The 57,671-nt window shown below is 66.8% G+C and carries 46 protein-coding genes and 1 other annotated feature (2 of these 47 only partly in view); of the genes, 27 read left to right on the forward strand and 19 right to left on the reverse strand.

Annotation, left to right across the window (positions count from 1 at the left end; translation table 11 throughout):
• The 4 genes from OG394_RS02295 to OG394_RS02310 form a co-directional block, all read left to right on the forward strand.
• Window positions 1-2,777, forward strand: the 3' portion of a protein-coding gene (locus OG394_RS02295) for a ThuA domain-containing protein (protein ID WP_328993099.1). Its footprint begins 2,596 nt before the window's first position; 2,777 of the gene's 5,373 nt are visible here — the last part of the coding sequence; its start codon lies off the left edge, out of view; it ends in the stop codon at window positions 2,775-2,777.
• 192 nt (window positions 2,778-2,969) lie between these two features.
• Complete coding sequence (locus OG394_RS02300; protein ID WP_328993100.1) at window positions 2,970-3,971, forward strand: sugar phosphate isomerase/epimerase family protein; 1,002 nt, start codon at window positions 2,970-2,972, stop codon at window positions 3,969-3,971.
• 69 nt (window positions 3,972-4,040) lie between these two features.
• The gene (locus tag OG394_RS02305) at window positions 4,041-5,363 is read left to right on the forward strand and encodes a hypothetical protein (protein WP_328993101.1); all 1,323 of its coding nucleotides are present in this window, start codon (window positions 4,041-4,043) and stop codon (window positions 5,361-5,363) included.
• 356 nt (window positions 5,364-5,719) lie between these two features.
• Window positions 5,720-6,960 (forward strand): IS3 family transposase gene (locus OG394_RS02310; RefSeq protein WP_328989085.1). Its coding sequence is split into 2 segments (ribosomal slippage): window positions 5,720-6,002 and window positions 6,002-6,960, totalling 1,242 coding nucleotides; the frame shifts between segments, so codons are not numbered across the junction.
• Window positions 5,998-6,129: a sequence feature (AL1L pseudoknot), on the forward strand. It overlaps the preceding gene by 132 nt.
• Before the next feature lie 503 nt (window positions 6,961-7,463).
• Here the strand turns inward: OG394_RS02310 and OG394_RS02315 are convergent.
• Entirely contained in the window at window positions 7,464-8,384 is a 921-nt protein-coding gene (locus tag OG394_RS02315; protein ID WP_328993102.1) for a DUF1996 domain-containing protein, read from the reverse strand.
• Window positions 8,385-8,614: 230 nt separating this feature from the next.
• Between OG394_RS02315 and OG394_RS02320 the strand changes: the two genes are divergently transcribed.
• Window positions 8,615-10,750 carry a discoidin domain-containing protein gene (locus tag OG394_RS02320; protein WP_328993104.1) on the forward strand — a complete coding sequence of 712 codons (2,136 nt, stop codon included), beginning with the start codon at window positions 8,615-8,617 and terminating at the stop codon, window positions 10,748-10,750.
• A gap of 19 nt (window positions 10,751-10,769) precedes the next feature.
• Entirely contained in the window at window positions 10,770-11,798 is a 1,029-nt protein-coding gene (locus tag OG394_RS02325; protein WP_328993105.1) for a LacI family DNA-binding transcriptional regulator, read from the forward strand.
• Between the two features lie 18 nt (window positions 11,799-11,816).
• Here OG394_RS02325 and OG394_RS02330 read toward each other — a convergent pair whose 3' ends face one another.
• The 3 genes from OG394_RS02330 to OG394_RS02340 form a co-directional block, all read right to left on the reverse strand.
• On the reverse strand, window positions 11,817-13,124 hold the full coding sequence (locus tag OG394_RS02330) for a glycoside hydrolase domain-containing protein (RefSeq protein WP_328993106.1): 1,308 nt from the start codon (window positions 13,122-13,124) through the stop codon (window positions 11,817-11,819).
• Between the two features lie 61 nt (window positions 13,125-13,185).
• Window positions 13,186-13,896: a FadR/GntR family transcriptional regulator gene (locus tag OG394_RS02335; RefSeq protein WP_328993107.1), complete on the reverse strand. Its 711-nt coding sequence runs from the start codon at window positions 13,894-13,896 to the stop codon at window positions 13,186-13,188.
• Window positions 13,896-14,651 (reverse strand): FadR/GntR family transcriptional regulator, encoded by a 756-nt coding sequence (locus OG394_RS02340; RefSeq protein ID WP_328993108.1) that lies wholly within the window; start codon window positions 14,649-14,651, stop codon window positions 13,896-13,898. The genes OG394_RS02335 and OG394_RS02340 overlap by 1 nt, the downstream gene beginning before the upstream one ends.
• Before the next feature lie 147 nt (window positions 14,652-14,798).
• Between OG394_RS02340 and OG394_RS02345 the strand changes: the two genes are divergently transcribed.
• Genes OG394_RS02345 through OG394_RS02365 form a run of 5 tightly spaced genes read left to right on the forward strand, consistent with a single transcriptional unit; the run spans window position 14,799 to window position 21,283 of the window.
• Entirely contained in the window at window positions 14,799-16,412 is a 1,614-nt protein-coding gene (locus tag OG394_RS02345; protein WP_328993109.1) for an ABC transporter substrate-binding protein, read from the forward strand.
• A gap of 11 nt (window positions 16,413-16,423) precedes the next feature.
• Complete coding sequence (locus OG394_RS02350) at window positions 16,424-17,383, forward strand: ABC transporter permease (RefSeq protein ID WP_328993110.1); 960 nt, start codon at window positions 16,424-16,426, stop codon at window positions 17,381-17,383.
• Entirely contained in the window at window positions 17,383-19,341 is a 1,959-nt protein-coding gene (locus OG394_RS02355) for a dipeptide/oligopeptide/nickel ABC transporter permease/ATP-binding protein (RefSeq protein WP_328993112.1), read from the forward strand. The genes OG394_RS02350 and OG394_RS02355 overlap by 1 nt, the downstream gene beginning before the upstream one ends.
• Complete coding sequence (locus tag OG394_RS02360) at window positions 19,338-20,351, forward strand: ABC transporter ATP-binding protein (RefSeq protein WP_328993113.1); 1,014 nt, start codon at window positions 19,338-19,340, stop codon at window positions 20,349-20,351. Before OG394_RS02355 ends, OG394_RS02360 begins: the two co-directional genes overlap by 4 nt.
• Entirely contained in the window at window positions 20,348-21,283 is a 936-nt protein-coding gene (locus OG394_RS02365) for a dihydrodipicolinate synthase family protein (protein WP_328993115.1), read from the forward strand. The genes OG394_RS02360 and OG394_RS02365 overlap by 4 nt, the downstream gene beginning before the upstream one ends.
• 1 nt (window position 21,284) lies before the next feature.
• Here OG394_RS02365 and OG394_RS02370 read toward each other — a convergent pair whose 3' ends face one another.
• Complete coding sequence (locus OG394_RS02370; RefSeq protein WP_328993117.1) at window positions 21,285-22,826, reverse strand: carboxylesterase/lipase family protein; 1,542 nt, start codon at window positions 22,824-22,826, stop codon at window positions 21,285-21,287.
• Window positions 22,827-23,113: 287 nt separating this feature from the next.
• Between OG394_RS02370 and OG394_RS02375 the strand changes: the two genes are divergently transcribed.
• From OG394_RS02375 to OG394_RS02385, 3 genes are all read left to right on the forward strand, one after another.
• Entirely contained in the window at window positions 23,114-23,515 is a 402-nt protein-coding gene (locus tag OG394_RS02375) for a YciI family protein (RefSeq protein ID WP_328993118.1), read from the forward strand.
• A 39-nt stretch (window positions 23,516-23,554) separates the two neighbouring features.
• On the forward strand, window positions 23,555-26,401 hold the full coding sequence (locus tag OG394_RS02380; RefSeq protein WP_328993119.1) for a BTAD domain-containing putative transcriptional regulator: 2,847 nt from the start codon (window positions 23,555-23,557) through the stop codon (window positions 26,399-26,401).
• 79 nt (window positions 26,402-26,480) lie between these two features.
• On the forward strand, window positions 26,481-26,906 hold the full coding sequence (locus tag OG394_RS02385; RefSeq protein WP_328993120.1) for a cupin domain-containing protein: 426 nt from the start codon (window positions 26,481-26,483) through the stop codon (window positions 26,904-26,906).
• A 49-nt stretch (window positions 26,907-26,955) separates the two neighbouring features.
• Here the strand turns inward: OG394_RS02385 and OG394_RS02390 are convergent, their stop codons facing one another.
• The 3 genes from OG394_RS02390 to OG394_RS02400 all read right to left on the reverse strand — a co-directional run bounded on the left by OG394_RS02390 (window position 26,956) and on the right by OG394_RS02400 (window position 29,894).
• Window positions 26,956-28,020 (reverse strand): hypothetical protein, encoded by a 1,065-nt coding sequence (locus tag OG394_RS02390; RefSeq protein WP_328993121.1) that lies wholly within the window; start codon window positions 28,018-28,020, stop codon window positions 26,956-26,958.
• Between the two features lie 155 nt (window positions 28,021-28,175).
• Window positions 28,176-28,772 (reverse strand): nitroreductase family protein, encoded by a 597-nt coding sequence (locus OG394_RS02395; RefSeq protein ID WP_328993123.1) that lies wholly within the window; start codon window positions 28,770-28,772, stop codon window positions 28,176-28,178.
• A 150-nt stretch (window positions 28,773-28,922) separates the two neighbouring features.
• Window positions 28,923-29,894: an aldo/keto reductase gene (locus OG394_RS02400; RefSeq protein ID WP_328993125.1), complete on the reverse strand. Its 972-nt coding sequence runs from the start codon at window positions 29,892-29,894 to the stop codon at window positions 28,923-28,925.
• Window positions 29,895-30,187: 293 nt separating this feature from the next.
• On the opposite strand from OG394_RS02400, the gene OG394_RS02405 reads away from it, so the two are divergent.
• Together OG394_RS02405 and OG394_RS02410 are read left to right on the forward strand one after the other, a co-directional pair.
• Complete coding sequence (locus tag OG394_RS02405) at window positions 30,188-31,039, forward strand: helix-turn-helix domain-containing protein (RefSeq protein ID WP_328993126.1); 852 nt, start codon at window positions 30,188-30,190, stop codon at window positions 31,037-31,039.
• Between the two features lie 132 nt (window positions 31,040-31,171).
• Window positions 31,172-34,102: a sacsin N-terminal ATP-binding-like domain-containing protein gene (locus OG394_RS02410; RefSeq protein ID WP_328993128.1), complete on the forward strand. Its 2,931-nt coding sequence runs from the start codon at window positions 31,172-31,174 to the stop codon at window positions 34,100-34,102.
• Between the two features lie 43 nt (window positions 34,103-34,145).
• Here OG394_RS02410 and OG394_RS02415 read toward each other — a convergent pair whose 3' ends face one another.
• Window positions 34,146-38,249 (reverse strand): tetratricopeptide repeat protein, encoded by a 4,104-nt coding sequence (locus OG394_RS02415; protein ID WP_328993129.1) that lies wholly within the window; start codon window positions 38,247-38,249, stop codon window positions 34,146-34,148.
• Window positions 38,250-38,366: 117 nt separating this feature from the next.
• Between OG394_RS02415 and OG394_RS02420 the strand changes: the two genes are divergently transcribed.
• Entirely contained in the window at window positions 38,367-38,588 is a 222-nt protein-coding gene (locus OG394_RS02420) for a hypothetical protein (RefSeq protein WP_328993130.1), read from the forward strand.
• A 124-nt stretch (window positions 38,589-38,712) separates the two neighbouring features.
• Here the strand turns inward: OG394_RS02420 and OG394_RS02425 are convergent, their stop codons facing one another.
• Window positions 38,713-38,937, reverse strand: a complete 225-nt coding sequence (locus tag OG394_RS02425) for a hypothetical protein (RefSeq protein WP_328993131.1) — start codon at window positions 38,935-38,937, stop codon at window positions 38,713-38,715.
• A 495-nt stretch (window positions 38,938-39,432) separates the two neighbouring features.
• Between OG394_RS02425 and OG394_RS02430 the strand changes: the two genes are divergently transcribed.
• The 7 genes from OG394_RS02430 to OG394_RS02460 are packed head-to-tail and all read left to right on the forward strand — an operon-like array spanning window position 39,433 to window position 48,609.
• Window positions 39,433-40,848, forward strand: coding sequence for a family 2B encapsulin nanocompartment shell protein (locus tag OG394_RS02430; RefSeq protein WP_328993132.1), 1,416 nt, complete (start codon window positions 39,433-39,435; stop codon window positions 40,846-40,848).
• Between the two features lie 3 nt (window positions 40,849-40,851).
• On the forward strand, window positions 40,852-43,086 hold the full coding sequence (locus OG394_RS02435; protein ID WP_328993133.1) for a terpene synthase family protein: 2,235 nt from the start codon (window positions 40,852-40,854) through the stop codon (window positions 43,084-43,086).
• Entirely contained in the window at window positions 43,083-44,477 is a 1,395-nt protein-coding gene (locus OG394_RS02440; protein ID WP_328993134.1) for a family 2B encapsulin nanocompartment shell protein, read from the forward strand. The genes OG394_RS02435 and OG394_RS02440 overlap by 4 nt, the downstream gene beginning before the upstream one ends.
• A 10-nt stretch (window positions 44,478-44,487) precedes the next feature.
• The gene (locus tag OG394_RS02445) at window positions 44,488-45,540 is read left to right on the forward strand and encodes a family 2 encapsulin nanocompartment cargo protein polyprenyl transferase (protein WP_328993135.1); all 1,053 of its coding nucleotides are present in this window, start codon (window positions 44,488-44,490) and stop codon (window positions 45,538-45,540) included.
• A gap of 30 nt (window positions 45,541-45,570) precedes the next feature.
• Window positions 45,571-46,545, forward strand: coding sequence for a 4-hydroxy-3-methylbut-2-enyl diphosphate reductase (gene ispH, locus OG394_RS02450; RefSeq protein WP_328993136.1), 975 nt, complete (start codon window positions 45,571-45,573; stop codon window positions 46,543-46,545).
• Complete coding sequence (locus OG394_RS02455; protein WP_328993137.1) at window positions 46,542-47,309, forward strand: bestrophin-like domain; 768 nt, start codon at window positions 46,542-46,544, stop codon at window positions 47,307-47,309. Before ispH ends, OG394_RS02455 begins: the two co-directional genes overlap by 4 nt.
• Before the next feature lies 1 nt (window position 47,310).
• Window positions 47,311-48,609: a hypothetical protein gene (locus OG394_RS02460; protein ID WP_328993138.1), complete on the forward strand. Its 1,299-nt coding sequence runs from the start codon at window positions 47,311-47,313 to the stop codon at window positions 48,607-48,609.
• On the opposite strand, the gene OG394_RS02465 is transcribed toward OG394_RS02460, so the two are convergent.
• The 4 genes from OG394_RS02465 to OG394_RS02480 all read right to left on the reverse strand — a co-directional run bounded on the left by OG394_RS02465 (window position 48,599) and on the right by OG394_RS02480 (window position 50,988).
• Window positions 48,599-49,153 carry a dihydrofolate reductase family protein gene (locus OG394_RS02465; RefSeq protein ID WP_328993140.1) on the reverse strand — a complete coding sequence of 185 codons (555 nt, stop codon included), beginning with the start codon at window positions 49,151-49,153 and terminating at the stop codon, window positions 48,599-48,601. The two genes, OG394_RS02460 and OG394_RS02465, sit on opposite strands and share 11 nt — an antisense overlap.
• Before the next feature lie 193 nt (window positions 49,154-49,346).
• The gene (locus OG394_RS02470; protein WP_328993141.1) at window positions 49,347-50,306 is read right to left on the reverse strand and encodes an NAD(P)-dependent alcohol dehydrogenase; all 960 of its coding nucleotides are present in this window, start codon (window positions 50,304-50,306) and stop codon (window positions 49,347-49,349) included.
• Window positions 50,303-50,536 (reverse strand): helix-turn-helix transcriptional regulator, encoded by a 234-nt coding sequence (locus OG394_RS02475; protein ID WP_442914268.1) that lies wholly within the window; start codon window positions 50,534-50,536, stop codon window positions 50,303-50,305. Before OG394_RS02475 ends, OG394_RS02470 begins: the two co-directional genes overlap by 4 nt.
• On the reverse strand, window positions 50,530-50,988 hold the full coding sequence (locus OG394_RS02480; RefSeq protein WP_328993142.1) for a hypothetical protein: 459 nt from the start codon (window positions 50,986-50,988) through the stop codon (window positions 50,530-50,532). The genes OG394_RS02475 and OG394_RS02480 overlap by 7 nt, the downstream gene beginning before the upstream one ends.
• 377 nt (window positions 50,989-51,365) lie before the next feature.
• Here OG394_RS02480 and OG394_RS02485 point away from each other — a divergent pair, with 377 nt between their 5' ends.
• Window positions 51,366-51,740, forward strand: coding sequence for a hypothetical protein (locus OG394_RS02485; RefSeq protein WP_328993143.1), 375 nt, complete (start codon window positions 51,366-51,368; stop codon window positions 51,738-51,740).
• Window positions 51,741-51,749: 9 nt separating this feature from the next.
• On the opposite strand, the gene OG394_RS02490 is transcribed toward OG394_RS02485, so the two are convergent.
• Window positions 51,750-52,691, reverse strand: coding sequence for a LysR family transcriptional regulator (locus tag OG394_RS02490; protein ID WP_328993144.1), 942 nt, complete (start codon window positions 52,689-52,691; stop codon window positions 51,750-51,752).
• An 82-nt stretch (window positions 52,692-52,773) separates the two neighbouring features.
• Here OG394_RS02490 and OG394_RS02495 point away from each other — a divergent pair, with 82 nt between their 5' ends.
• Both OG394_RS02495 and OG394_RS02500 read left to right on the forward strand, forming a co-directional pair.
• Complete coding sequence (locus OG394_RS02495) at window positions 52,774-53,529, forward strand: sulfite exporter TauE/SafE family protein (RefSeq protein ID WP_328993145.1); 756 nt, start codon at window positions 52,774-52,776, stop codon at window positions 53,527-53,529.
• Window positions 53,529-53,969 (forward strand): hypothetical protein, encoded by a 441-nt coding sequence (locus tag OG394_RS02500; protein WP_328993147.1) that lies wholly within the window; start codon window positions 53,529-53,531, stop codon window positions 53,967-53,969. Before OG394_RS02495 ends, OG394_RS02500 begins: the two co-directional genes overlap by 1 nt.
• A 24-nt stretch (window positions 53,970-53,993) precedes the next feature.
• Here OG394_RS02500 and OG394_RS02505 read toward each other — a convergent pair whose 3' ends face one another.
• From OG394_RS02505 to OG394_RS02520, 4 genes are all read right to left on the reverse strand, one after another.
• Window positions 53,994-54,461: a hypothetical protein gene (locus tag OG394_RS02505; protein ID WP_328993148.1), complete on the reverse strand. Its 468-nt coding sequence runs from the start codon at window positions 54,459-54,461 to the stop codon at window positions 53,994-53,996.
• A gap of 24 nt (window positions 54,462-54,485) precedes the next feature.
• The gene (gene lexA / locus OG394_RS02510) at window positions 54,486-55,145 is read right to left on the reverse strand and encodes a transcriptional repressor LexA (RefSeq protein WP_328993149.1); all 660 of its coding nucleotides are present in this window, start codon (window positions 55,143-55,145) and stop codon (window positions 54,486-54,488) included.
• A gap of 270 nt (window positions 55,146-55,415) precedes the next feature.
• Window positions 55,416-56,852, reverse strand: a complete 1,437-nt coding sequence (locus OG394_RS02515; protein ID WP_328993151.1) for a polysaccharide lyase 6 family protein — start codon at window positions 56,850-56,852, stop codon at window positions 55,416-55,418.
• Window positions 56,853-56,928: 76 nt separating this feature from the next.
• Window positions 56,929-57,671 carry the 3' portion of an AraC family transcriptional regulator gene (locus OG394_RS02520; protein WP_328993152.1) on the reverse strand. The gene runs 139 nt beyond the window's last position, so only the last 743 of its 882 coding nucleotides appear in the window; the start codon falls outside the window, past its right edge; it ends in the stop codon at window positions 56,929-56,931.

The following is a 57,671-nucleotide window of genomic DNA, read 5'->3' on the forward strand; positions in this document are numbered from 1 at the left end:
CGAACATCTTCGGCATCGTGACCGTCAAGTACACGGACAAGGGCTCGCCCGGCAGCGCGCCGCTCACCACCGAGAAGGTCGTACAGCTGCAACCCAAGCTGCGCGAGGCGGAGTACTTCAACGAGACCGGTGGTCCCGGCAATGGCGTGATCCCCGAGACGACCGGTGATACCGCAGGCGGCGGCCAGAACATCGGGTTCATCGAGGACGGCGACTGGTGGGCCTGGCGGCCGATGAACCTCACGGGCATCGACCAACTCCAGCTCCGAGCGGCGTCCCCGACGGCCGGCGCGACGGTCGTCGTACGGAAGGACAACCCGGATCACGGGCCGATCGTGTCGACCATCCAGGTCAGCGCGACCGGCGCTTGGCAGACGTACGGCGACTTCACCGCCGCGGTCAGCCCGGCGTCGACCGACTCCGGCACGCTCTACTTCGTCAAGACCCAGGGCCAGCTCAACGTGAACTGGGTCAAGTTCATCGGCAAGGGCATCACCGAGAACCAGCGCCCAACCGTGAACGCGACCGCGACTCCGTCGACTGGCACGGCACCGCTCGCGGTCAACTTCACCGCGACCGCCACGGACCCCGACGGCGATCTGCCGTTGACGTACGCGTGGAGTTTCGGCGATGGCGGCACGGCGACCGGCGCTTCCGTGAGCCATACCTACACCACGGCCGGCTCGTACACCGCGACCGTGCGAGTGACCGACACCAGGGGAGCGACCGGTACCAAGACCATCCCGATCAAGGTCGATGCCGTGGCTCCACCGACATGCCTGAGCGGGCGGTCGGACGGCTTCGACGGTACGACGCTCGCCCGGTCGCGCTGGACCAAGGTCATCCGGGAGAACCAGGACCTGGCTGTCGCTAATGGTTCGCTCGTGTTGCCGTTGACCGCGACGGATATCTACGGAACGGGTAACACGAACACGCCGAACATCGTGCTCCAGCCCTTGCCGAATGGCGCTTGGCAGGCGACGACCAAGATGACGCTTGCCGCGCGTACGTCGTACCAGCAGGCGGGGTTGATCGTTTATGGGGACGACGACAACTACGCGAAAATGGTGCTGCAGGCAAGGAGTTCGGGTGCGGCAGACCGGATCTTCCAGTTTGTGCGCGAAGAGGCCGGCGTGCCGAATGAAGTTGCCGAGAGCAACACCGCGCAGCTCGGGGCGGACTATCCCGACACGGTGTGGGTGCGGTTCACGAGCAACGGCACGGATCTGAAGGCCTTCTACAGTGCGGATGGCGCGACGTTCACGGCGATGCCGCAGACCAAGGCGCTCGCGGGCATCACCAACCCGCATATCGGCATGTTCGCGTTGGCCAACCGGCCCGAGGCGTTGCCCGCGACGGCGACGTTCGACTACTTCAACGTGACGCCGGACGACTCCGCGGTGCAGCCGGCGCCGACGGACGAGTTCGACGGTACGACGCTGGACGCGTGCCGGTGGTCGCAGGTCGTACGGCCGGACACCTCGGCGTACAGGCAGACCGGTGGTCAGCTGCAGATCGATACGAGCACGGGTGACATCTATGGCGGCACTGCCACCAACCCGAAGAACCTGATGCTCCAGCCCGCTCCTGACGGCAACTGGACGATCGAGACGAAGGTGGACGGCTCTGCCTTCAACGAGCGGTACCAGCAGGGCGGATTGATGGTGTACGTCGACGACGCGAACTACGTGAAGCTGGACTATCTCGCGACCAACGTGGCCGGGCAGGCGGTCACGCGGGGGATCGAGCTTCGCAGCGAGGTCGGCAACGTCGTTGGCAGTCCGCAGCCGAACGCGTCACCGGCTCCCACCCAGGGAGTCTGGTACTTGCGGCTGGCCAAGAACGGCAGCACGTTCACTGGTTCGTACAGCGCCGACGGGACTACCTGGACGGCTTTGCCCGCGGTGGCGAATGCGGCTCTGGCCAACGCCAAGATCGGCGTGTACGCATATGGCGCTGACCAGGTTGCGTCGAAGACGGCGAAGTTCGACTACTTCCGGGTTGTGACGGATGTGCTCGCGCCGACGCTCGACTTGGCGATTGATCCGCAATCGCCTTCGGGCGAGAACGGGTGGTGGACCGGGCCGGTCAAGGTCGTTGCCAGTGGCATCGATGAGTCGCCGGGTCAGGTCTATCTGGAGCAGAAGGTCGATGACGGGGAGTGGCAGGAGTACACGACGCCCGTCACGATCACCGTCGACGGCTCGCACATTGTGCAGGTGCGTGCGAGTGATACCGCGGGCAACGTGTCCGAAGTGAAGTCGGCCACGGTGAAGCTGGACAAGACGGCGCCGACGGTCAAGATCACCGGTGTCCTGGCGAATGCGGCTCTCGGTATCGCGGACGTGGTGCCGATCGCTGCGACCGCTACCGACGCGACGTCCGGTGCCTCCGAGGCGGTTTTGACCTTGGACGGTAAGCCGGTTTCGAAGCTGGACGGTGTGGCGCTCGGCCTCGGGCAACACTTGCTCAAGGCAACGGCTAAGGACCAGGCCGGTAACACTGGTTCGGCCTCGATTGCGTTCGCGGTCGTTGCGACGTACGACGGTGCAATCAAGCTTGTCGACCGATTTGTGGCCGAGAAGAAGTTGACGTCGGTGAACGCACTGCTGCTCAAGCAGGCCATCGCCGATGCCCGAAAGCACGACACCCGAGGGCAGGTATTGCCCGCCCGGTTGGCCCTTGATCGCTTCCTGCTCTACACCAATGGCGTGCAGAACCTGCAGGTGCGCGGGGTGCTCCGGGCGGTCGGTACCGATCTCAAGGGGCAGTTGTGACATGAACGTCGCCGCGTCGCCCTGGAACCTCACGGACCTCCACTCCCTCGGCTGGTTCGGCCCCAGCCGAGGGTGGAGCCGGGGCGGCGCCGCGATGGGGGACCGGCCCGCCGGCCCTCGCCCCGGTCCAGGACTAAGCGCTCCGTCCCGGACCGGGGCACCACCCTCTAGAAACCCAAGGAGTGAAACGAGATGGCGAGACCGATCACGTTGTTCACCGGCCAGTGGGCCGATCTGCCGTTCGAGGAGGTGGCCCGGCTCGCGTCCGAGTGGGGGTACGACGGACTGGAGATCGCGTGCTGGGGTGATCACCTCGATGTGCGCAAGGCCGCCGAGGACGACGCGTACGTGCGGAACCGGCTGGACGTACTGGAGAAGTACAACCTTCGCGTGTGGACGATTTCGAACCACCTCGTCGGCCAGGCCGTCTGCGATGACCCGATCGACGTACGCCACCAAGGCATCCTGCCCGCGCACATCTGGGGCGACGGCTCAGCGGAGGGCGTTCGGCAGCGTGCCGCGGAGGAACTCGCTGTGACGGCCCGGGCCGCTCGCCGGCTTGGCGTTGACACCGTGGTGGGGTTCACCGGGTCGTCGATCTGGAAAACCGTCGCGATGTTCCCACCGGTGCCGCCGTCGATGATCGAGGCCGGGTATCGCGACTTCGCCGACCGGTGGAACCCGATCCTCGACGTCTACGACGAGGTCGGCGTGCGATTCGCGCACGAGGTGCACCCTTCGGAGATCGCGTACGACTACTGGTCCACCGTCGCGACGCTCGAGGCGATCGGTCACCGCGAGGCCTTCGGGCTGAACTGGGACCCGAGCCACTTCGTCTGGCAGGACCTCGACCCGGTCGGCTTCCTCTGGGATTTCAAGGACCGGATCTACCACGTGGACTGCAAGGACGCGAAGCGCCAGGTCGGCAACGGCCGCAACGGCCGGATGGGCTCACACCTCGCGTGGGGCGACCCGCGCCGCGGCTGGGACTTCGTCTCGACCGGGCATGGCGACGTACCGTGGGAGGCCTGCTTCCGGATGCTCAACTCGATCGGCTACGACGGCCCGATCTCGGTCGAATGGGAAGACGCCGGCATGGACCGGCTCGTCGGCGCGGCCGAGGCGGTCCAGTTCGTCCGCAACCTCGCGTTCGACCCGCCCACCGCGTCCTTCGACGCCGCCTTCAGCTCCTGACGTTTTAAGGCCTCCGAGCACTGGCCGGCCGGTCACAACTTTCCGGCCGGCCGGCCCATCGAGAGGGGCATGGGGAGAGCGATTGTTCGTGCCTTGGTCGTTGCCGGTCTGACGGCTTGCCTGGGCCTTGACGCTGCGGGAGCGGATCCGGGCGGCACGGTCGAGGTCGGTGCGAGCGGACCGGCGATCGCCGTGGCGGTCGACGCCACCGGGGTCGCCGTGATCGGGACCTCGGTGGAACGCCGTACGTACACCCAGTCGGGCGAGGCGGTCGCGATGACGGGCACGCCAGTCGCGCTAGGCGCGAGCCATGTGCGGCAGATCGATCGCGATGCTGGTCGTACGGCGTTCGTGGACGCGGAAGGCGATCTCTGGCTGGTCGCGGACGACGGCACCCGGACACTGGTGTACGACGCGATGGACCGGGTCGGCCGAGTCGCGGACAACGCCGGGCTCGAGCTGTCCGGCAGCCGCCTGCTGTGGGCGAAAGCGTCGTACACGGGAAGTTTCTGCGATGACGGTTGCGCCGACGGGTACTTCCGGATCACGCCAATGCTGTACGACCTGCGCACCGGGCGGAACGCCGAGCTCGTGCTGCCCGCCGGGTCGTGGGAGGCGCGCGCGTTGTGGGGCGGCTACCTCGCGTACGAGGGCAACCTCAACACCATCTGGCGCAAGGACCTCACCACCGGCAAGACGATCAAGGTCAAGCCCGCGGGCCGTGAACCCGTCACCAGCCTCGCCGTACATGACGATTACGTCGCCTGGTCCACCTGCACACCGGGCAGTTCCACCCGGTGCAGCCGCTCGGCCGTTGCCTACCGCAACCTTTCGACCGGCACCCTGGTCACCGTCGAAACCGCCGACACCAGCAAGGTACGCCTCTCCAGCGGCCACCTCCAGTACGACGAATCCGCCGGCCCCGACCAACCGCCGATGCTGAAGGTCCTACGCCTCGGCACCCGCGTAACCGCCGAGGTCGGCCCACTCGCCGACCGCGCCTTCGACCTCTACGACGAAACCCTCGCGTGGGTCGGCCCGGACGGCAAAGCCCGCCTAGCCCCCAACTCCGCCTTCGCCGCAGCCCCTCGCTACCTAGGCAACGCCCTCGGCCCCCACGCCGTACCGTCCGGCCACCCCTGGACAGTCGAATTCCCAGTAAGCAAACGCCTAACCGAGTGCACCCTCACCATCACCTCACCAGCAGGCGTAATCCGCGAACTCCCTTGTGGGGTGGCGGCCAAAGCAACCTGGGACACCCGCAACTCCCACGGCCAACTAGTCCCCAAATCCCTCTACACCTGGACCCTAACCGCCGCCGACCCCGACGCCCCCCTCCTCTGGTACACCAACATCCCCGCCCCCATCACCGGCACCATCACCATCACCTAACCAGGTCTTCCGGACAGCCCCGCCACGGCCGGACCCAAAATGCGGCCCACCTGTGGACATCCTTGCGACGGTCGGACGCACAATGCGGCCCGTCTGTGGATTGCCCTGCCATGGTCGGACGCGGAATACACACGCACAGGCGAATTTGGGGAAAACCCTCCCGCGAGGTGCCTTGTTGTGCTTGCACACGCGCGACGCAACGAGGCACCTCGCGGGAAGGGTTTTGCACAAACTGGCCAGCACATGTGCGGTAGGCGCCCAGCTGCCGGGGGCTCGCCGTCCACAGGCCGCATTCCGCGTCCGACTGAGCCGCCCCGGCGTGTCTGGAGACTTCATTTGTTGGAAGGATGAAGTCCATGTCACGTCCGTCGTCGTATTCGCCCGAGATCCGTGAGCGCGCTGTTCGGATGGTTGTTGAGTCCAAGGCCGACTATGGCTCGGAGTTCGAGGCGATCAAGTCGGTCGCGTTGAAGCTGGGGATCGGGGCGCCGGAGACGCTGCGCAAGTGGGTCCGTCGTGCCGAGATCGATGCTGGGCAGCGTCCTGGTGTCACCACCTCGGAGTCGGACCAGCTGAAGGCACTGAAGCGGGAGAACGCCGAGCTGCGGCGGGCGAACGAGATCCTGAAATCTGCAGCGACTTTCTTCGCGGCGGAGCTCGACCGCCCACAGAAGTGATCGTGGCGTTCATCAACGATCACAAAGACCGGTTCGGGGTCGAGCCGATCTGCCGCGTGCTCACCGAGCATGGCTGCAAGATCGCCCCATCCACCTACTACGACAACCGGAATCGTCAACCCAGTAAGAAGAAACTCCGCGATGCCGAGTTGATCGCGGTGATCGAGAAGGTCCGCGCCGAGGTCCGGTTCGTGCGGTTGTTCGGAGCCGACAAACTCTGGCTGCATCTGCGTGGCCTGGGCCACGACGTGGCTCGCTGCACGGTGGAACGATTGATGACCCAGATGGGCATCAGTGGCGTGATCCGCGGCAAGAAGCCACGGACCACCATCGCTGACGAGTCCGCTCACCGGCCGCCCGATCTGGTCGATCGCCGGTTCGTCGCCTCAGCCCCGAACCGGTTGTGGGTCGCCGACTTCACCTACGTCGCGACCAGGACCGGCACGGTCTACGTCGCGCACATCGTGGACGTATTCTCCCGCCGGATCATCGGCTGGAAAGCAGCCACCACGATGACCACACCGCTGGTCCTGGACGCCCTCGAGATGGCGATGTGGACCCGCCGAACCGAAGGCACCACCGACCTGACCGGACTGGTCCACCACAACGACGCCGGCACCCAATACACCTCGATCACCTTCACCAAAGCCCTGCTCAACGCCGGAATCGACGCCTCGGTCGGATCGGTCGGCGACGCCTACGACAACGCCCTGGCCGAGACCCACATGGGCCTCTACAAGTCCGAACTGATCCACTCCTACGGCCCCTGGCAAGGCCTCCACGACGTCGAAGCAGCCACCTTGAACTGGGTCCACTGGTTCAACACCGCCCGCCCTCACGGATCGATCCAAGACCTCACACCGACCCAAGCCGAGCACACTCACTACACTCACCGAACCCGTCTCGCCGAGGCCGGTTAACACCTAACGAAGCCTCCGGACACGCTGGGGCGGCTCAGACCGTCGCAAGAACGTCCACGGGCGTGCCGCATTCCGCGTCCGGCCGTGGCAGGTGTTTCCACGATCAGACGCGCAATGCGCCTAGCGCCGGTGGAACCCCGCTGGCACGGTCGGTCGCGGAATGCGGCACGCCTGTGGAAACAGCTACGACGGTCGGACGCGGAATGCGAACGCTGGGGTGGATTTGGGGATAACTCTTCCGCGAGGTGCCTTGTTGTGTTTGCATGCGCGCGACATAACGAGGCACCTCGCGGGAGGGGTTTGCACAGATTGGGCTGCAGGTGTGCGGTTCGGGGGTTGGTGCCGGGGGCTTGGTGTCCACAGGCGGGGGGATTTTGCGTCCGACCGTGGGAGCCGTTTCCACGGGCGTACCGCATTGTGCGTCCGACCGTGGGAGCCGTTTCCACAGGCGTACCGCATTGTGCGTCCGACCGTGGCAGAGGTCTCCACGGTCGGACGCGAAATTAGGGGCGGCCGGGGAGGCGGTAGTTGTTGGCTAGGGCTTGGCCGCGGTGGGGTTTGTAGAGGTCGAAGCCGCGGGAGTCGCATTGGAGGCCGCCGTTGATGCAGTGGCTTACCAGGGCCGCGAGGGTCTCCGGGTCCCAGGCGTTGAAGAAGTCGTAGTGCCAGGAATAGCCGCGGCCGCTGGCGAGGCGGACCGTGGACATGTCGCCGTCCACTGGGAAGGCGATCTTGAACTCGAGCATCGGTACCGGCTTCGGGTGGCTGCTTGGGCACACTCCTTCGACCGGGTAGCGCATGTGGCTCTTGTGATCGGCCGAATCCAGGTTCACGCCGTCCCAGCAGCTCGGCGCCTGGTAGCGGATGTTGAGCTGGGTGCCGGCCGGGCAGTTCGCGGGGAAGTCGTAGTTGTGCGCGCTGTCCCCGCACTCCCACCCTTCGACCCGACCGGGCGCGTTGCGGAAGTCGTCCTGACTGGCCGTCGGACTGCCGACGACATAACGCAGACCCGGCGGGAACGGCCGGACCGTGGTGTAGTCGAGTACGCCGGACTTGTAGTAGATCGTCTGGTGCCAGGTCTGCTCGATGACCTGGTCTCCCTTGAACATCGTCGGCCACCAGTACGCCGATAGGTCGTCGGGATTCCGGCAAGACGTGGCATAAGCGCCAGCCGCGAGCAGTGAGTTGAGAGTGGTGTGGGCATCCGTCGACGTGTTGCCGACGAAGCTGTGGTCATGGGACGCGCCGGGCATCCCCGGGAAGACGATCGGGTCGTTCGGCGCGCGTTTCGTGACGGTGCAACCGACCTGGAACTCGTGATGCGTCACCTCGTCGGCGGCCTGGGCCTGACTGGTCAGCCCACCGGCGAGCAAGGTGGCCGCGGTGAAGGCGGCCACGGCTAATGCGGGTTTGAGGCGGAACACGGATCTCCTTTCCAAGGCAGAATCCGCGGGTAAGTGGTGCTGCCCGCGATGATCGAATCATCGGAGAGCGCTCTCTGAGCGTCCACAGTCGACCCGCCCCAGCCCGCTGTCAAGGGCCCGCCACGGTTCCGGAACCGTCGCCGACCGTTGACAGCAGCCACCGAGCAGGTGAATATCGGTGCCACCGGAGAGCGCTCTCTGACCCGCCTCTCCACCCGAGGAGTCACCCGATGAAACGCCCGTCAACCGGCCCAAGGGCCCTGCTGGCCATGGTGATACTGCTGGCCGGCAGCGTCGTGCTCACCGCTCCACCGGCTCAGGCCGCTGAGCTGCTGTCCCAAGGCAAACCCGCGACCGCTTCCTCCAGCGAAGGAGCGGGTACGGCGCCAGCTGCTGCCGTCGACGGTGATACCGGCACCCGCTGGGCAAGTTCGTGGGCCGACGGCCAGTGGATCCAGATCGACCTCGGCTCCGCCGCGGACCTCACTCAGGCGGTGTTGCGCTGGGAGACCGCTCATGCGACCGCCTACCGCATCGAGGTGTCCAGCGACGGGCAGAGCTGGACACCTGCCTACGCCACCACTGATGGTCACGGCGGGTCCGAGGTTGTCCCACTCACCGGCAACGGGCGCTACGTCCGGCTGACCGGCGTCCAGCGCTCCAGCGGCTACGGCATCTCGCTGTGGGAGTTCGAGGTGCACGGAACTGCGGGCCAAGGGCAACCATCCGGTCCGGGTGTGACCAAGGTGACCGGTGCCCAGGGCAACTGGCAGCTCCAGGTCGACGGCGCGCCGTTCCAGATCAAGGGTTTGACCTGGGGACCGGCCAACACCGATGCTCCGCAGCACCTGCCCGGTCTGAAGGCGGCAGGCGTCAACACCGTACGGACGTGGGGCACCGATGGCTCGACCCTGCCCTTGCTCGACGCGGCCGCGGCCAACGGGATGAAGGTGATCAACGGCTTCTGGCTCCAGCCTGGTGGTGGTCCCGGTAGCGGTGGTTGCGTCAACTACGTGACGGATACGACGTACAAGACGACGATGCTCGGCGAGATCCGTCGCTGGAGTGCGGAGTACAAGAACCACCCGGGCGTGCTGATGTGGAGTGTCGGCAATGAGTCCGTGCTCGGCTTGCAGAACTGCTACTCCGGTGCGGAGCTCGAGAACCAGCGCATCGCGTACGCCAAGTTCGTGAACGAGGGCGCCCGAGCGATCCACGAGACCGACCCGAACCACCCGGTCACCTCGACCGACGCGTGGACCGGCGCCTGGCCGTACTTCAAGCAGTACACGCCAGACCTCGACCTGCTCGCGGTCAACTCGTACGGCAACATCTGCCAGGTCAAGCAGGACTGGGTGAACGGCAACTACACCAAGCCGTACATCGTCACCGAAGCCGGTCCGGCCGGTGAGTGGGAAGTGCCGGATGACGTCAACGGCGTACCGGATGAGCCGACCGACGTGCAGAAGCGTGACGGTTACACGCAGGCCTGGAACTGCGTGGTCGGGCATTCCGGAGTGGCGCTCGGCGCGACGTTGTTCCACTACGGCAACGAGAACGACTTCGGCGCGGTCTGGTTCAACATCGCGCCCGCGGGGGAGAAGCGCCTCGGCTACTACGCGATCCGGCAGGCGTACAGCGGTCAGACCAGCGGCAACCGGCCGCCGGTCATCACCGGGATGAACCTCAGCAAGGTCACCGACGTACCGGCGGGTGGCACGTTCACGGTCGGCGTCAGCGTCAGCGATCCGGACGGCGATCCGCTCAGCTACGAGTTCCGGTACGGCGGCAAGTACGTCGACGGCTCGGGCGCTTTGCCGGTCACGAGTCATACCGGTTCGGGGCCGTTCACCCTCACGGCGCCGGAGCGACTTGGCGTATGGAAGGTGTACGTCTACGTCCGCGATGGCCGGGGGAACGTCGGGATCGAGACCAAGTCGTTCCGGGTCGTGCCGCCGACCGTGCCTGGGACCAACGTCGCGCTCAACAAGCCGACCACGGCGTCGTCCGAGCAGTTGGTCGGGCCGGGAGCGCCTTATTTCGCGAGGCTTGCGACCGATGGCAACATCACCACGCGATGGGCGAGTGACTGGGCGGACCCGCAATGGTTGCAGGTCGACCTCGGCCAGGTGACGTCGTTCAACCGGATCCAGTTGGTGTGGGAACCGGCGTTTGGCAAGGCGTACGAGATCCAGGTGTCCGACAACGGCAGCGACTGGCGGCCGATCTACTCGACCACCACGGCCAATGGTGGCGTGGATGACCTGGTCGTGTCGGGCTCCGGGCGTTATGTCCGGCTGCACGCGACTCAGCGTGGGACGGCGTGGGGCTACTCGCTGTTCGAGTTCGGGATCTACAAGCCGTGACGCCGTACGATCCGGTGTCATGACCGACCGTCCGCAGCAGGCTGTTCGCACCCCCACCCTGGAGGATGTCGCCAGGGTGGCGGGTGTGTCCCGCGCGACCGTCTCCCGGGTGATCAACGGCGTCGACACCGTCGATGTCGCGCTCCGGGAGGTGGTGCGCGAGGCCGTGGCGGCCACTGGTTACACGCCGAACCGGGCCGCGCGTTCGCTGGTCACCAAGCGCACGGGCTCGATCGCGTTGGTCGTGTCCGGTGCGGAGCGGTCGTCCGAGCAGGTCTTCGGCGACCCCTTCTTCGGCCGGGTCACCGCCGGCGTGGTGCGATACCTGCGTACCCTCGGCATCCACCCGGCGCTGCTGCTCGCGGACTCGGATCAGGCCCGCGCGCAGGCCGTGAGTTTTGTCGGCCAAGGCAACGCCGATGGCGCGTTACTGGTCTCGATTCACCCGGCTGATCCGTTGCCGCGGTTGTTCGTCGAGCAGGGTCTGCCGGCGGTGTTGTTCGCCCGGCCGTCCGAACCGGTCCCGGTCAGTTACGTCGATCTCGCGCACGAGGCCGGCGCTGCGCTGGCCGCGGATCGGCTGGCCTCCCGTGGCTGCCGCCGGGTGGTGAGCATCGCCGGTCCGGCGGATCTACCGGCCGCGCAGGATCGGCTCACCGGCTTCCGGCAGACGATGGCCCGGCACGGCCATCCGTACGTACCAGTTGCCGAGGGCAACTTTACGGTCGAGAGCGGCGAACTGGCGATGGAGCGGTTGCTCGAGTCGACGCCGGACCTCGATGGTGTGTTCGCCGCCAACGACATGATGGCCCTCGGCGCACTGCGGGCGTTGCGGCAGCGCGGCCGCCGGGTGCCGGACGACGTGGCCGTGATCGGGTTCGACGACAGCTCGCCCGCGGAAGGCGCGCGGTTGACCTCGGTGGCGCAGCCGATCGAGGAGATGGCGGCCGAGATGGCCCGGCTGCTGCTTCGGCACATCGAGGACCCGACCGGGCCGCCGACCTCAGTGATCTTCGACCCGGTCTTGGTCACCCGCGATACCGCCTAACAGCTATGGGCCTAACGATCAGCAGCGATGGGGCGGCTTGCTGAAGGTCGTATTACTGGGATTGGCCACGTAGTAGTCGGTCACCCAGGAGCCGTCGTCCAGACGGTCCCACACCGACGTGGTGCCGACCTTGGTGCCCGCACGCTGGCAGACGACCCACGCGAGCGAGCCCACCGGCAACGACCCCAGCGAGCTGTACGACGTACCCGGGCCGGAGCGTTTCGTCAGGCCGTCAATGGTCGTCTGGTACGGGTAAGTGCAACGCGGTAGCCACGAGGTGTAGCCGGTGTTCGACTGGGTGTTGACGATGTAGTCGGTGATGTAGGCGCCACTGGTCAGCCTGTTCCACACGCTCGTGGTGCCGACCTTGGTCCCCGTCACTTGGCAGATGACTCTGACGACGCTGCCGGGTTGGTAGGTGGTGACGGCGGGATAGCTCAGCGACGGACCTGTACGCGATGCGACCGGGCTGCCGGACGTCATCGTGTAGTTGTACGCCACCGTTGCCACTGGTGAGTCGAAGTTGTCGCTGTCGATGTTGAGGGTTACGCCGTTCCAGGTCTCGTTGTGGTCGCCTCGGTACTGCTTGGCCCGCTGGTGGTTCGCCCACTTGCTGTTGGCAATACCGGGCCATCCGGTCAGTGCCGAGCTGAGGTCCCACCTGGCGATCCAGAGCGCGTCTGGTCGCGCGTAGCTGGTTGAGTTGTACGCGAGGCTCAGGTGCTGCGCTCCGGAGTTCTGGTGGGCGTAGATGCCCGAGAGGTACCCCTGGCGGTGTAGCTCTTTGGTCCAACTGGAGAGGTAGCGAAGGACCACGGCCTGGCATGACGCGTCACTCGCGTCGTAGTGCTCCATGTCGCCATAGATCGCACTGCCGGGTAGAAGACCTAGTGCCTTCGCCTTGGCGATAGCGTCGGCTGCGGACGCCGTACCTTGTGCTGCTGCTTGTGAGCCGGTGATCTCGGTGGCGTTTGCCCGGAACGTACAAGGCGCCTGCCGGCCCATGTAGATCGGTATAAGTCGCCATCCGAGCCGGGAGACCGTGTTGACCCAGCTGGCAGTCAGTTGCGGCTGGGCGCACGTGCGGTTCGGTCCGCCGATGTAGATGCCTACACCCCGATAGGGCGAGGCCTTCCAGGCGGAGAGCTGGGAGACGGTCGGTGCCGCACAGGTGTCGAACGCGAGCCCCGTAAGACGCGTCGCGGAAGAGCCGTTGGGGTAACCCACGGAAGTTGCCGGCTCGGCGGCGGCCGGAGTGGTGAGGCCGAGAGCCAGCGCGCAGGCCGCGGCGGCGAGTGCCACCGGCCGAATAAAACGTGTGCGCATGCCTCAAGATCCCACCGCGCCCGACCGCCGTCCAGAGCGAAAAACGCCGCCGACCAGAGTGCTAGCCGGTCGGGGGCCGCGGGCTTCGATAGGGGCCGGTGCCGAGGCGATCGCGGACCTCGCCGAAGTGCGTGTGCACGGCCTGTTCGGCCTGGTCGGCGTCGCCGGATCCGATCGCGTCGATCACCCGCTGATGCCGCGCCGCGGTCTCGTCGGGTGACGTGGTCAGGGTCTCGAGATCGGTCTCGACGGCCCGATAGACGTCCCAGAACAGGCCGACAAGCTCGCGCGCCAACGGGACTCCGGCGGCATCGCAGATGTGCTCGTGGAACTCGCGGTCCGCGGTGGCCGCGTCCTGGCCCTCGACGCGCATCCGTTCAACGCAGCCGGACAGCTTCTGCCGCAGCTCGTCACTGTTGGTGCGGGCGACGCGGCGGGTGAGTTCGGTCTCCAGGATCTCCCGGATCTCGAGCAGCTCGCTGAGCCGTTCGGTGCTGCTGCCGGACAATCGTGTGCGGAACAGCAACCACGGGTGCAACGCCGCCGAGCTGGCTGAGCCGACGAAGGTGCCGTAGCCGTGCCGGATCTCGACGATCCCCAGCGCCTGCAGGGCTTTGAGGGACTCCCGCACCGAGTTGCGGCTGACCTGGAAGTCGGCCATCAGCACGTTCTCGGCAGGCAGGGGAGCGCCGGGCTCCAGGTTGCGCTCGATGATCAGGTCGGCGATCGCGTTGGCGAGCTCATCACTGCGTTTCGGCCGTGTCACTGCCACTACGCACTCCCGCTCTTCCCGTCCGGCATCTCGCACATGCTAGTCGGAGGCGAAGCGAGTCGGTGCCGGACACCAGCGAAGTGCGCGGCCATCGCGGTCGCGGTCGCGGCGGGATCGGCTGCGGCGATCGCCGCGTAGATGGCTCGGTGCCGCTGCAGGGTCGCTATCGGTGGCTCCGTCGCCGGCGCCAGCTCGTGCTCGATCTGGTGGAACGTGTCCCAGAACGCGCCGAGCAGCCGACTGACCAGCGTGTTGCCGAGCGGCCGGAACAACACCTCGTGGAAGAGCCGGTCGACAGCGGGGGAGATCCGGCCGGCCCTGGCCTCCTGCTCCATCGTCTCGAGCACCTGGCCGAGCTCCCGCAGATCGGGTCCCTGCTCCCGAATGATCATCCGCTGCGCCAGACCCGACTCCAGGGCCTCCCGGACCTCGGTCAGCTCGGCCAGACCGCTCCGCCCGTCCCGCAGCGTGATCCGGGTGTGGAACGTCAGCTCGTCCACGAGCGCGCCGAGCGACATCTTGCCGACGTACATGCCTCGGCCGCGGCGTACCTCCACGATCCCGACGGCCTGCAGCGCCTTGATCGCCTCGCGGACCGAGTTCCGGCCGACGTTCAGCCGGGTGGCCAGCTCGGCCTCGGTGGGCATCGCATCACCCGCGGACAGGTCCAGCCGCAGGATCAGCTCCTTGATCTGGTCCTGCAACAACTGGGTGCCGCCGGATCGCGTCGGCGGACCGGATGAAAGCTCAGCCATCAGCACTTCCTCCGCTGCGGAGTCTTGACCGAAATGGGGACAGCCTCCTAAGGTCGGCGAACGTAGGACGTAGGACGTGGGATGTGGGACAACCCACAACCTACCCGCTACGAAGCGCAACCAACATCCCCTGTCGCTGGAGGCATCGTGAACGAAACATCTGGGTTCGACCGCCGCTCGTTCCTGAAGTACTCCGGGGTGCTGGGCGCAGCCGCGACGATCACTGGTGGATTGTCGGCCTGTTCCAGCGGCCCGAAGTCGACCGGAGCGGTCGGCGCCGCCGGGGACACCGAGCTGGTCACCGCGGTGATCGGCTACGGGAACAACCAGAGCTGGGATCCGACTCTGACCGCCTCCGCCTTCACGATGGCCGCCAACCAGCACATCTACGAAGGGCTGCTCGACACCGACCCGATCACCCGGCAGCCGTACCCCGCCCTGGCGACCGAGGTGCCGGCCGACCTGCAGGCCACGTCGTGGAAATTCGCCCTGCGGAAGGACGCGAAGTGGCACGACGGCCAACCGGTCACGGCCGACGACGTCGTGTTCACCTTCGAGCGGATCCTCGACCCGAAGCTGAAGGTGCTCACCTTCTCCTTCTTCGCCAGCTGGCTGAAGGAGGTCAAGAAGATCGACGACCAGACCGTCGAGTTGGTGCTGAACTTCCCGTACCCCGACGGCGCGCCGCGGCTGACCATCGCGAAGATCATGCCCAAGCACGTCTTCTCCCAGCCGGGCGCCTGGGACCTGGCCAAGAACGGCAAGGCGGTCGGCTCCGGGCCGTACAAGCAGGTCTCGCACCAGCCGAAGTCGAACACCACCTTCGAGGCGTTCGCCGACTACAACGGCCCTCGCCCGGCGGCGTTCAAGAAGATGAACTGGCTGAGCATCGTCGACTCCTCGGCGCGGGTCGCGAAGATCTCCGGCGGCAGCGCCGAAGGGCAGATCTCGGACAACATCCCGTACGCCAACATCGAGCAGCTGAAGAGCTCGGGCCTCACGGTCGAGGGTGGCAAGGGCATGAACCACATGTTCCTGATGTTCAACACGGCGAACAAGCCGTTCGACGACGTCCGGGTCCGGCAGGCGCTCTTCACCGCCATCGACACCAAGAAGATGATCGAGGTCGCGCTCAAGGGCCGCGGCCGGCCGAGCACCTCGTTCCTGAACGAGGAGAACCCCTCGTACGCCAAGTCGCGGACCGTCTACAGCTATGACCAGGCGAAGGCGAAGGCGCTGCTCGCCGAGGCCGGCGTGACGAACCTGTCGATCAACCTGCTCGCGGTGAACGTGAGCTGGATCGTCGACTGCCTGCCGACGATCGCCGCGTCCTGGAACGCGATCGGCGTGAAGACCACGCTGGAGCCGCAGGACACCGCCGCGGTGTTCACCAAGATGGACCAGAACGCCGACTACCAGGTGGTCGCGGCCGCGTCGAACCCGAACCAGTTCGGCCTCGACGCGGATCTGATCCTTCGCTACAACTACACCCAAGGCGGGGTGTGGATGAAGTACACCCGCTGGGAGAACAGCGCCGGCGCCAAGGTGATCTTCGCCAAGATGGACGAGGCGATCCGGGCCACCGACGAAGCCACCAAGCTCAAGCTGACCCACGAATACCTCGACCTGGTCGCCGAGCAGGCGGTGCTGTACCCCGTCGTGCACACCGAGCTGATGACCGCCTGGAACGCGAAGAAGCTCAGCGGGATCAAGGCACAGCCCTACCCGGGCATCAACCTGCTGCAGGCCAAGCGGGCCTGAGGTTATCGACTGTGGCCGTCATCGTCAGAATGCTGGTTCGCCGGCTGCTGATCCTGGTTCCATTGCTGCTCGGCATCATCGCGTTTGTCTTCCTGGTGATGCGGTTCTCGAACAACGATCCAGCGATCGCCTATTTCCAGGGCGCCAACCCGACCGAGGAACAGCTGCACCAGTTCCGGCAGGAGAACGGACTGCTGGATCCGCTGCCGCTGCGGTACCTGCACTTCGTCGGTGACCTGCTGCAGGGCAACTTTGGCACCAGCGTGCTGACGAAGGCGCCGGTACTGCAATCGGTCACGACCGCGATGCCGCTGACCTTCCAGCTGACCCTGCTGGGACTGCTGGTGGCGCTGGTCCTGGCCTTGCTTCTGGGGGTCACCGCTGCGATCTTCCGGGACCGCTGGCCGGACCAGGGGATCCGGCTGGTCTCGCTGATCGGGGTGGCCGCGCCTTCGTTCTGGCTGGCGCTGCTGATGATCCAGTACCTCGCGGTCGACCATGGCTGGTTCCCGCCGAGCGGCTACGTGAACCCGGCCGACGGGATCAGCGCCTGGCTGCGGACGATGGCTCTGCCCGCGCTCGCGCTGTCCCTGCCGGTCGCCGCCCAGCTGATCAGGATCATCCGTACGTCGGTGGTCGAGGAGCTCGACAAGGACTACGTGCGGACGGCGATAGGCAGTGGGCTGCCGCCGGTGGTGGTGGTCGGCCGGAACGTCCTGCGGAATGCGCTGATCAACCCGCTCACGGTGCTCGGCCTGAGGATCGGCTACCTGCTCGGCGGAGCCGTGGTGATCGAGCAGATCTTCACGCTGCCCGGGATGGGCACCCTGATGATCAACGCCGTTCGCGATGGTGATCCGGCGGTCGTACAAGGCGTGGTGCTGACCATCGCGGTCGGCTTCGTGGTGGTCAACCTCGTCGTCGACGTGCTTTATCTGCTGGTGAATCCGCGATTGAGGAGTGCCGCCTGATGCGCGGAAAACTGGCCCAACGACTGTCACGACCGGGGATCAACTTCAAGCGATTGCCACTGCCGGCCTGGCTCGCGGTCGCCGTACTGACGGTGGTGATCCTGGCCGCCGTGTTCGCGCCATTGCTCACGCCGTACGACATCCTGACGCAGGAGGGCACCGGCGGCGGGCCGTCGGCCTCGCACTGGTTCGGGATGGACAGCGCGAACCGCGACATCTTCACGCGCCTCGTTTATGGCGCCCGCTGGTCGCTGATCATCGGGCTCGGCGCGACAGTGCTTGCGCTGGTCGCCGGCGCGGTCATCGGCGCCGTCGCCGCCACCTCCCGCAAGGCGGTCGACGAGACTCTGATGCGGCTCCTGGACGTGGTGATGGCGTTCCCCGGAATCGCGTTGGCCGCCGTACTGGTCGCGGTGTTCGGTGGTTCCATCCCCGTGCTGGTGTTCGCGATCGCCTTCCTCTATACGCCTCCCGTGGCCCGGGTGGTCCGGGCCAACGTGCTCGCGCAGTACGGCGAGGACTACGTGGTCGCGGAGAAGATCATCGGCGCGCGGACGCCGCACATCCTGATCAGGCATGTGGCGATCAACTGCGCCGCGCCAGTGCTGGTGTTCTGCACGGTGATGGTGGCCGACGCGATCGTCTTCGAGGCGTCGCTGTCGTTCATCGGGGCCGGTGTCCGTCCGCCGGAGCCGTCCTGGGGTTCAGTGATTGCCGACGGCAAGAACATGGTGCTGCTCGGCGGCTGGTGGGCGACGGTGTTTCCGGGCCTGTTGATCCTGATCACCGTCCTATCCTTGAACATCCTGTCCGAGGGTGTCTCCGACGCTTGGGCCGCGCCAGCCGCGCGCCGAGTGGAGAGGAAGAAGGGGGACAAGGACGCGCTGGAGACCCCGCAGCCCGGATCCGGCGAGCTGGTCGAACTTCCTGGTCTGTCCGAGGCGGCGACCCGGCTGCGAGAACGGGCCAGGCCGCTGCCAGACGGTGAACCGGTGCTGTCGGTGCAGCAGCTGGCGATCGGCTTCGAAGGCCGGCACAACGGGGTCGACATCGTTGACGGGATCAGTTTCGACGTACGGCCTGGTGAGGTGCTCGGTCTGGTCGGCGAGTCCGGCTGCGGCAAGTCGCTGACCGCGCTCACCGTGATGGGCCTGGAGCCGCGCGGCGCCAGGATCCGCGGCAGGATTCGGTTCGACGGCAAGGACCTCCTGAGTTTGAAGCGGTCCCAACGGCGCAGTTTGCTCGGTCACGACATGGCGATGATCTACCAGGATGCGCTGTCCTCGTTGAACCCGGCGATGACGATCAAGGCGCAGCTGAAGCAGGTGGTACGCCGCGGCGGGCGCCGTACTCCGACTGAGCTGCTGGAGCTGGTCGGGCTGGATCCCGAGCGGACCCTGTCCAGCTACCCCCACGAGCTGTCCGGCGGTCAGCGTCAGCGGGTGCTGATCGCGATGGCGCTGTCCCGCGAGCCCAAGCTGATCGTCGCCGACGAGCCGACCACGGCGCTCGACGTCACCGTGCAGGCGCAGGTGATCCAGCTGTTGCTGCGGCTGCGGGCCGAGCTCGGTTTCGCCCTGATCCTGGTGTCGCACGACCTGGCATTGGTCGCGGACGTCACCGATCGGGTGGTGGTGATGTACGGCGGCCAGATCGTCGAGACCGGCGTCACGGCCGACCTGGTCGGCGAACCCGCGCACCATTACGCGCGCGGGCTGCTCGGGTCGGTGCTGTCGCTGGAATCCGGCGCGGCCCGGCTGACCCAGATCCGCGGCGTGGTGCCGTCGCCGGCCGACTTCCCGGCCGGTTGCCGGTTCGCGGACCGGTGCCCGATGGTCACCGACCTGTGCCGTACGACCGCACCCGACCTGGTCGGCCGTCCGGCCCGACACCTGGTGGCCTGCCATCATCCGGCGGTCCTCCTTCTAAAGCCCTTGGAGAAGGAGGTGCTCCGATGAGTCTGCTTGAGCTGTCAGGTGTGCACGTTGTGCATCGGGCTCGGTCTGGCGGTGTGTTCAGCCGCGATCGGGTCTACGCACTGACCGGCGCCGATCTGACCATCGCCGCGGGTGAAACCGTCGGCGTGGTGGGGGAGTCCGGTTGTGGCAAGTCCACGCTGGCCAAGGTGCTGGTCGGCGTCCAGCAGCCGACGGAGGGTACGGCGTCGTTCCGGGGCCGCGACATCTGGTCGATGAAGCCGGCGGAACGCCGCGAAGCCATTGGTACCGGGACCGGGATGATCTTCCAGGACCCGTCGACCGCGCTGAACCGCCGGCTCCCCGTGCATCGCGTACTACGCGACCCGCTCGACGTCCACCGGCGCGGCACTGTTGCCCAGCGCAACGAACGGGTCCGCGAGCTGATGGCGTTGGTGGGGCTGCCGCGGAGTGTCGCCGATGCCTTGCCCGGCCAGTTGTCCGGGGGCCAGCGGCAACGCGTCGCGATCGCCCGGGCGCTGGCGCTGGAGCCGTCGCTGCTGGTCGCCGACGAGCCGACCAGCGCCCTGGACGTCTCGGTCCGCGCGCAGATCCTCAACCTGCTGCTGGACCTGAAGGAACGCCTGGGCCTCGCGCTGGTGTTCGTCTCGCACGACATCCAGACCGTACGGCGGATGAGCGACCGGGTGATCACGATGTACCTCGGGCGGATCGTCGAACAGGCACCGGCCGGCGGCATCGCCCGGCAGGCGCGGCATCCCTATACCCGCGCGCTGTTCTCGGCGACGCCCGGGCTGATCTCGCCGATCGAGCCGATCCCGCTGGTCGGTCCGGTTCCGTCCGCCACCCGGCCCCCGAGCGGCTGCCCGTTCCGGACCCGGTGCTGGAAGGCCGACGAGGCCTGCGCCGCGGCGATGCCGGACTTCGAGTCCGACGCCGCCGACCAGGCCCATCGGTTCCGCTGTTTTCACCCCGTGGTCGAGCGAGAGTCCACCACCGATCTGATCACTCAAGCACTGGAGCGTTCATGACCCTTCCCGCCCGCCTGACCGGTGTCATCCCACCCGTCTGTACGCCGCTCACCCCGGATCACCAGGTCGACACCGCCTCGCTGGTGCGGCTGGTCGACCACTTGATCGCCGGCGGGGTGAGCGGACTGTTCGTCCTCGGTTCCACGTCTGAGGTGGCGTACCTGCCGGACGGACACCGGAAGCTGGTGCTCGACACGGTGGTCGCCCACGCGGCGGGCCGGTTGCCGGTGCTGGCAGGCGTCATCGACACGGCGACCTTGCGGGTGATCGATCACGTCCGTACGGCTGTCGCGGCCGGAGTGGACGGCATCGTGGTGACGGCACCCTTCTACACCCGCACCCATCCGGCCGAGATCGACAAGCACTTCCGGATGGTCGCGGCGGCTGCGGGCGTGCCGGTGTTCGCGTACGACCTGCCAGTGGCGGTGCACTCCAAGCTCGGCGCCGACCTGTTGTTGCGGCTCGCGGCCGATGGCGTACTTGCCGGCTTGAAGGACTCCAGCGGCGACGAGGGCGGCCTGCGCAACGTCATCCTGCAAGCACGGGACCGCGGCGACATCACCGACTTCAGCATCCTCACCGGCTCGGAGCTCACCGTCGACAACGCGTTGTGGATGGGAGCCGACGGAGTGGTGCCGGGGCTCGGCAACGTGGACCCCCACGGCTACGTCAAGCTCTTCGACCACGCGGTCGCCGGTGAATGGGAGCAGGCCCGCACCGAGCAGGAACGGTTGGTACGCCTCTTCGAACTGATCGGCGTCGGGGACCCGGCCAGGATGGGAATGAGCTCGTCGGCACTTGGCGCCTTCAAGGCGGCGCTGCAGTTGCGCGGCGTCATCGAGTACGGCGTGATGGCGCCACCCCAGATCCCCTTGGACACCGACGAGATCGCCCAGGTCGAGAAGTACCTGGTGGCGGCCGGGCTGCTCTGAATCATCCGACCGCCTTCCAGAACCGGCAGTTGTGCTCCGCCGCCAGGCTGATCTGTGCCACCTTGTCGACGGTCACCGATAGCGCTGTTCCGTCACGGACGGCAGACCATTCAGAGCCCGGTACGCCGGTCCGCGCGAAGGTCGTCCAGTAGCCGGAAAGCTTGTCGGCAAGGACTTTCTGGCGTTCCGTCAGCGGCGGGGGAGAGCCCGGCCCCGGCCTGTACGAGCTGCCGAAGAAGTACGGGACATCCGAGCCGTGGTAGGCCCCGAGCGGGTAGTCGCCGATCATGCGCCCGGAGTCCTCGGCGAACTCGTAAAGGTAGACCGGACCACGCGCGGCCTTGGCCACCGGGAGCTGCGCGCACGCGCCGAGCATCTTGCCTTCGTCGGTCATCGCGGTGGCGAGTGCGACGGCCGGGGAATCGTAGCGGCTGGCGGGGTAGGCCTTGAGTACGGCGGGGGCGTCGTCCCCGAACAGCCTGCGGATCTCGCCCGGGTACTCCTCGGGCGTGATCGGCAGCAGGTTGCTGACGAATCCACGCATCTCGTCCTTCGTCCCACCCAGGATGATCGGTACGTCGGCAGCCAGGCCGTGCCGCATCGCCGCGAGCGGTTGCAGCGGTAGCGCGGGCGTGCCCGTCACTGGCATCCACGGCAGTTGGTCGCTCCTGCGGACGAGGCCGACGCGTTCTTCGTCGAGCGCTGCGAAGGCGGCGGCAGGCTTGGCGCGGAGGCACGCGACCGCCGTACGGGCGTCAGGGCAGCCGACAGTCGTTGCAGCCTTCAGTGCGCGTTGTTCGGCTACAGACTTCGTGACGAGGTTGTTGGCGCAGGGACCGCTCTGCACGATCGCCTTGTCGAAGAGACCTCTTGCACCTGGTGCTGCCAACTGTGCGCATGTACTAAAGGCACCGGCAGATTCGCCCCACAGTGTGACGTTATGAGGGTCTCCGCCGAAGGAGGCGATGTTGGCCCGTACCCAGCGCAGTGCCGCCTGCTGGTCGGCTAGACCGAAGTTGCCCGCGTACGGATCCTTGAGGCTCGGGTGCTTCAGGTACCCAAGTGCGCCGAGTCTGTAGTTGACGGAGACGAACAGTACGTCGTCCTGAGCCAGCAGGCGCGTCGGGTCGTAGAAGCGGCCAGAGCCGGTGATGAAGCCTCCGCCGTGCAGGAAGACCATGACGGGTTTTGGCGACGTGGTCTGCCTAGGCGTCCACACGTTCAAGTAGAGGCAGTCCTCGCTGCCGGGAGGCGGTTCCCCCGGCCAGCCGACTTGCAGGCACTGCTCGGACACCTGGGTGGCATCACGTACGCCGGACCAGGACGCCGGTGGTCGAGGCGCTCGCCAACGGAAATCGCCCGTCGGTGGTGCGGCGAAGGGGACACCGAGAAAGACCCGGCTGTCGGGGTTGAGGGTGCCGCGAACGGTCCCGTACGTCGTACGGACAACTGACTCGTCAGCGGCTGTCGCGGGTAGTTGGGTCGCCACGGCCGCAGTTAGCACGGCGGCACCGGCTGTCATACAGACAAGGAGTTTTCGCATCTCCCGAGACTCCCGCGATACGCACAGCGACACGTCCCCTGCAGGAGGTATCCGCACCTACCCCAACGAGCGTACAAACCGCCCTCCAGCCGCCTCCCTACATGACGCGTCCACTCGCGCCCCAGAATCCTCATGAGTGGTCGCGTTATGTCGTGACCACTCGCGGTAGGGGTGGGAGAGGTCTGCCTGGGTGGTAGACCTGGCTTTGGAAGAAATTCGGCCGGGCATGTCGAGAACGGGCCGGCGGCTCCGACGTCTGGGGAAACGAACCGAAAGGGAGTGGACCGATGAAGTACATGGTGCTGATGGCGGCGAACAAGCAGGGCTGGGACGACATGTCGAGCTGGTCTCAGGACGACATGCAGACGATGTTCCAGTTCATGGAGGATCTGAACGCCGAAATGACCAAGAACGGCGAGATGCTGCAGGGCATCGGGCTGGCCGGTCCGGGCGCGATGAAGACGGTCCAGACGAAGGGCGACGGCGAGCCGATCATCACCGACGGGCCCTTTCCGGAGACCAAAGAGGTGCTGGCCGGGTACTGGATCCTGGACGTCGCCAGCGAGGAGCGTGTGCTCGAGCTCGCCACCCGGATCTCCCTCAGCCCGGGTAAGAACGGCGAGCCGAGCAACACCCCCGTCGAGGTGCACGCGATCCCGGATCAGGACATCGATCCCCTCAAGCTGTGATCCCGTGAGGTCGGGGGCCCGCCGGGTTAGGGTCGGTGGGTGTTCGTCTGCCGCGTGCTGGGGCCGCTGGAGGTGACGGTCGACGGGGTCGCGGTCGACCTCGGCGGCGCGCTGCCCCGGCGGCTGCTCGCCGCGCTGATCCTTGCCGAAGGCCAGGCCGTACCGGATGACCGGCTGATCGACACAATCTGGTCGGGCCGTCCACCGGCCAAGGCTGAGGCTGCACTCCAGGCATACGTCAGCCGCCTGCGCGATGCGCTCGGCCCGGCCGAACGCCACCGGTTGGCCCGGGCCGGCGGCGGTTACCAACTCCAGCCGGGCGAGGTCGATGCGCGGCAGTTCGAGGCGCTCGTCTCTTCAGGACGCGCGGCGTACGACGAGGGGCATCCCGACCAGGCGTTGACCGACCTGGCCAGGGCGATCGACCTTTGGCACGGCGAGCCTTTCGTCGATCTGACCGACAGCGACGGTACGACGTTGGTCGAGGCCGAGGTGATTCGGCTGGACGAGCTGCGCGAGGTCGCACTAGAGGAGCTGGCGGCCGCCCGGCTGGCGCAGGGTGATGCCGCGGGCGCGGCCGCCGAGTTGGCCCAGCTCGTGAAGGCGGCACCACTTCGGGAACGGCGCTGGGAGCTGTTGGCAACGGCCTACTACCGCGAGGGCCGGCAAGGCGATGCGCTCGGTGCGATTCGCCACGCGCGAGCCGTCTTGGCGGAGGAGCTCGGCGTTGATCCTGGACCGGGTCTGATCGCGGTGGAGAGGCAAGTACTCGCGCAGGACCCACGGCTGACCTGCAGCGCGTTCGTCCGGCGGCCGTTGAACTCCTTCCTCGGCCGGGAGCACGAGGTCGGCGTACTCACGGAACAACTCGCCATGCATCGGCTGGTCACTCTGGTCGGACCGGGTGGGGTAGGTAAGACGCGGCTGGCCGTCGAGTACGCGGCGGGCCTCATCATCGAAGGCTCGAGGTCCGAAGACGGTCCGTGGATCGCCCGCCTCGCCGACGTCCGCGCCGACGCTGGCACCGGCGCTGAGGTCGCCATCGAGGTCGCGGGGGTGGTGGCGCGGGCGCTTGGGCTGGTCGCCGTCCAGGACGATCCGACGCTGGCGGTGATACGAGCTATCGGCGATCAACCCGCACTGGTCGTCCTCGACAACTGCGAGCACGTCGTCGCGGCCGCGGGCGACCTCGTCAGCGCCCTCACCGCGGCCTGTCCGCGCCTTCGCATCCTCGCCACCAGCCGGGAACCGCTCGACGTCGACGGTGAGATCACCCTCGACGTGATGCCGTTGCCCTGGGCAACCGATGCCGACGGCAATCACATTGGCGCCGCCGTGGAGTTGCTCGTCGACCGGGTACGCGCGGTCCGGCCGGACTGGTCACCGACCAACGCTGACATGGCGCAAGCGCAACGGATCGCGGCCGAGCTGGACGGCCTGCCGCTGGCGATCGAGCTGGCGGCGGCGCGAGCGCGCGTACGCGGGCTGGCGGAGATCGCGGATCGCCTCGCGGACCGGTTCGCCGTACTGCCGCCGGTCCCACGCGGTTCGCTCGCTCCGCAGGAGACGCTGCGAACGGCCATCGGCTGGAGTTTCGATCTACTCTCGCCCCGCGACCAGGCGTTCGTCGTACGACTCTGGCCGTTCGAAGGCGGTTTCGACCTCGATGCCGCCGAAGCCGTTTGGCCGGGGACTGACGCGGCGCCGGCCGAGGTGCTCGATTCGCTGTCGTCGTTGGTGACGCGGTCGGTCGTGGTCGCGGATACGACTGTCGAGCCGACGCGGTATCTGCTGCTGGAGAGCGTCCGGGCCTACTGCCGCGAGGTCGATCCCGATCCGGCCGGCACGTTGGCGGCGCACGCGCGATGGGTGCGGGATCGGGCCGCGCGATCGGCGGTGGCGATTCGCGATCGCCAGGCCGGCGAGTACCTGCGTCTGCTCAGCCGGGACCTGCCGAATCTGCGCGCCGGCGTTGCGCACGACCTCGTCCATGCGCCGGAAACGGCGTTGCGAACGCTCGCCGATCTCGGGGTCTTCATCTACCGAGAGATGCACCACCCGGAGGCGATTCGGCTGCTGGAGGGTGCGCTCGACAAGGCACCGAATGCGCCGCTGGTGGACCGGCTGAGGCTGCTCAACACCCTGACCGCAATGTGGTACTTCGCGGGCGATGGCGACCGCACCCGCCGACTGGTGCACGAGGTCTGGGACCAGGTCGGTCGGCTCGATGACCCGGCGGGGGTCGAGGCCGCGGCGGATTATGGCGAGCTGTTCTTCTTCCTCGCATTCGGTACGGCGGTGATCGGCGAGCTCGAGCTGGCGCTAGAGGTCACCGACTACGGCCTCGACTTCTGCCGTACGCATGAGCTGACGCCGCTGGTCGTACCGATGGGAACCGTGCGGGATGTCGCGCTGCTGAAGGACGCGCACCGCCGTTCGGACCTGCCCGGCCTAGCAGAGGTGACCGAGCGGATCCTGGCGAATGGTAGTGGCGGCTGGACCCGGGCCTGGGGGCAGCTCGCCGTCGCGGAGGCGTACCTGCTCCATCCCGAGCTGGCCGAACCCGGCGTCGCGCTGGGGATTTTGCGCGAGACGCTCGCGAAATTCGTATCCCAGGAGGACCAGCCGTACGTCCTCAACGTGTTGCGGTTGCTCGCGTGCACGCTGGATCGCCTCGGCCGCGAAGAGGAGGCCGTACGTCTGCTCGCCGCGGTCCACCATCACGCGAGCCGCCTCGGTTTCAGCGCTCCCGGGCTGCGCGAATCGGGACGCCCCTGGGTGGAAGACGGTCTTGCGGAAGACCTCGACCCTGTACGTCGCGCAGAGGCCGAAGCGGCCGGGCGCGCGCTGCCCTGGCCGGCGATGACCGCCCTGCCCACGTGGTGACCACTTTCGCGGCGGCGATAGGGCAGGACTCGCCCGGAACGGCTGACGGGGGATCGATGCCTGGGGCAAGGTAGTGCTCATGCGTACTCAATTCCGCGCGGCTCTCGCGGGCGCCGCCGTACTCACTATGACGTTCACTCCGGTCATCGCCGACGCGACGCCGGGTCGCGGTGTCACCGGCACCATCATCGCCAAGACCACGGTCGGGGATACCGACTACACGTTGCGGCGGATCGTGATCGACCCGGGCGGCAGTACTGGCTGGCACTACCACGACGGCATGCTGTACGCCGCGGTGGAAGGCGGCACGTTGACCCACAGCGATTCGACCTGCAAGCCCGACGGCATCTACTCGAAGGGTGCGGTCTTCACCGAGCCGAGCGACCAGGTGCACATCGGGCGCAACCTTGGCACGAAACCCCTTGTTTTGAACGTGCTTTACGTGTTGCCGAAGGGCAGTCCGCTGGCTCAGGATGCGCCTAATCCCGGCTGCGATTTCCAGTAGGTCGCCGCGGCCGGAGCGGAGGGCTCCGGCCGCGGCAGTCTTGGTTGGCTCAGAGGATCGAGCTGGCGGAGATGGTGAAGCCGGTGTTGACCGGAACGCCCGCGTTGGTGAAGCAGTTGACGTCCCGGACGACCAGGTCCGGTCCGGTGGTGAAGTTGTTCCAGAAGGTGTTGAGACCGCAGAAGTTCGAGCTGCCGCCGTACGCGGTGACCTGGACGGTGTTCTGCGGGAAGCCGATCTTCGGGAACGTCACCAGGGACAGCCCGACGCCGGCCGGCATGATCGTGTTGGCGCTCAAACCCAGCACGGAGTTGAAGTTGGTGGTGGGCGGGCCGAGCGGCGGCTGGTTCAGCAGGTAGCCGTGATACTTGGGCGGGATGGTGGCGCCGTACAGCGAGACCTTGTGCTGATAGGTCAGCGTGAAGCGCGTGTTGAACGGTGCGCCGGCTGAGTTGAAGCAGGCCACCTTGACGTCCTGGCCGCCGGAGTTGGACGACCAGCCGCCGACCTTGCAACGCGCGCCGGTGACGTTGTTGACCGCCGTTGCCTGGAGGCTGCCGTCCAGCGGACCACCCGTCACGATGCCCGGGAAGCGCACGTGCCACGAGCCGACGCCGGTTGGCGTGGAGACGTTGGGCGCACCCACCGAGTTGTACGAGCTGACCAGCGCGCCGGAGGCCTGCGAGTCGACGTACCCATAGGGGCCGGACGACGGCAGGCCGGACGAGCGGGTGAAGAACGCGCTGAAGCTGCTCGGATCGAGTGCGCCGCCGACGCGGTAGCAGCGGATGTAGGCGATCTCGTCAACGCCCGACGGGAACCAGGTCTCGGCCTGGCACCAGTGCGGCGCGTTGTGCACCGCGGTCACGTGTACGACGCCACCCGGCGCGGCCTGCCCGGGGAAGCGGACCCGGTAGCGGCCGACCCCGACCGGTGTCACGGTGGTGTTGGCCGGCCAGGTGCCGAACCCGATCGTCGCGCCCGCGGTCTGGTTCCACAGGACCCAGGCCTTGGCATCCGGTACGGCGGCGTCGGCGGGCCGGGCGAATCCGAAGATGGCTGCGAGTAGGACGACGCAGGCCAATATCCGGGCACGCCAAACAGATCTCTGCATTGTGTGTTCCCCCCTCAGGAAACGAAGAATCGTTACTGAGGAGATGGGAGCATGTACGCAGAGCGATCACAAGATCTCAGCGCGGTCGAATTTTCTTCTGTGCGCTGGAATCAAACGCTTATCTGGCTGGGTCAATCGCTTTATATAGCAGGGTTTTAGGACGTCCAGCGGCCGCGGCGGATGACGTCGTCGGTGGCCTTGCGCCGCTTGGACAAATCGCGCGGCGGCTCGGCCGGATACCCGATCGTCACCGCGCCGATCGGGTGGAATTCCTCGGGTACGCCGAAGGCCTCGCGATAAGCCGGGATGCGCTCGACGGGCAACCCGAAGAAGCAGGCGCCGAGCCCGAGATCAACCGCGGTCTGGAGGATCAGCAGCGCCGCCATTCCGGTGTCGATATCCCAGTACGGCGCCGGCCACCACGCCTCGGAGCGATCGGTCTTTCCCTTGTCCGCTTTGGCATAGCGATCCAGATAGGCCGACTTGTTCGAATGCGTCACGATGACGAGAGGCGCCTCGAAGGTCGCGGAAAACCAATTCTCCGGCTCGTCTTCCGGCGTGCCCGCGGTGCGGAAACGCGCGATGTCTTCGGGGTTGTCCAGAACGAGGAATCCCCAGCCTTGCGAGAATCCGGCGGTTGGCGCCCGTACTGCGTTATGCAGAATCTGCTCGACCGCCTCGGCCGGAACCGCGCGCTCCATGTCGTACTTCCGAACCATCCGCCGCTTGCGAACCACGTCCTGGAATTCCATACCCGCGATCCTATGGCAGCCCCGGCCACCCGCCCGGCCCTGCGAATGCCCGCCCCAACGACCCCGACCGTTGGCTCCTATTCCGAGTGTCGACACTCGGAATAGGGTGGGCGCGCGCGTGCGGGTTCGCGTGCGGGTTTCGGTGCAGCGTTAGCGGCCGATGGGGGACATGTCGGGGTAGCGGTCGCCGACGGGGGGCTTGATGGCGTTGAGGCGGTCGAGGTGGGCGGGGGTGAGTTCGATCGCGTCCGCGGCGGCGTTCTCCTCGAGGCGGGAGACGCGCTTGGTGCCAGGGATGGGCGCGATGTCGTTGCCCTGGGCAAGCAGCCAGGCGAGGGCGAGTTGTGCCGGAGTGCAGCCGACCTCGGCGGCGACGGCTTCGACCTCGTCCACGATGTGGAGGTTCTGCGCGAGGTTTTCCGGGCTGAACCTGGGGTTCTTCAGCCGGAAGTCGTCGGCGGCCAGGTGATCGGTCGACCGCAGCGCGCCGGTGAGGAAACCACGTCCGAGCGGGGAGTACGCGACGAACCCGATGCCGAGCTCACGCGTCAACGGCAGGATCTCCGCCTCCGGGTCCCGCGTCCACAGCGAGTACTCGGTCTGCAGCGCGGTGACCGGGTGTACGGCGTGGGCGCGGCGGATCGTCTCGGCGCCCGCCTCGGACAGACCGATATGGCGAACCTTGCCTTCGGCCACCAATTCGGCCAGTGTGCCGACGGTGTCCTCGATCGGCGTATTCGGATCGACCCGGTGCTGGTAGTAAAGGTCGATGTAGTCCGTGCCGAGCCGCTTGAGCGAACCCTCGACCGACGTCCGGATGTTGGCCGGGCTGCTGTCGATCGTCATTGGTCCGGCGCCCGCGTGCGACACCATGCCGAACTTGGTCGCCAGCACAACGGAGTCACGACGTCCCGCGATCGCCTTGCCGACCAGTTCCTCGTTCAGGTACGGGCCGTAGATCTCGGCGGTGTCGAGGAAGGTGATACCGAGGTCGAACGCGCGATGGATGGTGCGGATCGCCTCTGCCTCATCGCTGTTCGCGCCGGTGTAGAACGCCGACATCGTCATGGCCCCGAGGCCGAGGCGGGAGACGTCCAGACCGCCCAGCGAGATGTGCTTCATGTGTGTCTTTCCTTTCGGTGCTTGATGAGTACGACGCTAGGGTCCCGTTAACGGTGTGGGTCGACTGCTGGTGGCGCCCAGGCACGCACCTCGCGTCGTTGGAGAAGCAGCCACGATAAAAAGCATCGAGGCAGCTTCTCCGCCTAGCGATGCACGCACCTGACCACCACCATCAGCCAACCCACACCGCTAACGGGACCCTAGGCCGATCCAGCCGGGCGTAGAACGGTGCGATTCACCCTGGGTGTGACACACCCAGGGAAGGCCTTCGGGAGCTGCCTACGATGGGGGACATGGACAACCAACTCGGGGAGTTCCTCAAGGCGCGGCGGGCGACCGTCACGCCGGACCAGGTCGATCTGCCCCGGAGCGGGATCCGCCGGGTGCCGGGCTTGCGGCGCGAAGAGGTTGCGTCACTGGCGGGTTTGAGCGTGGACTACTACGCGCGGCTCGAGCAGGGGCGTGAGCAGCACCCCTCGCCGAGCGTGCTGAACGCGCTCGCCCGGGTGCTCAACCTCAACCCCGACGCGCAGCGCTACCTGTTCGGTATCGCCGGCGCGAGTGCGCCCGTCAACCGCGGGCAGCGCAAGCTCAGCCCGAACCTGCTGGCCCTGATCGACGACTGGACCGGCCACCCCGTCGTACTGACGGACGGCTGCCACAACATCGTCGCCACGAATCAGCTCGGCCAGGCGCTGTACGGCGGCCACCAGCACAGCGACAACATCGCCAGGCTGATCTTCCTCGACCCCGACGGCCCGACCTTCTTCCGCTATTGGCAACTGACGGCCGCGAGTTGTGCCGCCTCGATGCGAGCCATCGCCGGGCAGAACGCGAACCATGCCGAGTTGCTGGCGCTGGTCGGCGAATTGACCGTGCGCAGTGAGGTTTTCGCGAGTCTGTGGGCGAAGGCCGAAGTGCTGGACAAGGCGTCGGAGGTGCTGAGAATCAACCACCCGGTGGTCGGCGACCTCGACCTGCACTACGAGGCCCTCCGGCCGAACGGTTCGCCCGATCTGTTGCTCAAGGTCTATCGCGCGCCGAAGAACTCCGAGATGAGCGACAAACTAGCCATGCTCGGCAGCCTGACCGCTCCCGCCCTCGACAGCCTTGCTGAGGAAGCGCCGATCCGCGAGGACAGCTAGCGCCACGCACCTTTGCATTCATTCGTCGGAATCCGCCCTCCCACCACCGCGGACCTGCACTGGTCAGCGGACGGCAGAGGGCGGATTCCGACGAATGAATGCAAAGGTGCGTGCGGCATACTCGCGGGCGTGATGGGTGAAGCGGGAATCCGCGAACGGGTGCTGGCCGGCTGGACGTCCTCGGCGATGCGCTTCCGGGAGGACGCGAACACCGAGGAGGATCTGGCCCTCGGTGGTTACCTGGACCGGGTCGTCGTCGAGCTCGCGCAGAACGCCGCCGACGCCGCCGCCCGCGCGGGTGTGCGCGGCCGGATCCGGTTCACGCTGCGCGACGGCACGCTGGTCGCCGCCAATACCGGCGCGCATTTGACCGCCGAGGGCGTCGAGTCTCTCGCGACCTTGCGCGCCTCGGCCAAGCGGGACGACACCGAAGCGGTCGGGCGTTTCGGCGTGGGCTTCGCGGCAGTGCTCGGTGTTACGGACGAGCCGGCGGTGCTGTCCCGTACGGGCGGCGTCCGCTTCTCCCGCGCCGACACGGCCGCGCTCGTCGCCGATGCGGCCGCGAGTGTGCCCGAGCTGGAGGCGGAGCTGCGCCGCCGCGACGGGCATGTCCCGGTGTTGCGCCTGCCGTTCGAGGCCGAGGGCGAACCGCCTGCCGGTTTCGACACCGCGGTCGTGCTGCCGTTGCGCGACGAGTCGGCCGAGCTGCTCGTACGGCGTTTGCTTGCGGAGGCCGACGACGCCTTGCTGCTGGCGCTTCCCGGGCTCGAGCGGATCGAGATCGACGTCGATGGTGTCGAGCGAGTGCTGACCGACGTCGAGTCCCGCTGGTACGTCCATCGTGCCGGGGGAGTCTTCGACCATAGCCTGTACGCCGATCGCCCGACCGAGGAACGCGCGCGGCCGTTCTGGTCCGTGGTCTGGGCGTTGCCGCTGACCGATCGCCCGGTGCCGGGCGTCGTGCACGCGCCGACTCCGACCGACGAGGCGCTGTCTTTGCCGGCCTTGCTGCTCGCCTCTTTCCCGCTCGACCCGGCCCGTCGGCACGTCGCGTCCGGCCCGTTGACCGATCGCCTGATCCGCGAGGCGGCCGCGTCGTACGCCAACCTTGTCCGTCTTCGCGCCGAGGCCGACCCTGCTGCGAACGTGGACGGACTGGTACCGACCGGTCTGGCCGCTGGTCCGCTGGACCGGATGCTGCGCGAGGCCATTCTCGACCTCCTGCCCGATACGCCGATGCTGCGGGCGATCGAGGACAACACACTGATCCGGCCGCGCGATGCGGTCGTGGTTACACGAGTAGATGAGCAGTTCAGCGCAGTACTCGCGCCGATCGTCGGCGGTCTGGTCCGTCCCGCGCCAGAGCCCCTCGGCGTACGACGGCTGGAGCTCGCGGACCTCGTCGACCAACTCGGTTCCCAGGCAGCCCGTACGCCGGAGTGGTGGCGCTCGGTCTATGCCGCGCTATCCGTGATGGTGCTGGAGCCGTTGACCCGCGAGGCGCTCGGCTCAATACCCGTGCCACTGGCAGACGGCCGACTTGTTCGCGGCGCACGCGGTCTGCTGTTGCCGGGGGAGGGCTTGCAGGCGGACGCGCTTTCGATCTTCGGCGAGTACGGCGTCCGCGTGGTCCACCCCGACGCCGTGCACGCCTCGCTCGAACGGCTCGGCGCCCTCCCGGCCGGACCGCGCGAGCTCTTGGCCGACGCGGGCGTGCGTACGGCGGTGGAGCATTCGGCCGAGGCCGACGATCCCGACGCGATCGCACACGCCGTACTCTCGATCCTCGCCGCCGATCCGGCCCAAAGCCCTTGGTGGCTGTCGGATCTGGCCTTGCGCGATGACGAGGGCGAGCTGGTACCGGCCAACGCCCTGGTCATTCCCGGCTCGGACGCGGCCGCCGTACTCGATGACGAAGAAGTCGCGCCGGTCGCGTCCGACCTGCTCGACCGATTCGGCAGTGCGGTGCTCGAGGCCGCGGGAGTGTCGCGCACGTTGCGAGTCGCCGCGGCGTCGGACGTCCCGTTCGACGTACTGCCGGAGGAGTTGGCAGACCTCGACGGGTTCGAGGACTGGGCGGACGAGATGGCCCGAACCACGGCCGGCTCGCCGTACGGCGTGACCGCGGGCGAGGTGGCCGCCGTACGGGATCTCGACTGGATCGTGGATGACGCGTGGCCGCGAGTCCTTGCGCTGTTCGGGTCGGACCCGTTGTTGCGTCGGGCGTTGGTCACACCGACTCGGGTCGTCGGTCCGGATGACCGCGCGTTCGACGTACCGTCGTACACCGCGTGGTGGATCCGGAACCAGGTCGATCTCGAGGATGGCCCGCTGACCGGGCGCGCCGATCCCGAGGCGGATCCGGCGCTGGCGACCCTGCTCGACCCGTCGCCGGCGTGGGCCGCTGATCTCGACGCGGAGGTCCGTACGGCGATCGGGCTGGTGCGGACCGTCGCCGATCTCGACGCGGCCGGCGTTGGGGTGGTGCTGAACCGCATCGTCGAGCCCGATCGGGTGGTGGACGAGACGACCATGTTGCGGCTCTGGGCTCAGCTCGGTGCCGTGACGGCGTACCCGAGCGAGTTGCCGGATCGCGTTCGCGTCCTCGGCGGCGACGGCATCACCCGGATCGTTGCCGCGGGCAACGCTGTGGTGGTCGATTCGCCGATGTGGCTGCAACGCACCGACCTCGGCGGCCAGCTTGTCGCCACCGGCCCGGCCGCCGACGGCCTCAGCGACCTACTCGACATCCCGATGGCCCAGGACACCGCAGACGGCATCATCACCGGCGAAGGCGTACCCGCCGACGTCCCCGAGGCCCTCCGCCGCCTAATCCCCGAACTCCCGTCAACCTGGTGGGAACACGAAGAACTCCGAGTCGACGGCACCGAAGTCTCCTGGTGGGTAGACCCGTCCGGCGCCCCCCACGCCGCCACCACCGACGGCCTAGCCAACGCCCTAGCCTGGTCCGCCACCACCTGGCACCACCGCCACCTAATCTCCCAAGCCCTAACCGACCCCACCACCCTCCCTTCCCTAACCATCACCACCACCTTCGATTGACCCGAAGCCGCTGCGACCAGGCGAGGAGCGCTCGGAAAGTTAGTCAGTCCGTCCGTTGCTCGGCCAGTTCTCTCAAGGCTGCGGTGAACAGTGGGGCGGTCCGGACTCGATCGAAATCCGGATCCTCGCTGATCGTCTGATAGCGGTGGGTGCCGGCCGATGAACTGGCCTGCCACCAGGTTCTCAAGTAGCCGACCGCGCCGGGGATGTCTGCGCGGAGTGCGCTTATGCACGCGAGGTTGTAGTGAGTCCCTGGATTGTCCGGATCTATCGCCAGACTTTGGAGATACGCCTGCTCCGACCGCCGGTGCAGGTCGGCTGCCGCAGCGGGGTCCGATGCCCGAAGGAGCGTTCCGTAGAGATGAAGGGTGAACGCGAGGCTTCCGCGGCCACCGGGATAATCGTCGGGGAGGCTTACCAGGCGCTCAAGGTGGTCGACTGCCTCAGCGTAGACAGTAATCGCTCCCTTGTGGTCTCTGTCGGCTAGTGCCGACGCCCTTCGCCGGAGTAGGTAGCCCAGGTGGTACAGGTCGGCCGGTGTCAGAGCGGCGCTGTTCACCAGGCGGCGGTAGCACGCTTCCGCGGATGCATAAATAGCGTCAGCTTGTTCAGCGGCCGCCGGATGGCCGGCCTGGCGCCGCAGGTTATAGGCCAAGGACCGCAGGCCGGACATATCGTCGGGGCGGGCCTCGACGTACGCGCGGAAGTTCTCGACCGCCCTGCCTCGCAGCTCGGCGTCTTCCCCGTCGGCGTTCACAGGCAGGTCCGCACGGCGTTCGAGCAGGGCGGCGAGGGTCCTGGTGGCGTCGGCATCGCCGGGCGAGCAGCGCAGACAGAGTTCTATGTGCTGCTCCGCCTCGCGGTAGATTTCCTCGGCGTACTGCTGGTCGCCCGACCGGACCAGATCTCCGCAGGCGGCCAGTTTGTCACTCACCGCGCGTAACGGCAGGACGTCGTTGGGAGTCGCCTCGGTATAACGCCGAAGGTGTGCTATGGCCTCCCGGTAGAGACTCACCGCCGCGCGGACATCCGTGTCTCTCAAGAGGTCGGCGCGGCGATATTCCAGGGCCCCCAAGTTGTGAAATCCGAACATGTGCCGCTCGTCCTGTTCAACTACCGTCCGGGCCTGCTGAACGGCTTCTGCCAACAGGTGAAGAGCTTGGTCCCGGTCTCGTCCCTTCACGAGGTCGGCATGTTTGCCGAGTGCCATGACCAGGTCTGCCCGGACCGCCGCGGCGTCGTCGCCGCTCTCGATGCCGGCCCGGCAAGCGGCAGCACTTTCCGTGTACGCAGAAATCGCGTCGTCGGGATGGTCGCTGCTGAGAGCGTCCCCCGCATACATGAGTGCCAGGCCCAGGCGATGCGGGAGGTCGGCGCGCTGGGGCTGGTGGTTGGCGGCCTGCCGAAGAAACTGCGTGGCGTGCTCTATGAGCGTTACCAGTTCCGGCTGGTCGAGCTGGTTGAGATCCAGCACCGAGAGGAACGAGTACCAAACCAGGTCCCAACCATTATGGTCAGCCGGTTTGAGTCGGGCCATCTGCAGATACGCCGCGTTGGCCTCCAGATACAGCTTCGCCGAAGCGCCTGGATCGTGCTGGCGGAGAAGATCGCCATGGTTGGACAGAACCATACCGAGGGTTGCTCGAAGGTCGGAATGGTCTGGTCGGTCGGACACGGCCTCGCGCAACAGGCCGGCCGCTTCCTCATACAGGCCGATGGCACTCTCAGTACTGGCTGCCAGTTTCGACTGCGCGGCCAGGCATCGACCGAGGTAGACCATCGCGCTTGGTACATCGTTGCGTTGATCGACCACTCGTCGATACTGCGCCGCGGCATCGGCGTACAGCGCGCCCGCAACCTCGGGGCCGTCGTCGGTGACCAACTCGACTTGTGCAAGCAGGACTGACCAGCTCGCGTCGAGTACCTGGTTGCTGTCAGGGGTAAGCAGCATGGCAAGTGCGTAGTTCGCGGCGGATCTGCGATACATGTCCAAGGCATTGGGGCTTTGCTGGTCCCGGAGGAGTTCGGCGATCGAGCGCTCCGTCCTGGCCAAGTCGGTCAGGAGGTCTTCATCGATGCTGGGCCTGGTCAGCTCGATGTTCGCTCTCAACTCCGCGTAGTGGTGCAAGGCAGCCTCTGGGTCGCGCGCCTCGAGGGCGGTGCGGATGGCGTGTACTGCATCGCCGCGATAGGTGCGTGGACGCATCTTGAGCGCCGCCTCGAGAATCCGCGGCCAGTGTCGGTCGGTGCAGCTGGGACAGCGGGGAAGGTCTTTCCACTCCGCCGCCGGAGTCGTCGACCGTAGCCTCTTTCCGCACACACAAAGCTGCGCGAGCTCGGTCCCGTCGGGTGATATCACCCATCCGCGGGTGGTGTGGAGATAGCCATCAGACGGCGTTGTCTCCGGCTCCGGCTCGAGTGTGGATCGATAGAGAATCAAGCCGAGTTCGTAGTAGTTGCTGGTGATCTTCTGGAGTTCATCGCTCTCGTCCTCGGCGAGAACCCTGACGTCTGCCGCGTCTGTGCGGACCGTGATGTCGCCGCCTTCTTCTTTGCCCAGCCGATACCGTCGCACCAGACGTTCTTCTCTCGCGTCTTCGGCTTGTATGCGTAGCCAGGTGAGCTCGTCCAAACACAGCAGCCATTCCTGCCCGTCGGGATCCAGTCGCTCCGCCATCGTCAGTTCGGAGTGCAGGAGATATTGAAGCTTCTTCGTCGGTTCAGCAGGAGGTGTGCGGAGGAAGTCAACGAAGTCGCTGACCACACTGTTCATCGAGCCCCGTCGCAGATGTTGCAGGATGTCGACAGTGAGGCCATGGATCGACAGCGCCTCATCCTCGACAGTCACGATTCCGCGCTGCGCCAGAATCGCGATCGCCGACGAGATCACGACCGAGCCGACGGCGCCGGGAAATCTGTGCGCGAGAAACGCGTTGGCCAACGCGCGATCCACCAGGCCGTCGGCGGCGATCCATACCAGGCTGTCAAGGACCGCGACGGTGTCGCCGAGCTGACCGAGGCTGGAGATCAGGTGCTCATACAGCGTGACGAGATCGCGGTCGGTGGCATTGATCGACTCGATGGCGTTGAGAACACGTCCCGTGTCCTGAGCCAGCGCCTCCAGCACACCAGGGATCTGCGCGCTGTCACAGCTCCGCAGGTATCGGCAAATCCGGTCGATGATCAGTGGCCGGCCGCGGGCGATGTTGGCAAGGCGAGACCTTTCGGACTGCGCGAGCGCCGGAAGCAGCACGGTGATCGCGCTGTCGGTCTCTGCTGCCGAAAAGCCTTCCACCCGGAGCGTCGAACCCGCGACCTCGGGGTTCGCCAGCCGACTGGTCACGATGACCGGAACCCGGATCGGACCCAGCTCGAGTTCCGCGAATTCCGTCGGCCCACTGACGTCATCGATGATCACCAGGCCGAAAGCGTCTCCCTGCGCCACGAGGGTGCGGAAGTACGACGTACAGGCGCCATCGGTCCATTCCGTCGCATCGATACCAACCTGGCCGATGGCGCGGATGAGGTCCTGCTGCATGACGCGCGTGTTGTTCATCCGAACCCTGACGACAGGCAAATGGAGCGTCATCCGCGCAGGAATCTGACCGGCCAGCGCAGTCTTACCCGTGCCCGGTTCGCCCCAGATCCAGACCAGGCCGCCGGTAGCGGACAGTTCCGCGACCGCTTGCTTGACCAGGTCTGGCCGGTCGATGAGTTCGGCATTCGTGCGCTGCTGGAGTTCGCCAAGGGTGACAGCAGACAACATGTCGATGACGTGGCCGGCGACAGCGTCGACGATGCGGTGCGTGTACTGCGGCCGCTGGCGGAAGGTGCTGACGGAAGGAGCCGGCGTGAACCGCGCGGCGGCGGCCTGCTGCCGGTAAGCCAAAGACTTTCCGAAGGTCTCGTTGGTGAGCCCGAAGAGGTCGATCGCGGCCGACCGCACGTCGGTCGGAGTGATTCGTCGTGCGGCGGCGGACATCAGCCGTCGCAGCGGTGCGGACACGTCCTCGGGCGTCTGCCCGACGTGCCTGGCCGCGCCGGAAAGTGCCGGGAGCAGGTCGGCCAACCTGCGCTCGTCGAGCTCACCGAAGGTCTTGCGCTTCAGACGGTGCAAATCGGCCACGAGTTCGTCAAGCAGGGCCATGCAGTCGGTCCCCCTTCGCCCTTGTCAGCATGTTAGGGACTTGTCACCGCCTTGGCACCCTCACGTCTCCTCCTCAACCAAAGTCGCAGCTAACTGGTAACTGGAGAGGAGACAGGAATGAACATCACACTGGCCGTCGATTCGGCGGCAGGGAGCACGACGAAACTGCTGGTGCTCGCCTTGATCGTCGTGGTCGCGGTGGTGGTCGGCATGGTCGCCGGCGGGCTGAGCCGGCTTGGTGGAACGGGGGTGCCCCACGCGATTCTGCGGGGAGGAACCGCCTTCGCCGGGGCGGTCGCTCTGTTGCTGAGCGTCGTCCTCACCTTCGACCTGCTTTGACTGCCGCGATGGTGGGATTCCGACGCGCGGTGGCGGCTACCGTCGTTGGAATCCCGCTATCGGATTGCCTGATCTTTGGGGGCCGCCGGGCCTAGAAGACCGTGCCATGCGCGTCGGCAGGTGGTTAGCGGGAGTGGCGGTTGCGGGGGTGGTTGCGGGCGGTGCGTTCGTTGCCGCGTTTGTAGTTGCCGGTCCAGCGGGCCATGACGAGTTGGGGGTCGTCGTCGACTTCGGCGAGGAAGTCGGCGGCTCGGGCGCCGCGGAGGGTGGTCGCGGGTTTGCCGTGGTGGGTGATCCGGACGACCTGGTCCGAGAGGACGGTGTATTCGAATCCGTTGGGTGCGGGCATCGCGGTAGTCCAGCAGTCGGCAAGTCCCGCAAGCAACAGGTTTGCCGCCCTGCGCGCGATCGTCGCTGCCGCCCTTGCGGGCCGGGCCGGGCGGTGGCCGTCATCGGCCAGCGGGGGCGGGCCGAGTCGGCGTGTCTGTGCGGGGTGGCGGGAAAGCGTGTAGTGGGGAATTTCGGGGTTGAAAGAAAGAAGTCGCTTTCTTTGAGATGTGCCTTGACGGCGGGGCGTGACGGTCGGGTACCGTGTGGTCACCTTGGGTCGCTGGGGCGACGTTAGCCAGGGTGATTTACGCCTTGCCGGGTGAATGGGGTCAACCGGACCAGGTGTCAGCGCTGGGTATCAGCGTTCTCGGTATTGCCGTGGACCAGTGGGTCCGGCAATGCGCGCGATTCATTCATCAATTGTCGAGCCTTAGACCATTCGTCACCCAATGGGTCGTGGGCGGATTCGCCCTGGCCGAAAACCGGTGCATTGTACTGATTGGTGGTGGGTATTGTGACTTTGACCGAGCCGGCATCCTCTGATGTCGACAGTGGGCAGCCGCAGCTGAGCCTGGGGACCGCCGCCGCGCGGAATCTGGCCACGACGACCAAGTCCGAGCCGCAGATGCAGGGCATCACGTCGCGCTGGCTGCTGAAGATGTTGCCCTGGGTCCAGGTCGAAGGTGGTGTGTTCAGGGTCAACCGGAGGCTCAGTTACGCGATCGGCGACGGCCGGCTGACCTTCACCAGTACCGGCGCCGAGGTCCGCGTCGTACCGCAGGAATTGACCGAGCTGGCCTTGTTGCGCGGTTTCGACGACGTCGAGGTGCTGACCGAGCTCGCGGATCGGTTTGTCCAGCAGGAATTCCAGCCCGGTGACGTGATCGTGCAACGCGGCGGACCGGCGGACCAGATCTGCCTGATCGCGCACGGAAAGGTCAACAAGATCGGTCTCAGCGAATACGGTGACGAATCCGTCATCGGGACGCTGGTCGATGGCGACCATTTCACCTATGCCGCCATTCTGGAAGACGGGGACGTCTGGGAATACACGGTCAAGGCGCTCACCAGCGTGACGGTGCTGACGCTTTCGCAGGATTCGTTCGAGGACCTGGTCCGGCGTTCCGACAGTCTGCGAGCGCATATCGACGAGTTTCGACGCAGCCCCGACCGCGACCAGAACGAGTTCGGTGAGGCGACCATCGATATGGCCGCGGGCCACGTCGGCGAGGCGGAGCTGCCGGGCACGTACGTCGACTACGAGACGACGCCGCGCGAGTACGAGCTGAGCGTGGCGCAGACCGTGCTGCGCGTGCACAGCCGGGTCGCGGACCTCTACAACCAGCCGATGAACCAGACCGAGCAGCAGCTCCGGCTGACGATCGAGGCGCTGCGCGAGCGGCAAGAGCACGAGATGGTCAACAACCGGGACTTCGGGTTGTTGCACAACGCCGACCTGAGCATGCGCATCCCGACCCGCTCGGGACCGCCGACGCCCGCGGACATGGACGAGTTGCTCGCCCTGGTGTGGAAGGAGCCGACCTTCTTCCTGGCTCATCCGCGCACGATCGCCGCGTTCGGCCGGGAGTGCAGCAAGGCCGGCATCTACCCGGACAGCGTCGAGCTCAACGGTCATCGCATTCCCGCGTGGCGGGGCGTGCCGATCTTCCCGTGCAGCAAGATCGGGGTCAGCCCGACGCGGACCAGCTCGATCATGTTGATGCGGGCCGGCGCGGACAACCAGGGCGTCGTCGGACTGCACCAGACCGGTCTGCCGGACGAGTACGAGCCGGGCCTGTCGGTCCGGTTCATGAACATCAGCGAGAAGGCGATCATCAACTACCTGGTGAGCGCGTACTACTCGACGGCCGTGCTGGTGCCGGACGCGCTCGGCATCCTCGAAGGCGTCGAGATCGGGCGGGAAGGCTAGTCCATGGCGCAGCCGTACGAGCTGCCCAAGTTCTACGTGCCGTACCCGGCCCGGATCAACCCGCACTTGGAGGCGACGCGAGCGCACAGCCGGGCCTGGGCGTACGAGATGGACATGATCGATGTTCCTCAACAGGGCAAGGCGATCTGGGACGCGCATGACTACGACTCGCACGACTACGGACTGCTGTGTGCGTACACCCATCCGGACGCCACCGGACCGGCGCTGGACCTGGTGACCGATTGGTACGTCTGGGTCTTCTACTTCGACGACCACTTCCTGGAGGTCTACAAGAAGACGCAGGACATGGCCGGCGCCAAGGCGTACCTGGACCGGCTGCCGCTGTTCATGCCGCTCGACGGTGTCATCACCGAGGAGCCGCACAACCCGGTCGAGCGCGGGCTCGCCGATTTGTGGACGCGGACCGTGCCGTCGATGTCGATGGACTGGCGCCGGCGCTTCACCGGTACGACGGAGGCGTTGCTGGCCGAATCCCTGTGGGAGCTGAACAACATCAGCGCGGGCCGGCTGGCGAACCCGATCGAGTATGTCGAGATGCGCCGCAAGGTGGGCGGCGCGCCTTGGTCGGCCAACCTGGTCGAGTACGCCGTGAACGCGCAGGTGCCGCCGGAGGTCTCGGCATCGCGGCCGATGCAGGTGCTGAGCGACACGTTCTCCGACGCGGTCCATCTGCGCAACGACCTCTTCTCGTATCAGCGCGAAGTGGAGAAGGAGGGTGAGCTCAACAACGGCGTACTCGTGATCGAGCGGTTCCTCGGTTGTACGCCGCAGCAGGCGGCCGACAAGGTCAACGACATCCTGACGTCACGGCTGCTCCAATTCGAGAGCACTGCTCTCACCGAGGTGCCGCCGCTCCTCGAGGAGCACGCGCTCGGCCCGCAGGCCTGGCTCGATGTGATGAATTACGTGAAAGGCCTGCAGGACTGGCAATCCGGTGGTCACGAGTGGCACTTGCGATCCAGCCGCTACATGAACGATGGCGGTAAGGCGGCCACCAGCCAGCTCGGCGGACCAGCCGGCCTCGGCACGTCGGCAGCCCGGATCGCGACGTCCATCATCTCGACCATGCCGTACCGCCTGCGTAGCCACGGCAACCTGCCGTACCGCGTGGTCGGGCCGACAGCCCTGCCGGACATCTACATGCCGTACGACCTCCGCATGAGCCCGCACGAGTCCAAGGCCCGCGAGCACATGATGGAGTGGTCCGAGCGGATGGGCCTGCTGGACGGACTGGTCTGGGACGCGGGCAAACTCGAGGCGCACGATCTCGCGTTGTGCGCGGCGGCGATCGACTCCGACGCGACACCGGAACAGCTGAACATCACGACCGGCTGGCTCACGTGGGGGACGTACGCCGACGACTATTACCCCATCGTCTTCGGACGGACCCGGGATATGGCCTCGGCGAAGGCGACCAACGCGCGCTTGTCGCAGCTCATGCCCGTTGACGGTGAGGCCACGCCAGACCCGGTCACGCCGTTGGAGCGATCACTGCAGGACCTGTGGCAACGCACGGCGGGACCGATGACCGTCCCCGCCCGCAAGACGTTCCGCGCGGCGATCGACACGATGATCGACAGCTGGCTGTGGGAACTGGCCAACCAGTTCCAGAACCGTATTCCCGACCCGGTCGACTACATCGAGATGCGGCGCCGGACCTTCGGCTCCGACCTCACGATGGCCCTGTGCCGGCTGGCGCACGGCCGGACGGTGCCGCCCGCGATCTACAAGACGCGTCCGATCCGGGCGTTGGAGAACTCGGCCGCCGACTACGCCTGCCTGCTGAACGACCTCTTCTCCTACCAGAAGGAGATCCAGTTCGAAGGCGAGATCCACAACGGCGTACTCGTCGTACAGAACTTCCTCAACTGCGACCAAACCGAGGCGATCGCCATGGTGAACGCCCTGATGACGGCCCGGATGAAGCAGTTCGAGCACATCGTGGCGGTCGAGTTGCCGGCCCTGTTCGACGACTACGACCTGGACGACGAGGCCCGCCGGACCCTGACCGGCTACGCCGACGAACTCAAGTACTGGATGTCCGGAATCCTCAACTGGCACCGCGGCTGCCACCGCTACGAAGAGGCCGACCTCTGGCGGCACGCGCTGCCCCAAGGCCCCAAAGGCCTCGGCACCTCGGCGGCTCGCATTCCCTCATCACATCAGCTGCGTAGGCAGCCGGTGGCGCACGCGCAGAGATTGGACGGTGCACTGTGACGGCTATCGAAGAGGCCACCGAAAGGCCCCAGCTCAGCCTCGGTACGGCGGCGGCGCGGCAACTCGCGACGACGACCAAGACCACTCCGCAGATGCAGGAGATCTCGCCACGCTGGCTGTTGCAGGTGCTGCCGTGGGTCGAGACGCAGGGTGGTGCGTTCCGCGTCAACCGCCGTACGACGTACGCGGTCGGCGACGGCCGGCTCAGTTTCGCGACCACCGGTGCGGAGGTCCGGGTGATCGCGGCCGAGCTCTCGGAGTTGCCGCCACTGCGCGACTTCAACGACGAGGAAGCGCTCCGGGCTCTCGCCGACGCCTTCGGTCAGCGGGAGTACGCACCGGGCGAGGTGATCGTCGAGTTCGGCAGCCGGATCGACGACATCGTCCTGATCGCGCACGGCAAGATCGCGAAGACCGGTATCGGCGAGTACGGCGACGGCACCGAGCTCGGCGCCGCGGCGGACGGCGACTACCTCGGCGAACAACTGCTGCTGGATCCACCCGAGAGCATCTGGGAGTACACCGCCAAGGCGACGACCCAATGCACTGTGCTGATCCTCAACCGCCAACAGCTCAGCGAGATCCTGGACAGGGCCGAGCCGTTGCGCAACCACCTGAACGACGTAAGAGCACGCCCGCAACGCCCGCAGAACAAGGCGGGTGAGGCCGCGATCGAACTCGCCTCCGGACACGACGGCGAGGCCGACCTGCCAGGCACGTACGTCGACTACGAGGCGTCCCCGCGGGAGTACGAGTTGAGCGTCGCGCAGACGATTCTGCGCGTGCACAGCCGGGTGGCGGACCTCTACAACAACCCGATGGACCAGACCGAGCAGCAACTCCGCCTGACCATCGAGGCACTTCGCGAACGCCAGGAGCACGAGCTCATCAACAACCGCGAGTTCGGCCTGCTGCACAACGCCGAATTCAGCCAGCGCATTTACACCCGCACGGGCCCACCGACGCCGGACGACTTCGACGAGCTCATCACCCGGCGCCGCAAGTCGCGGTTCCTGCTCGCACATCCGAAGGCCATCGCCGCGTTCGGCCGCGAATGCGTGCGCAAGGGCATTCACCCCGAGACGAACGTGGTGGACGGCAAACGGGTGCACTCCTGGCGCGGCGTACCGCTGTTGCCCTGTAACAAGATCCCGATCTCGAAGACCAACACCACCTCGGTGATCGTGATGCGGACCGGGCTTGACGACGAAGGCGTGATCGGGCTGCGGCAGACCAACCTGCCCGACGAGGTGGAGCCGGGGCTGAACGTGCGCTTCATGGGGATCAACGAGAAGGCGGTCATCTCGTACCTGGTCAGCACGTACTACTCCGCGGCAGTGCTCGTCCCGGACGCCCTCGGTGTCCTGGAGAACGTCGAACTCGGCGGATGAGGAGCGACCGATGGCAATGACGGACGCAAGACCCGAGGCCGGTACCGCCGGCCGATCCGCGCGGGAAGTCCTCCAGTGGAGTCGCGACCAGGTCGAGCCGGCGCTCAAGGCGGCCGTCGCGACGATGCCGCAGGCCACCCAGCGGATCACGAACTACCACTTCGGCTGGCAGGACGAGGAGGGCCGGCCGGCCAACGGGGACGGCGGGAAGGCGTTGCGGCCGGCGCTGGCCTTGCTCGCGGCCGAGACGGTCGGCGGGCTGTCGGATGTGGCCGTGCCGGCCGCGGTCGCGGTCGAGCTGGTGCACAACTTCTCGCTGTTGCACGACGACGTGATGGACGCCGACGCCACTCGGCGGCATCGCGCGACGGCGTGGACCGTGTTCGGGATCAACGCGGCGATCCTGGCCGGTGACGCCCTGCTCAGCCTGGCGTTCGACGTACTGGCGGATAGCGGTCATCCGGCCGCGCATGAGGGCACCCGCATCCTCGGTACGGCGGTGCAGGACCTGGTCGACGGACAGCTCGCGGACTCGCACTTCGAGACGCGAACCGACGTCGAGCTGGCGGAATGCGTGCGGATGGCCGAGCTCAAGACGGGCGCGTTGCTCGGTGCGTCGTGTGCGCTCGGCGCGGTATTTGGCGGCGGCCGTCCGGACCAGGTCGAACACCTGCGGCGGTTCGGGGCGGACCTCGGGTTGGCCTTCCAGTACGTCGACGACTTGCTTGGTATTTGGGGCGATTCGGCCGTGACGGGTAAACCCGTGCATTCGGATTTGAGTCGTCGCAAGAAGTCCCTTCCGGCGGTCGCGGCGCTCACGTCTGGGACGGACGCCGGGCGCGAGTTGGCCGTGCTGTACCACGACACCCTGCCGTTGTCGGACGTCGAACTCGCCCGGGCTGCGCTGCTGATCGACCAGGCGGGAGCGCGTACCAAGAGCCAGGACGAGGCGGACGCCTTGCTCGCCTCGGCCCTTGGCCAGTTGGCGTCCGCGCATCCGGTCGCACCGGCCGCGGTCGAGCTGGGAAAGCTGGCCCGCCTGGCCACCCGCCGCGACCACTGAGACCACGCGCGACCACTGAAGGAGGTATGGATGATCAATGTTCACGACCCCGCTTGGGCGGCCGTGGCCGGCGTCTCCCGCACGATCCTGCTGGCCGCGCCGCGCTCGTTCTGCGCCGGCGTCGAGCGAGCCATCGAGGTGGTCGACCAGCTGCTCGCCCAGCGCGAAGACCCGATCTACGTCCGCAAGCAGATCGTCCACAACACCCACGTGGTGGCCGATCTGGAGAGCCGTGGTGCCGTCTTCGTCGACGAGCTGGACGCCGTACCGCAGGGCGCCACGGTGGTCTTCTCGGCGCACGGCGTCTCGCCCGCGGTTCGCACCGAGGCCGCGCGGCGTGGCCTCGACGTGGTCGACGCGACCTGCCCGCTGGTGGCCAAGGTGCATGCGGAGGCCAAGCGGTACGCCGGCCGCGGTGACACGGTCGTCCTGATCGGCCATGCGGGTCACGAGGAGGTCGAGGGCACACTCGGCGAGGCGCCGTCCCAAACGGTGCTGGTGGAATCGGTCGAGGACGTTGCTCGCGTGCAAGTCGCCGATCCCACCCGCGTGTCCTACCTGACCCAAACCACCTTGTCCGTGGACGAAACGGCCGACATCCTCACGGCTTTGCGGGCGCGGTTCTCCCAGTTGAAGGGTCCCGACTCCGCCGACATCTGTTACGCCACCACCAACCGGCAGGACGCGCTCGCGGCGATCGCGTCCGAGTCGGACCTCGTACTGGTGGTCGGCTCGACCAACTCGTCCAACTCGGTCCGCCTGGTCGAACTCGCCCGCAGGCAAGGGACTCCGGCGTACCTGCTCGACGATGCGGACGGCCTTCGCCCGGCATGGCTCAACGACGTACGGGTGATTGGACTGACCGCTGGAGCGTCCGCGCCGCCGAGGCTGGTGAACGGCGTGATCGCGGCCCTCGAGCGATTGGGCCCGCTCGAAATGGTCGAACGCGAGATCACCCGCGAGACCATCCACTTCACCCTCCCGACGGCGGTGCGACCGCTATGAACCTCTATCTGAGCGGGACGCTGTGGGTGGTCGGCGTGATGGTCGCGACGGGCGTGCTCGCCGTGGTGTTGCGGAAGGCCCGGCAGAAAGAAGGGCGCGAGGCCAACAACGAACTGGCCGGGCAGGTCTTCACCGTCGTCGGTGGCGTGAACGTGGTGATCGCGGCGTTCGTACTGATCTCGTTGTTCGACGCGGTGGACAACGCGCAGGACACGGCGTACGAGGAGGCGAACGCGCTCGTCGGCGTGAAGTGGGCGAGCTCGTCGCTGCCCGAACCGGCCCGGACCGAGATCAACCGGCTGACCAGGTCGTACGCGATCGAGGTCGCCGATCGGGAGTGGCCGAACCTTCGAGAGAGCCGGCCGGTCGGGAACGCCGGCTGGGACTTGCTCGGGGATCTCCAGCAGGCGGTCGATGGCGCTGCCACGAAGAACGATCGCCAGGAGGCTGCTCGCGTCGAGGCGGCGACTCAGGTTTGGAACGTGTATCAGGCTCGGCAGCAGCGCATCAACGCCGCGGGTGACGGGGTGACCTCGGTGGTGTGGTTCGCGATTCTCGTCGGCAGTGTGATGTCGATATCGCTGATGTTCATGTTCGGCGGGCCGAAGGTGATGTCGTACGCGATCATCGTGTCGATGCTCGCGGGCTCGATCGGCCTGCTTTTGTTCGCGATCCAGCAATTGCAGAACCCGTTCAGTGGTGAGGCCAGTGTCGGGCCCGAGGCCTTTACCGCCGCGTTGGCCAGGCTCAAACAAGGTGGTTGAGGTGCGCAGGATCTCCGCCGCTGTCTGCGCGTTCGTGCTCTCGCTGGCGTGGGTCGTGCCCGCCTCGGGCGCAGGTTCCGCTGGCGCGTGCGTGATCTTGCAGGCGCAGACGAGTTGGCACGCGACGACGCTGCGGCGGATCGACGTGTCCTCGGGCCGGACGGTGGTGCAGGCATCGCTCGGCTTTCCGGTCAACGCGATCGGGTACGCACGGGAGCAGGACCTGTCGTACGGCATCGCGAACATCCGGCATCGGCCGCATCTCGTCACGATCGACGGGCGTGGAGTGGCCGTGGATCTGGGCGCGATACGGAAGCACGGGCCTTTCCAGCCGACCGCCGGTGCGGTCTCGGGCCACCGGCTGTACCTGCGCGACGGGCATCGGTTGTTCGCGATCGACATCAACCCGCGGAGCCGGTCGTTTCGCGCGGTTGTCGCGATGACGTGGTTGTCGCCGGGGTTTCTCGCTCACTCGGTGGACGACTTCGCGGCTGATCCCGCATCGGGGTGGTTGTACGGCGTGACGACGCTGGGGTTTGGGCCGGCGCAGGTGGTTCGCATCGATCCTTCTAGTGGCAAGGTGCGGGCGGTCGCGTCGTTCCCGGAGTTGCCGCGGCGGCATTCGTACAGCTCGGCGGTGTTCGGAGGACGGGACAGGTTGTACGTCGTCCACACGGCGGCGGGGGAGCGGAGCCGGTTGTTCTCGATCAGGCTGGACGGATCGCGAGTGGTCACCGAACTCGCGTCCTGGTCATCGGCCCGAGGCGGCGACGCCTCCGGCTGCCTCCGCCCAGCCGCCCCTCCACCACCGCCTCCGCCGCCACCCACCCCAACGCCTCGCCCGACGCCGACGCCTTCGCCCACGCCCACTGCTTCGCCGACTGCGACGTCGACGCCGAGGCCGACCGTGACGGCAAGGCCGACTGCGACGCCGACTGCGACGCCGCAACCGACTCCGACCGCCCAGCCGACCGTCAGGCCGACAATGCCTCCGCCCTCGGCCTCACTGCCACCGGTATCGCCCACCCGCGTGCCGCCACAACTCCCTCTGCCGCGTCGCCCGACGCCGACTGCTACCGGGACGCCTTCAACGACGCCGACTCCGTCGAACACTCCGACGGCATCACCGTCCTGGACCGCGACATACGACGCCCTCGCAGCCAAGGACGACGCCGCCAACCCACCGGATCACCTCGTACGCACGCAGCGCCGCTGGTCGATGGCGCTGATCCTGATGATCTTCCTCAGCGGCGCCACCGCCATGCGCATCCGCCGCCGACGCCGTCCGCTCAGTGGTTGACCCGATAGTGGAGGTAGATGGTCTGGTTGATGCGGCGCTCGTCGAGAAGGGTGAGGTCGAGGCGGAGGTCGTCCGGCAGGGATTGGTTGCCGCCGCCAACGATCGCCGGGACGAGGAACAGCTGGAGCTCGTCGACCAGGCCCGCCTTCAAGGCCTGCGCGGCGAGGTGCGGACCGCCAATCGCGAGATCGGCGCCGGCCGTCTCCTTGAGCCGTCGTACGGCCGCCGGGTCGAACTCGCGCTCGAGCCGAGTCCGTTTGGTCCGCACCTCGTTCTCCGGCAGCGTGGACGAGTAGACCACCTTGTCCGCGCCCTGCCAGATCGCCGCGAACTCCTGCTCGACCGGCGGAAGCCCCTCGGCCGTCTCCCAGAACCGCAGCACGTCGTACATCCCGCGCCCATAGAGGTACGTGCCGAGTGGTCGCATCAACTCGTTGACGAAGCCATGGACGTCGTCATCCGGCGCAGCCCAGTCGAAGTTGCCGGTCTCGTCGGCGACATACCCGTCGAGCGACCCGATAGTCGAGTAAATCAGCTTGGCCATACCCCATCGCACCACAAACCAAGCCCCTCGGCACCACCCTGCCGCACCCGTGGAATCGGCGTCCCTTCCTCCTTCTCCCGCGAGTGGTCGCGTCTTAACCTGACCACTCGCGGGGAGGTTCAGACGTGACCACTCGCGGGAGAAGGAGGGGGCGGTGGGCGGTTGGATTGGGTGGATTGGGGAGGGCTCTGGGTTAGATCGTGATGGTTACTTTGCCGCGGGATTGGCCGGATTGGACGTAGGCGATGGCGGCGGGGGCTTCGGCGAGGGGGAAGGAGCGGTCGATCACCGGGGTGACTTTGCCCGTTTCGATCAGGTTGCTGAGGGTGTCGAAGTCCGCGGCGCGCTCGCTGCTGATGATGCCGAGCAGCCGTTGACCGACGAACGGCGAGAGTAGAGCGGCTCGGAGTAGGCGTTCCGTTCCACCGAAGACCTTGCCGCCCTCTTCTCCTCCAACGATGACCAGTGTTCCCTTAGCGGTTAGCAATTGCCGTAGCCGGCGTAGCGGTCGGTTGCCAGCTATGTCGAGGATGAGGTCGTACTGCCCGCTCAACTCGTCACTGGTGTAGTCGATGACCTCGTCGGCTCCGATCGACCAGACCAGGTCTACCTTCGTGGTGCTGCATACGCCCGTCACGTGGGCTCCGAGTGCTTTAGCCAGTTGTACGGCGTACGTGCCGACACCACCAGCCGCACCGATCACCAGCACGCGCTGCCCGGCCTGAACCTTCCCGCTGTCCCGCAACGCCTGCAACGCCGTACCGCCGGAGATAGGAACTGCGGCCGCCTGTTCGAAGGTGAGGTTCTCAGGCTTGCGCGCGAGCCTGTCTTCCCTGGCGGCCGCGTATTCGGCGAATGAGCCCTCACAAGTGCCGAAAACCTCGTCACCTGGTTGGAAGCGCGTGACCCCACTACCGACGGCCTCGACGGTTCCTGCGACTTCCCGGCCTCGTACGGCGGTCTTGGGTGCGCGTACGCCGTACCCAAGACGGAGGAGGTACGGCAGACCCGTCATGAGGTGCCAGGCGCCTGCATCGACACTGGCCGCTTGAACCTTCAGTAGCACCTGGTTGTCGGCAGGCGCGGGCTTGGCGATCTCCCGAAGCTCGAGGACCTCGGTAGTGCCGTACGTGTCCTGAACGATCGCCTTCACGGTGTTTCTCCTGCACTGTCGGGATAGTGGAATACGTCGTCGAGCGGTACGCCGAACGCGTGCGCGATCTGGAAGGCCATCTCCAGGGATGGCGAGTACCGCCCCTGCTCGATGGCGATGATGGTCTGCCGGGTCACCCCGACGCGGTCGGCCAACTCGGCCTGGGTCATCTCGCCGGTGCTGAACCGCAGCGCGCGGATCGAGTTCGTCACCTTGGTCGGCTTCACCACGTCTGGAACCCCCGGCGATAGGCGAAGATCTTGGTCACGGATCCCAGCAACGACGACAGTACGAACGCCAGGTACATCGCGTTGGCGATCCAGAAGTAGTCGGCCTCGGTCATTGCGAGGAGCATCGTCGTGACCGCGCCGATCACGACGAACGACTGGCCGACGTACTCGCCGAACCGTTCGATCTCGCGATCGCGCTGATCCTTCTTGCTGGGCTTACCCCCGGCGGCGATGTCGGCCGCGATGCTGAGCACAATCGCAGCCACGATGGCGGCTCCGATGGTCCACAACAGCGGCGCCACATACGGCACCTCGGACAGCGACCCGCCGTCCGCGCGTCCCAGAACGACGATCAGATACGCCCCGTACCCGATGACCGTGACGATGGCCATGATCCACGCGCGCTTCTCTTCGTGCGCCATACCGGCTCCCAGGTAAAGAATCTTTGACATCTCCGAAGGTAAAGCACAACAGACACGATGTCAAAGATTCTTTACCTAGATTCGACTCGGCCGCGGATCGCGATGGGGCATCCGCCGAAAAGGTTGCCTCAGGCCCGGAATTCGACAGGGGTCGAAAGCCGGCCCGGCGCCTACCGCGTGGATCCGGCAAGTGCGCGAATGCGCTGTTCGACCGAAACCGAAGCTACTAGGTGTTCCGGCAGCCCCATTGCTACTTTTAGTCACCGGTCGAGCGGTTCGCGCCGACGACCGGCTGATGAGGCCTCATCGGAGAAAACTCTTGCTGTGTTGACGAATCGCTCAGATCGGGAGTCTGGGCGCGTCGTCGAAGGTAGACCTCTATGTAACTCTGAGAGAAGGCATCGACTATGACGCAAGCAGTCCGTAAGACCGGTCGTGGCCGCGCGCTGGCCAGGGCCGCGGTCCTCACCGCCGTGGTGGCGACCTCAACGCTGACCGGAGCCCAGTCCGCCTCGGCCGGTGGCAACGGGTGCGCGTGGATCGGCTACTACAACGACACGATCAAGACCCAGCACTGGTCCGGCTGTGTCAGCGGCTACTACCACCAGGACGTTTGGTCGAACGGCCGGAGCGAGTCGACCGGCACGTACTACTACAACGGTGGCGTCATCAACCGCCTCTGGTGGAGCATTCCCGACGGGCAGGGTGCCTGCACCCAGCTCTGGTACCACAAGCCCGGCGGTGGCTACGAGTCCAAGGGCCTGCCCTGCGAAGAGAACTGACCCGCTGAGCTAGCGGCCGCCCGTGTCACCCGCCGAATCAGGCGGCGTGGCACGGGCGATGCCGGCGGCGGCGCGGAGGTGCTTCGCCAACCCCGCGATCGGCGCGGAGGTCGTTCGGACGTGGGCGCCCCAGCAGAGGACATGGCGGCGGTGCGACCACGGGTCCTGCAACGCGCACACGTCGATCGGCAGACCGGGATCGAGGGCGCGACGCGGTACGACGGCCAGGCCGACACCACCGGCGGCCAGCGTGATGAGGGTGTGCAGGTTGGGAACGAGCGTCCGGTATCGCGCGACCGGCGCCTGGGCGAGCCGCTGGTCCATCCACTGGCGCAGGGACGAATCGAGGTCCAGCCCGACCAGAGGGTGCTCGGCGATTTCGCGATAGCTGATCTCGGTTCGCCCGGTCAGGATGCCGCCGGTCTGACCGATCACCACCAACGAGTCGTCGCCGAGCGGTTCGGCGTACAACTCATGGTCTTCCCCAGCGCGGGCGGGCTCGGTCAAGACGATGCCGAGGTCGGCCGTGCCGTCGGCGAGCCTGCGCAACGTCTGCGGAGTCCGTTGCTCGACGACCGTCACGTCGTGTTCCGGATACTCGAGCAGGTACGACGTCAGCGCCCGCGGCACCAGGCGATGCATCGCCGACCCGCCGGCCAGCAACACCACGGGCGCTCCTGGCGCTGCGGTATAGCTCGCGACCGCGCTGTCCAGCCGCGCGGTCTGAGCGAGTACGTCGCGCGCGTGCCGGGCCAGCGTCGTACCGGCGGGTGTCGGGCGTACGCCGCGTCTTTCCCGGATCAGCAGGTCGACCCCGGCGTGCGCTTCGAGTGCCCGGACCCGCGCGCTGGCCGAAGGCAGACTCAAGTGCATCAGGCGCGCCCCAGCGGTGATCGAGCCCGCTACCACGATGTGCACGAACAATCGTAGGTCGTCCAGGTCATAGCGCATACCGTCAGCCTATGCCTACGCCTAAGGGTGACTGCGCCAATCGCGCATTGTGGTCTGACCCACCGGACCTGATGCTCGTACGATGACGGACTACCTCGTCGTACTGCTGGCAGGCCTGCTCGCGGGCCTGCTGAACGCCGTCGGCGGCGGTGGAACGTTCGTCGCCCTGCCGACGCTCGTGGCCGCCGGCATGCCTTCCGTCACCGCCAACGCGGCCACCACCGTCGCTTTGTTGCCTGCGGCAATGACCAGCGCCTGGGTGCTCAGACGCGATCTCACGCCATTGACGAACGTACCGACCCGCGCATTGACGGCGATCAGCGTGATCGGGGGAGCCGCTGGTGCGGTTCTGCTGCTGGCCTTACCCGCCGTGGCCTTCGACGCGGTGGTGCCGTGGTTGCTCGCCTTCGCGACGCTGGTCCTCGCCTTCGGTCGGCGTGTCACCAAGCTGTTCACAACGTCGGTCGCCCTTGGACCCGGCGTGGTGTTGGCCGGCCAGTTCGTGCTGGCGCTGTACGGCGGCTACTTCGGTGGTGCCGTGGGGATGCTGATGGTGGCGTTCTGGGCTGCCGGTCTCGGTCACGACCTCGCAGCGCTCAACCCGATGCGCGTCGCCCAACTCGCGGCCATCTATCTCACCGCGGCGGGCATCTTCCTGGTGGCGTCGGACGTCGGCGAAAGCCCAACGGTACTTGGCATTCTGCTCGTGGGTGCTGTCGCGGGCGGATTCGGTGGTGCGCATGTGGCACGTCGTCTTCCGGCGGGGGTGTTGCGTGGGCTGGTGCTGTCTTCGGCCGTTACGTCGACCACGCTGTACTTCCTGAAGGAGCTGGGGTGATGGACGACTTCAGCCCGGCGGCCCGGGCGCGGCTCGCAATGTCGTACGACGCTTGCGAACTCGCCGAAGGCGCCCGTCGCCTCGTTGGGGCCAGGGGGTTCGAGGGTGCGGGTGCTGCGGTGGAAGGTGCTGGGCGGGTGCTTGATGACGCCCACCGGTTGCTCGAGGCCGCTGTCGTGTTCGCACGAGTTGAGGGCGCCGACTGGGCGGTCGTCGGCGATTCGCTCGGGCTTTCGGCCGGCGATGCGCAGGAACGTTTCGGGCCGGCTGAAGCCCGCTTCCGGGGTGAGCTCCAGGGGCCTACAGAGAGGGCTTGGCGGCAGTATCTCGTTCGCGAGCCCCTCGAAGCGGCGCTCGATCTCGATGATTGGGTACGCCGTCACGCGGACGGCGACGATGACCCTGGTCCGGCGCCGGTCTCCGGGCCGCTGACGTCGTGACCAGGCTCAGAAGGCTCAGTAGGCTCAGTTGGTGATGGCGTAGGTGGTGTTGTCGGTCGGGTCGACCAGGGCCGGAAGCCGGGCACCTACCTCTTGGCCGGGCTTCTCCTCGGTCCGGTGCACGGTCTGGAACGGCTCGAAACCGGGGCCGGTGATCCGGAGGGTGAGGGCGACACCGTTCTCCTCGTTGACGATGCACCACTGGGAGGCGAGGATCTCGGCGCTCGCCTTGATGCCGGCCGTCGCGAGCCGGTTGGCTCGCTGCTGCTCCCGGTTGATGATGATCCACGCCACGCTGTAGTACCCGCTGATGGCGATGGTCATGGCGATACTCGCGGCCACGGCCAGGCGGCCCCAGTGGTCGATATAGGCGTAGTACGCGAGGGTGGGGGAGGCGAGGATCGCCAGCAGCAACGCGCCGTACACGAGCAGGTTGCCGACTGGCCCTCGCCGCGGCCAGGGCACCGCGTTTCCGTCGTCGACGAATCGCATCCCGGGATCCTAGTGCTCTGAAGGTCAGACGCTGCGGAGAACCGAGACGACGATGCCGAGGATGGCGGCGTTGTCGCCGTCGATGACGTCGTAGTCGGGGTTGCGGGGTTCGAGGAAGACGTGGCCGTTGCGGCGGCGATAGACCTTCACGGTGGCTTCCTCGTCGATCATGGCGGCGACGATCTGGCCGGAGTGGGCCTCGGTCTGCTGGCGTACGACGACGATGTCGCCGTCGCAGATCGCGGCGTCGACCATCGAGTCACCTCGGACGCGTAGGCCGAAGACGGTGCCGCGTCCGGTTAGGCCGCGCGGGAGCGAGAGCACATCGTCGACGTGTTCGATGGCGGAGATGGGGGTTCCGGCGGCGATGTCACCGACGACTGGGACGGAGACGGAGTCGTCGGTTGGTTCCTGTGTCGAGGGGGCGCGCAGGAACATCCGTACGTCGATCGCGCGGGACATCGAGGAACTGCGGCGGAGGAAACCCTTGTCCTCGAGATCGGCCAGGTGCTTCGACACGGATGACGATGATCGTAGGCCGACCGCCTCACCGATTTGGCGAGTGCTCGGCGAGTAGCCGTACTTGACCGCCCAGTCCCGGATCGTGACCAGGATCTTCTGCTGACGGGGCGGAAGTGCCGAAGTGTTCAGGTGCTCAAGCTCAAACTCATCGAAGGTGGTCACTGCGGAATCGTAGATGCAAACGCCCCTTCTACCCGCCCACCCACGCCAGCAGTGGCCAAGACTGCGGCGGGCGGTGTACGACGAATGGCGTCGGGTGGTGCACGAGACTGGCGTCCGGGTGGTGCACAAGACTGCGACGATCGGTCCCAATTTGCCGCTCTTCTGCTACCTGTCAGGTGCAGGCGAGCTCGCAGCGGCAAATTGGGACCGATCGTCGCAGTCTTGAGTAGGCGTGCGCCCCTGGCCTGAGAGGCGCGCGCCGGGCGAGGGTTAGGGGGCGGCTGGGCCTACGTCGGCTGGGGTGAGGGGGCGGCGTACGGGGGTGAGGGTGGAGTATTCGTCGGCGCCTACGTCGTACGGGGCGGTGCGGGTGTGGCCGTCTAGGTCGTCGGTTACGCGGGTCGAGTGGTCGAGGCTCGACTTGTTGATGGCGGCGCTGCCGCTGGCGAGGCGGTAGATGCCGTCCGTACCGGCGACCAGTTTCGGGTCGGCGCGGGTGTAGCCGGACGACGGGATGTTGCCGGTCGACGCGCCGCCCCAGACGATGTTGCCCGACCAGGTCAGACCCTGCGTGTACGGCATCGAGACCAGCGTGCCCGAATCACCCACCAGGAGGTTGTCCGAGATCTTGCAGGCCAACGGCGGCAACGTCCGCTGGCTCTCGCCGGCCAGCGCCTGCGCGTTGTTCCGCAGGGTGTTGAGCACGATCGTGACCCGGTCGGGCGCGTCGTTTCCACGCCGCGAGTCCGAGCTCTCGCCCTCGTAGTGGTCCCGGACCGTGCCGCTGCCGAGCACGATCCCGGCGCTGCCGACACCGCCGACGTAGTTGTTCACGATCAGCTGGTCGTTGCCATAGATACGGATGCCGTTGTCGCCGGAGAGAATGTAGTTGCCCTCGACCCGGTTGTTGTTGCCGTGCCGCAGGACGATGCCGCCCAGGGACGACCGGATCGTGTTGTACTGGATGGTGCTGCCGGACGCCTTCACCGAGATCGCCTCGGGGTCGCCGTTGACGCGCTCGAACAGGTTGAACTCGATGGTCGCGTCGGCATCGCCCAGCGCGCGGCTGCTGACGCCGAGCCGGATCGGCTCGCCGCCGTTCTCGCCACTGAAGCTGTGATCGCGGAAGTGGTTGCGCAGAATGTGCGTGCGCAACGCCATCTCGTTGGCCTGGTCACCACTCGGGCCGTCGATCACCAGGTAGCAGCCGACCGATGACTTGTCCCGGAACGTGTTCCGGTCGATCTTCGCGTCGTTGCCGCGGACAACGACGCAGTGTGAGGCGGCCGCGGCGAAGGCGATGTCGTTGCGGGTCAGGCGGATCCGCGAGCAGTTCGCCGGGATGTCCAGGGTGCTGCTCTGCCGGAGCGAGAACCCGCTGATGGTGATGTTGGACGAGGAGGAGAAGACGAAACTCAGAGCGCCGGTCAGTACGACGCCACCGCGGGTCTGGGCCGAGATGGTGATCGGCGAGGTGGACGTGCCATTGCGGCCGGTGATCCGGATCCCGCCGGACGGTACGGCGTACGTGCCGTTGGCCAGCACGATCTGCGCCCCGGCCGTGGCCCGGTCGATCGCCGATTGCAGGCCGGCGATCGAGGTCACCGTTTCGCTGGTCCGCGCGGCTACGTCGCTCTTTCCAGACATCTGTAGTGCGATTGCGCCAGTACCGATCACGCCGGCGGCCAGGAAGCTACGACGATCCATGGCGACCTCCTTCTCTGTGGGCGAGCTATGGGGGCAAGCTCGTTGTGGGCGGGGGTATTGCACTTGCGGGGGCACTTCACTTGCTGGGGCGGTACATCCTGCGATAGACGCTCGGGGTCACCGAGGTGATCTGGCGGAACACCTTCGAGAAGTACGACTGCTCCATCCCGACCTCCGCCGCGATCTCCTCCATCGGCCGCGTGGTGGTCGCGAGCTCGCGCTGGGCCCGTTCGATCCGGGCCCGTTTGATGTACTGCTTCGGCGACAACCCGAACTGCGACCGGAAGTACCGGACGAAGGTGTTCGGGTCGTACTCGAACTCGGCGGCCAGTTGGTCCAGCGTCAACGGCGTGGTCAGGTTCGACTCGATGTACTGGACGATCTCCGGCAGCGCGCCGTTCTTCTGCTGCGGCGTCAGCCGCACCGAACCGGGCGGCGCGCTGTCCAGGTAGTGCGCGAACAACGCGGCCAGGGCGGACCGGATTCGCAACGGCGTCGCGAGACCGGGCGGATCCCGGTCAGCCGCGCCGACCTGTTCGAACAACGCCGCCGCCTCTTCGGGAGCACGGCTGCGTACGACGTACGGCATGGTCAGCACTTCGCTGATATCCCAGTCGCCGATCAACGCGGAGAAGTGCAGCCAGTGCTTCCGGAAGGTGTCGTCGCTGATCGTCGTGTACGACACCGGGGTGTCCGCCGGCAGGTAGCAGAGGTCACCCGGCTTCGGGTAGAGCTCCTGGTCGCCGACCGCGAGCCGTCCCTCGCCCTCGAGAATCAGGTACAGCCGCGAGAACGGGTCGGGTTGCAACGGACGCGACC

The sequence above is a fragment of the Kribbella sp. NBC_01245 genome, assembly GCF_036226525.1.
In the GTDB taxonomy this organism is placed as follows: domain Bacteria; phylum Actinomycetota; class Actinomycetes; order Propionibacteriales; family Kribbellaceae; genus Kribbella.

Coding starts and splice junctions, on each gene's coding strand:
- OG394_RS02485 (WP_328993143.1), top strand. CDS start 51,366: ATGACGCAAGCAGTCCGTAAGACCGGTCGTGGCCGCGCGCTGGCCAGG.
- OG394_RS02465 (WP_328993140.1), bottom strand. CDS start 49,153: ATGGCCAAGCTGATTTACTCGACTATCGGGTCGCTCGACGGGTATGTC.
- OG394_RS02490 (WP_328993144.1), bottom strand. CDS start 52,691: ATGCGCTATGACCTGGACGACCTACGATTGTTCGTGCACATCGTGGTA.
- OG394_RS02395 (WP_328993123.1), bottom strand. CDS start 28,772: ATGGAATTCCAGGACGTGGTTCGCAAGCGGCGGATGGTTCGGAAGTAC.
- OG394_RS02495 (WP_328993145.1), top strand. CDS start 52,774: ATGACGGACTACCTCGTCGTACTGCTGGCAGGCCTGCTCGCGGGCCTG.
- OG394_RS02500 (WP_328993147.1), top strand. CDS start 53,529: ATGGACGACTTCAGCCCGGCGGCCCGGGCGCGGCTCGCAATGTCGTAC.
- ispH (WP_328993136.1), top strand. CDS start 45,571: ATGATCAATGTTCACGACCCCGCTTGGGCGGCCGTGGCCGGCGTCTCC.
- OG394_RS02445 (WP_328993135.1), top strand. CDS start 44,488: ATGGCAATGACGGACGCAAGACCCGAGGCCGGTACCGCCGGCCGATCC.
- OG394_RS02325 (WP_328993105.1), top strand. CDS start 10,770: ATGACCGACCGTCCGCAGCAGGCTGTTCGCACCCCCACCCTGGAGGAT.
- OG394_RS02480 (WP_328993142.1), bottom strand. CDS start 50,988: ATGTCAAAGATTCTTTACCTGGGAGCCGGTATGGCGCACGAAGAGAAG.
- OG394_RS02410 (WP_328993128.1), top strand. CDS start 31,172: ATGGGTGAAGCGGGAATCCGCGAACGGGTGCTGGCCGGCTGGACGTCC.
- OG394_RS02320 (WP_328993104.1), top strand. CDS start 8,615: ATGAAACGCCCGTCAACCGGCCCAAGGGCCCTGCTGGCCATGGTGATA.
- OG394_RS02365 (WP_328993115.1), top strand. CDS start 20,348: ATGACCCTTCCCGCCCGCCTGACCGGTGTCATCCCACCCGTCTGTACG.
- OG394_RS02355 (WP_328993112.1), top strand. CDS start 17,383: ATGCGCGGAAAACTGGCCCAACGACTGTCACGACCGGGGATCAACTTC.
- OG394_RS02360 (WP_328993113.1), top strand. CDS start 19,338: ATGAGTCTGCTTGAGCTGTCAGGTGTGCACGTTGTGCATCGGGCTCGG.
- OG394_RS02400 (WP_328993125.1), bottom strand. CDS start 29,894: ATGAAGCACATCTCGCTGGGCGGTCTGGACGTCTCCCGCCTCGGCCTC.
- OG394_RS02390 (WP_328993121.1), bottom strand. CDS start 28,020: ATGCAGAGATCTGTTTGGCGTGCCCGGATATTGGCCTGCGTCGTCCTA.
- OG394_RS02330 (WP_328993106.1), bottom strand. CDS start 13,124: ATGCGCACACGTTTTATTCGGCCGGTGGCACTCGCCGCCGCGGCCTGC.
- OG394_RS02455 (WP_328993137.1), top strand. CDS start 46,542: ATGAACCTCTATCTGAGCGGGACGCTGTGGGTGGTCGGCGTGATGGTC.
- OG394_RS02340 (WP_328993108.1), bottom strand. CDS start 14,651: ATGGCTGAGCTTTCATCCGGTCCGCCGACGCGATCCGGCGGCACCCAG.
- OG394_RS02415 (WP_328993129.1), bottom strand. CDS start 38,249: ATGGCCCTGCTTGACGAACTCGTGGCCGATTTGCACCGTCTGAAGCGC.
- OG394_RS02300 (WP_328993100.1), top strand. CDS start 2,970: ATGGCGAGACCGATCACGTTGTTCACCGGCCAGTGGGCCGATCTGCCG.
- OG394_RS02515 (WP_328993151.1), bottom strand. CDS start 56,852: ATGGATCGTCGTAGCTTCCTGGCCGCCGGCGTGATCGGTACTGGCGCA.
- OG394_RS02420 (WP_328993130.1), top strand. CDS start 38,367: ATGAACATCACACTGGCCGTCGATTCGGCGGCAGGGAGCACGACGAAA.
- OG394_RS02425 (WP_328993131.1), bottom strand. CDS start 38,937: ATGCCCGCACCCAACGGATTCGAATACACCGTCCTCTCGGACCAGGTC.
- OG394_RS02435 (WP_328993133.1), top strand. CDS start 40,852: ATGGCGCAGCCGTACGAGCTGCCCAAGTTCTACGTGCCGTACCCGGCC.
- OG394_RS02305 (WP_328993101.1), top strand. CDS start 4,041: ATGGGGAGAGCGATTGTTCGTGCCTTGGTCGTTGCCGGTCTGACGGCT.
- OG394_RS02505 (WP_328993148.1), bottom strand. CDS start 54,461: ATGCGATTCGTCGACGACGGAAACGCGGTGCCCTGGCCGCGGCGAGGG.
- OG394_RS02385 (WP_328993120.1), top strand. CDS start 26,481: ATGCGTACTCAATTCCGCGCGGCTCTCGCGGGCGCCGCCGTACTCACT.
- OG394_RS02405 (WP_328993126.1), top strand. CDS start 30,188: ATGGACAACCAACTCGGGGAGTTCCTCAAGGCGCGGCGGGCGACCGTC.
- OG394_RS02375 (WP_328993118.1), top strand. CDS start 23,114: ATGAAGTACATGGTGCTGATGGCGGCGAACAAGCAGGGCTGGGACGAC.
- OG394_RS02370 (WP_328993117.1), bottom strand. CDS start 22,826: ATGCGAAAACTCCTTGTCTGTATGACAGCCGGTGCCGCCGTGCTAACT.